This window comes from Pseudomonas sp. 57B-090624 (assembly GCF_003234055.1).
Lineage (GTDB): Bacteria > Pseudomonadota > Gammaproteobacteria > Pseudomonadales > Pseudomonadaceae > Metapseudomonas > Metapseudomonas tohonis.
This window is the reverse complement of the sequence record NZ_QKRU01000016.1, coordinates 54,708-108,982: the sequence shown is the minus strand read 5'-3', so window position 1 is coordinate 108,982 and position 54,275 is coordinate 54,708. Positions and strand designations below refer to the sequence as shown.

Here is a 54,275-nt window from a genome sequence, read left to right as displayed (position 1 = left end):
AGCGGTGACATGCAGCCGATCATCATCGGCGCCAACTCCAACATCCAGGACGGGGTGGTGATCCACTCCAAGTCCGGGGCGGCGGTCACCATCGGCAGTCACACCTCCATCGCCCACCGCTCGATCATCCACGGCCCCTGCCAGGTGGGGGACCGGGTGTTCATCGGCTTCAACAGCGTGCTGTTCAACTGCACCGTGGGCGACGGCTGCGTGGTGCGGCACAACGCGGTGGTGGACGGCTGCGACCTGCCTCCGGGCTTCCACGTGACCTCGACCCAGCGCATCGGGCCGAAGACCGATCTGGACAGCCTGCCCCGGGTGAGCGTCTCCGCCGCCGAATTCTCCGAAGACGTGGCGCGCACCAACATCGATCTGGTGCGCGGCTACAAGGCCCTGCAGAACGAGTTCTAGCCATGCACAACCTGCTGATCCGCAATGCCCGCCTGGTCAATGAAGGCTGCGAATGGGAGGCCGACCTGCTGGTGCACAACGGCCGTATCGAACGCATCGACCGCAGCATCAGCGCCCGCCCGGATATGTGCGTGATCGACGCCAAGGGCCAGTACCTGCTACCGGGGATGATCGATGACCAGGTGCATTTCCGTGACCCCGGCGCGCCCCACAAGGGCACCTTCCTCAGTGAGTCCCGCGCGGCGCTGGCCGGGGGCGTGACCAGCGTGATGGACATGCCCAACACCCAGCCGCCGACCCTGGACCTGGAGGCGCTGGTGGCGAAGGAGCGTCGGGCGGCGGCCTGTTCCTCGGTGAACTACGGCTTTCACTTCGGCGTGAGCCGGGACAACCTCGACACCGTGGCCCGGCTCGACCCGGAGCGGGTGGCGGGGGTGAAGGTGTTCATGGGCGCCTCCACCGGCAACCTGCTGGTGGACGACGAGGCCTCCCTGGAGCGGTTGTTCCGCGACTGCCCGACGCTGCTGCTGGCCCATTGCGAAGACACGCCGCGCATCCGCGAGCGCGAGGCACAATGGGCGGCCGACTACGGCGAGGCCATCCCGCCCGAGGCGCACCCGCTGATCCGCGATGCGGAGGCCTGCTACCGCTCCTCCAGCCGGGCGGTGGCGCTGGCCCGTCGTTTCGGCACCGACCTGCATGTGCTGCACATCACCACCGCGCGGGAGCTGGAGCTGTTCACCCCCGGGCCGCTGCCGGGCAAGCGCATCACCGCCGAGGTGTGCGTGCACCACCTGCTGTTCGATGACCGCGACTACCCGCGCCTGGGCCACCTGATGAAGTGCAACCCGGCGATCAAGGCGCCCTCCGACCGCGATGCCCTGCGCCGGGCGTTGCTGGACGGGCGGCTGGATGTGATCGGCAGCGACCACGCGCCCCATACCCGGGAGGAGAAGGCCCGGCCCTACGCCCAGGCGCCCGCCGGCTTGCCGCTGGTGCAGCACAGCCTGCCGGCGCTGCTGGAGCTGGTGGCTGACGGGCTGCTGCCGCTGACGCTGCTGGTGCACAAGACCAGCCACGCGGTCGCGGAGCGTTTCTCCATTGAGCAGCGCGGTTACCTGCGCGAGGGTTACTGGGCGGACCTGGTGCTGGTGGAGCGCCTGGCCGAGCCACGGCCGGTGGAGGCGGACCCGATCCACGCGCAATGCGGCTGGACGCCGTTCCAGGGCCGGGCCTTCCGCCACGCGGTGCGCACCACGCTGGTGTCCGGCCAACTGGGCTGGCACCAGGGCCATTTCGGCGAAGATTGCCAGGGCCTGCCCCTGCGTTTTCGAAGGCGTTAAGAGCAGCGCTTGACGTGGCACCGGCAAAGGGTTGACTTAGAGCGTGCTCGAACTTCTAGGATCGCCCCATGGAACCTCATCTCAGCATCGACGAAGTCGCCCGGCGCACCGGGCTCACCGCTCACACCCTGCGTTATTACGAGCGCATCGGGCTCATCGCCCCGGTGGGCCGGGCGCCGGGTGGGCAGCGGCGTTACGCGGCTTCGGACATGGCCTGGATCGAGTTCCTGCTGCGCTTGCGCACGACCCGCATGCCCATCGGCAAGATGCAGGCGTTCGCAGCGCTGAGGAGCGCCGGGGACCCAACGGTGCCGGCGCGTCGCCAGATGCTGGAGGGCCACCTTGCGGAGGTCCTGGCCGAGATCGAGGCGATGCACCAGGCCGCCGATGCGCTGCACGAGAAGATCGAGCATTACCGCGCGTGCGAGCAGGCCCTGGCGCTGGAGCCATCAACCGAGAAGGGCAACGCAGATGAATGACGAGAGCCGCTACCAGCGTGGGCTGGCGAAACTGAAGGAGATCGACGGCGAGGCCGGTGAGCGGGTGGTGGAGAGCCTGGCGGGCATCGCCCCGGACTTTGCGCGCTACCTGGTGGAGTTCCCCTTCGGCGACATCTATTCCCGCCCGGGGCTGGACCTGAAGAGCCGGGAGATCGCCGTGGTGGCGGCACTGACTGCCCTGGGCAACGCCGCCCCTCAACTGAAGGTCCACGTGCACGGCGCGCTGAACGTCGGCGCCAGCCGCACGGAGATCATCGAGACCATCATGCAGATGGCCGTCTACGCGGGCTTTCCGGCCGCGCTGAATGGCCTGGCGGTGGCGCGGGAGGTGTTCGAGCAGCGGGGGGATGCGGCCTGAAGCACGAAGCCCCCGGCGGCGCAGGTCCGCTGGGGGCTTCGGGTGAAGCGGGGAGGGCTTAGACGTTGAAGCGGAAGTGCATCACGTCGCCGTCCTTGACGATGTATTCCTTGCCTTCCAGGCGCCATTTGCCGGCTTCCTTGGCGCCGGCTTCACCCTTGAACTGGATGAAGTCGTCATAGGCGACCACTTCGGCGCGGATGAAGCCTTTTTCGAAGTCGGTGTGGATCACGGCGGCGGCCTGCGGGGCGGTAGCGCCGATGCGCACGGTCCAGGCGCGCACTTCCTTCACGCCGGCGGTGAAGTAGGTCTGCAGGTTGAGCAGGTCGTAACCGGCGCGGATCACGCGGTTGAGACCCGGCTCTTCGAGGCCGAGGGCTTCGAGGAACATGTCCTTCTCTTCGCCGTCGTCCAGCTCGGCGATCTCGGCTTCGATCTTGTTGCAGACCGGTACCACGATGGCGCCTTCTTCTTCGGCGATGGCGCGGACCACGTCGAGGTGCGGGTTGTTCTCGAAGCCGTCCTCGGCGACGTTGGCGATGTACATCACCGGCTTGCTGGTGAGCAGGTGGAAGCCGCGGACGAGGCGCTTCTCGTCGTCACCCAGGTTCTTCAGCAGGGAGCGCGCGGGCTTGCCTTCGCTGAAGTGGGGGATGAGTTTTTCCAGCAGGGCTTTCTGCGCCAGGGCGTCCTTGTCGCCGCCCTTGGCGTTGCGCGCGACCTTCTGCAGTTGTTTTTCGCAGCTGTCGAGGTCGGCGAAGATCAGTTCGAGGTCGATGATCTCGATGTCGCGCTTGGGGTCGACGCTGTTGGAGACGTGGATGACGTTCTCGTCTTCGAAGCAGCGCACGACATGGGCAATGGCGTCGGTCTCGCGGATGTTGGCGAGGAACTTGTTGCCCAGGCCTTCACCCTTGGAGGCACCGGCCACCAGGCCGGCGATGTCGACGAATTCCATGGTGGTGGGGATCACGCGCTCGGGCTTGACGATCTCGGCCAGGGCGTTGAGGCGCAGGTCGGGCATCGGCACGATGCCGCTGTTCGGCTCGATGGTGCAGAAGGGGAAGTTTTCCGCCGCGATGCCGGATTTGGTCAGGGCGTTGAACAGGGTGGACTTGCCGACGTTGGGCAGGCCGACGATGCCGCAGTTGAATCCCATGCTATGTCCCTCGGGCCGATTGGCGATGAAAGAGGTGTGATCAGGCCTTCTGGCTGTGCAGCTTCTGCATCGCGCGGGTCCAGTCACCTGCGAGCATTTCCGGCAGCACGCCGAGGGCGAAGTCGATGCTGGAGTCGAGCTTTTCCTGTTCGCTGCGCGGGGCGCGGCCGAGGACGAAGCCGGAGACCAGGCTGCTGTGCCCCGGGTGGCCGATGCCGAGCCGGAGGCGGTGGAAACCGTTCTGATTGCCGAGCTGGGCGATGATGTCGCGCAGCCCGTTGTGCCCGCCGTGCCCGCCACCTTGTTTGAGCTTGGCGACGCCGGGAGGCATGTCGAGTTCGTCGTGGGCCACCAGGATCGCGTCGACCGGGATGCGGAAGAAACCGGCGAGCGCCGCCACGGACTGGCCGCTGCGGTTCATGTAGGTGGTGGGGATGAGCAGGCGAACGTCGCGACCCTGGTGGCTGAACTTGCCAACGAGGCCGAAATACTTCTTGTCGAGAGACAGGTTGACGCGCTGGCTGTCTGCCACGCGCTCAACGAAAAGGGCCCCTGCGTTATGCCGGGTCTGGTCGTATTCAGGGCCTGGATTACCCAGGCCGACGATCAGTTGTACGGCAGTCACGACAGGGGCCCTTCCTCAGGCTGGCGAGTAGTGATTACTCGGCTGCGCCTTCTTCTTCGTCTTTCACAACGCGGGAGGCGTGGATGTTGGCCACAGCCAGGTCGTTGCCGTGCGCCAGTGCGACCAGCTCAACGCCTTTCGGCAGCTTGAGGTCGGACAGGTGAACGATCTGGCCCAGTTCGACTTTGGCCAGGTCGACTTCGATGAACTCCGGCAGGTCTTTCGGCAGGCAGGAGACTTCGACTTCGGAGATGGTGTGGGAAATCTCGCCACCACCGGTCTTCACGCCAACGGCGGTCGATTCGTTCAGGAAGTGCAGGGGCACGTGGGCGGTCAGTTTCTGGCCGGCGACGACGCGCTGGAAGTCAGCGTGCAGTACGAAGCCTTTGGCCGGGTGACGCTGCAGGGCCTTGATCAGAACGGTTTCGGTCTTGCCGGAAAGGTTCAGGGACAGGACGTGGCTGAAGGCAGCTTCGTTTTCCAGCAGCTTGGCCAGGTCTTTGGCCAGCAGGCTTACGGATTCCGGGGCTTTCTCGCCACCGTAGATCACGGCGGGAACCAGGTTGGCATTACGACGCAGGCGGCGGCTCGCACCTTTCCCCAGGTCGGAACGCGCCTCGGCATTCAGGGCAAAATCAGTCATTACACTTCTCCAAAATAGCCAAACCGCCCCGAGTGCTTGCGACCAGCATCTTGGGCGGTTAGGCAAAAAAGCCCCGCCGGAGCGGGGCGTTTTCGTCAGGGATGTCCGCTTAGCGGAACATCGCGCTGATCGATTCCTCATTGCTGATGCGGCGGACCGCTTCAGCCACGACCGGTGCGATATCCAGTTGGCGGATACGCGAGCAGGCCTGTGCCGCGGCGGACAGGGGGATGGTGTTGGTCACCACCAGCTCGTCCAGCACGGAGTTTTCAATGTTCTCGATGGCACGGCCGGACAGCACCGGGTGGGTGCAGTAGGCGTAGACCTTGGCGGCACCGTGGTCCTTCAGGGCCTTGGCGGCGTGGCCGAGGGTGCCGGCGGTATCGACCATGTCGTCGACCAGGACGCAGGTACGGCCATCCACATCACCGATGATGTGCATGACTTCGGACTGGTTGGCCTTGGGACGACGCTTGTCGATGATCGCCAGGTCGACACCCAGGGACTTGGCAACGGCGCGAGCACGCACCACGCCACCGATGTCCGGGGAGACGATCATGAGGTTGTCGAAGCGTTGGTCTTCGATGTCGTCCACCAGAACGGGGGAGCCGTAGATGTTATCTACCGGAATATCGAAGAAGCCCTGGATCTGGTCGGCGTGCAGGTCGACGGTCAGCACGCGGTCGACACCGACCACGGTGAGCATGTCGGCCACTACTTTCGCGCTGATCGCCACGCGAGCGGAGCGCGGGCGGCGGTCCTGGCGGGCATAGCCGAAGTAGGGGATCACTGCAGTGATACGGGACGCCGAGGAGCGGCGGAAGGCGTCAGCCATCACCACCAGTTCCATCAGGTTGTCGTTGGTGGGCGCGCACGTGGGCTGAATCAGGAAGACGTCCTTACCGCGAACGTTTTCGTTGATTTCAGCGCTGATCTCGCCGTCGGAGAACTTGCCTACGGAGGCATCACCGAGGGGGATGTGCAGTTGACGTACGACGCGACGCGCCAGATCGGGGTTGGCGTTCCCCGTGAAGACCATCATCTTGGACACGCGCAGTACCTGCCGGCTGAGGGTGGACCTGATGAATAAAAAGCTGTTCAAAATGCACGGGTGCTTTTTGAACAGCTTTCTCGTGTATGGCAGGGGCGGCTGGATTCGAACCAACGCATGGCAGGATCAAAACCTGCTGCCTTACCGCTTGGCGACGCCCCTATCTGTTTCAACTCTCTTTGCAAGACCTTGTCGTACCGAACCCTTGGAGGGTTATGGCAGGGGCGGCTGGATTCGAACCAACGCATGGCAGGATCAAAACCTGCTGCCTTACCGCTTGGCGACGCCCCTGTGTCGGTATAACCGGAGGACTTGCAACACTTCTTTCAAGCCAGGATTCCGAGCTTGCGGTGCAACATCGAGACGTTGCTTCCTCGCGCGACGAAATTCGGCAGAGTGGCTGGAAGTTGGCGGGCGACTTTATCAGCATCGTCCTTGTTTGGGAAGCTCCCAAACACACAAGCTCCAGTGCCGGTCAGTCTAGCTGCTGTGAAATTATTCAACAGGATCAGCGCGTTACGAACTTCCGGGTAACGCTTCTCGACCACCGGCTGACAGTCATTACGACCGCCCCCCTCAAGAAGGCTGCGAAGATTAATGGGCGGCGTATTCCGTGTCAACTCGGGATCGGTGAAAACTTCTGCTGTGCTGACAAAGACTTGCGGTACGGCGACGAGGAACCAGGGTTCGGGCAGGGTGACCGGCTGCAGGCGCTCGCCGACGCCCTCGGCGAAGGCGGCGCGGCCGCGTACGAATACCGGTACATCGGCGCCCAGGGCCAGGCCCAGTTCGGCGAGGCGATCCTCACCCAGGTGGGTCTGCCAGAGGTGGTCGAGGCCGAGCAGGGTGGTGGCGGCATCCGAGCTGCCGCCGCCGATGCCGCCGCCCATGGGCAGGCGTTTGTCGAGCCATATGTCGGCGCCCAGGCGAGTGCCGGATTCCTGCTGCAGGCGCCTGGCGGCGCGGACGATCAGGTTGCTCTCATGGGGCACGCCGGGCACGTCTGTGCGCAGGTGGATCTCCCCATCCTGGCGCAAGGCGAAGCCGAGTTCGTCGCCATGTTCGAGGAACTGGAACAGGGTCTGCAGCTCGTGATAGCCATCGGCGCGGCGGCCGAGGATATGCAGCATGAGGTTGAGCTTGGCCGGAGCCGGGAGGATCAGCTGTGCGTCCTGCATGGCGTGCCTACTGGCCGAGCTGGCGCGGTTGCCAGTCCTTGATCACCAGGGTGACGTCGAGATCGGCGCCCTTGAGCTTGATGCGCTCGGGCAGGGTGAAGCCGTTCTGCTCCACGTAGCTGAGGTACTGCACCTGCCAGCCGTCCTGCTCCAGGCTCGCCAGGTGGCTCTTGCCGTCCAGGGTCAGCCGGCTGCGGCTATCCGGGGCAGGCAGGCCGCGCACCCACCATTGCAGGTGGGACACCGGCAGGCGCCAACCCAGCTGTTCTTCCAGCAGGGCTTCGGGAGATTCGGCTTCGTAGCGGCCCTGGTTGGCCACTTCGAGGGTGATGGCGCCCGGGTGCCCGGTGAGGCGGGCGGCGCCACGACCCAGCGGGCCGGAAAGGCGGATGTCGTAGTAGTCGCGGCGCTGCAGCCAGAACAGCGTGCCGCTGCCGGAGTCCTTCGGTGCGCGGATGCCGACCTTGCCGGCGATCTGCCAGCCGTCGAGGGCAGCGACCTGTTCCTTGTGGGCTTTCCACTGGGCCGGGTCGCCCTGGCCGTCAACGGTCTCGTGGGAGGTGAGGCCGGCGCAGCCCGTGAGCAGGAGCAGCGCGCCGGCGGCTAGCAGTGAACGTAGACGCATGGATCAGAGGGTCTCGGAGCCGGTCAGGCGCTGCAGGGTGCCGCGCAGGATCGGGCTGTCGGGTTGGGTCTTTAGGGCTTCGGTCCAGACTTCGCGTGCTTCGCTCTGCTTGCCGCGGGTCCAGAGCACTTCGCCCAGGTGGGCGGCCACTTCGTGATCGGGGAATTCCTTCAGGGCCTGGCGCAGCAGGCGCTCGGCCTCGTCCATGTTGCCCAGGCGGAAGTTGATCCAGCCGAGGCTGTCGAGGATGGCGGGGTCGTCCGGCTTGAGCTGGTGTGCCTTTTCGACCAGTTGGCGGGCTTCCTCGTAGCGCGTGGTGCGATCAGCAAGGGTGTAGCCGAGGGCGTTGAGCGCCATGGCATTTTCCGGTTCACGCTCGAGGATGAAGCGCAGGTCGCGCTCCAGTTGCGCCAGGTCGCCGCGCTTCTCCGCGAGCATCGCGCGCGTATAGAGGAGGTTGAGGTCGTCGGGGAACTGCTGCAGGCCCTGGTGGATGACTTTCCAGGAGCGATCCGGCTGCTGGCGCTCTGCGAAGCTCTCGGCCTCGATCAGGTACAGCTGGATGGCGTAATCGGGCTGGGCCTCGCGAGCCTTGTCCAGGTGCGCGGCGGCCTCGTCGGGGCGGTTGGCGTCCAGCAGGATCTCGGTCTGGCGCAGCTGGGCCGGCAGGTAGTCGTTGCCGGCACCGACCAGTGCGTACTCGATCAGCGCACTTTCCTTGTCGCCACGCTTCTCGTAGACCTGGCCGAGGTTGAAGTGGGCGGAATCCACATGGCTGCCCCGGTCGACCAGTTCTTCGAGGTAGACCTGGGCTTCGTCCCAGGCCTCGCCCTCCATGCACACCAGCGCCAGGGAGAAGCGCAGGTCGTCGTCATCGGGGAACTGTTGCACCAGGCCGGCGAACTCGGACTTGGCCTCGTCCAGGCGGTTCTCTTCCACCAGCAGGCGGGCATAGGTCAGGCGCAGGCGCTTGTCGTCCGGGTGCTGCTTGATGCCCCTTTGCAGCAGGGGCAGGGCTTCGTCGGTGCGATCGAGGCTCTGCAGCAGGCGCGCGCGCAGCAGGATCGGCGGGATCTGCTGGTCGTCGGAGGGGATGTCCTCCAGCAGCGAGAGGGCTTCTTCGGTGCGGCCGTCCTGTTGCAGCAGCACGGCCTTGCCGAACACCAGCTGGCTGTTGTCCGGGTACTTGGCGAGCAGGCGGTCGAAACTCTGTAGCAGGCCGGCGCGGGTGTCCGGGTCGGTCTCGGCGGCGGAGAGGGCGAGGAAGTCGAAATGGGTGTCGCCCTGGCCCTGCAGCACCTTCTCCATATAGGTCATGGATTCGTCGTAGCGGCCGCCTCGGGCCAGCTGTACGGCGGCGGCGCGCTGGGCGTCGAGGTTGTCCGGGGCGTTTTTCGCCCAGATCAGCGCGGTGTCCAGCGCGGCCTGGTCGGCGCCCAGGTACTCGGCGATGCGGAAGGCACGTTCGGCAACGCCGGCGTCCTGGGTCGCATTGGCCTGCTGGACATAGTTGCCAAGGGCGATATCGAAGCGATTGCGCTGCCCGGCCACTTCGGCCGAGAGCAGGGCGAACAGGGTGTCGCGGCTGAAGGAGCCATAGACTTCCGGCTTGGATTCGGGCGCCTGGCTGGTGTCTTCCACCGGCGGGGTACCGTCCGGGGAGGAAGGGGCCAGGGTCTGGCAACCGCCGACGAGCAGGAGGGCGGTCAGCAACGCGAAGGATTTATTCATAGGGGAAAAGGCGACTAACCTGCGGTCGGAGCATCATGACACAAGCGGCTGGGCAAGCCCATGGGGCAAGGGCCGATACATTGTCGGGCGGGTTCATGGTGATTGTGACAATAGCGAGCGGTGGTTGTTCTCAATCTGTCGAAGGAGGACAATTGCGCGCCTCCTGATTTCGTTAGCGACCCTGCATGGCCTTTCTTGCCCTCGGTATCAACCACAAAACCGCGTCCGTGGATGTGCGTGAGCGCGTGGCTTTTACCCCCGAGCAACTGGTCGAGGCCCTGCAACAGCTGTGTCGCCTCACGCCCAGTCGCGAGGCGGCGATCCTCTCCACCTGCAACCGCAGCGAGCTGTACCTGGAGCAGGATCAGGTTTCCGCCGACGAGGTCCTCGCCTGGCTCGCCGGCTACCACAACCTCAGCCTCGAAGAACTGCGCGCCTGCGCCTACGTGCACCAGGACGACTCTGCCGTGCGCCACATGATGCGCGTCGCCTCGGGGCTCGATTCCATGGTCCTCGGCGAGCCGCAGATCCTCGGCCAGATGAAATCCGCCTACGCCGTGGCGCGTGAGGCCGGCACCGTCGGCCCGCTGCTGGGGCGCCTGTTCCAGGCCACCTTCAGCACCGCCAAGACCGTGCGCACCGATACCGCGATCGGCGAGAACCCGGTCTCCGTGGCGTTCGCCGCGGTCAGCCTGGCCAAGCAGATCTTCACCGACATGCACCGCAGCCAGGCGCTGCTGATCGGCGCCGGCGAGACCATCACCCTGGTCGCCCGCCACCTGCATGAGCAGGGCGTGAAGCGCATCGTCGTCGCCAACCGCACCCTGGAGCGCGCCAGCATGCTCGCCGAGCAGTTCGGTGCCCACGCGGTGTTGCTGGCCGATATCCCGGACGAGCTGGTCAACAGCGACATCGTCATCAGCTCCACCGCCAGCCAGCTGCCGATCCTCGGCAAGGGGGCGGTCGAGCGCGCGCTGAAGCAGCGCAAGCACAAGCCGATCTTCATGGTCGACATCGCCGTCCCCCGCGACATCGAGCCCGAGGTCGGCGAGCTGGACGACGTCTACCTCTATACCGTCGATGACCTCCACGAAGTGGTCGCCGAGAACCTCAAGAGCCGCCAGGGTGCCGCCCAGGCCGCCGAGGAGCTGGTCGGCAGCGGTGTGCAGGAGTTCATGCAGCGCCTGCGCGAGCTGGCCGCCGTGGACGTGCTGCGCGCCTACCGCCAGCAGGCCGAGCGGACCCGCGACGAGGAACTGGCCAAGGCGCAGCGCATGCTGGCCAACGGCAGCTCCGCCGAGGATGTCATGGCCCAGCTCGCCCGTGGCCTCACCAACAAGCTGCTGCACGCGCCCAGCGTGCAGCTGAAAAAACTCTCCGCCGACGGCCGCTTCGACGCGCTCGCCGTGGCCCAGGAACTCTTCGCCCTCGACGAGGGCACGGACAAGCAAGCCCAATGAAAGCGTCATTGCTCAACAAGCTCGACATCCTCCAGGACCGTTTCGAGGAACTCACGGCCCTGCTCGGCGATGGCGAAGTCATCAGCGACCAGACCAGGTTCCGCGCCTATTCCAAGGAATACGCCGAGGTCGAGCCGGTCATCCTCGCCTTCCGCGAGTTCCGCAAGGTGCAGTCCGACCTCGAGGGCGCCCAGGCGCTGCTCAAGGACAGCGACCCGGACCTGCGCGAGATGGCCGAGGAAGAGGTCGCCCAGGCCCGCGAGCAACTGGTCGAGCTGGAGGCCCGCCTGCAGCGCATGCTGCTGCCCAAGGACCCCAACGACGGCCGCAACGTGTTCCTCGAGATCCGCGCCGGCACCGGCGGCGACGAGGCGGCGATCTTCTCCGGCGACCTGTTCCGCATGTACTCGCGCTACGCCGAGCGCCAGGGCTGGCGGGTCGAGATCCTCTCCGAGAACGAGGGCGAGCACGGCGGCTATAAAGAGGTGATCGCCCGCGTCGAGGGTGACAACGTCTACGCCAAGCTCAAGTTCGAGTCCGGCGCGCACCGCGTGCAGCGGGTCCCGGAAACCGAATCCCAGGGCCGCATCCACACCTCCGCCTGCACCGTCGCCGTGCTCCCCGAGCCGGACGAACAGGCCGCCATCGAGATCAACCCGGCGGACCTGCGCATCGACACCTACCGCTCCTCCGGTGCCGGCGGCCAGCACGTGAACAAGACCGACTCCGCCGTGCGCATCACCCACATCCCCAGCGGGATCGTGGTCGAGTGCCAGGAAGAGCGCTCCCAGCACAAGAACCGCGCCAAGGCCATGGCCTGGCTCGCGGCCAAGCTGAACGACCAGCAGGAAGCCGCCGCGCACAAGGAAATCTCCGAGACCCGCAAGCTGCTGGTGGGCTCCGGGGATCGTTCCGAGCGCATCCGCACCTACAACTATCCGCAGGGCCGGGTCACCGATCACCGCATCAACCTGACCCTCTACGCGCTGGACGACGTGCTCGCCGGCAGTGTCGAGTCGGTCATCGAGCCGCTGCTCGCCGAATACCAGGCCGACCAGTTGGCCGCCCTGGGGGACTGACGTGACCATCATCGCCAGCCTGCTCAGCGAGGCCCGCCTGCCGGACTCGCCAAGCGCCCGCCTGGATGCCGAACTGCTGCTCGCCGCCGCCCTGGGCAAGCCGCGCAGCTTCCTCCACACCTGGCCCGAGCGCGTGGTCAGCGGTGAGGCCGCCGAGCTCTACGCGAGCTACCTTGCGCGCCGCCGCAACGGCGAGCCGGTCGCCTACATCCTCGGTCACCAGGGCTTCTGGAGCCTGGACCTGGAAGTCGCCCCGCACACCCTGATCCCCCGTCCCGACACCGAGCTGCTGGTGGAAACCGCCCTGGCCCTGGTAGCGGCGGCCCCCGCCCGCGTGCTCGACCTCGGCACCGGCAGCGGCGCCATCGTCCTGGCGCTGGCCTGCGAGCGCCCGCTCTGGCGCCTGATCGGCGTCGACCGCATCGATGACGCCGTGGCCCTGGCCGAACGCAACCGCGTGCGGCTGAAGCTGGACAACGTCGAGTTCCGCGAGAGCCACTGGTTCTCCAGCCTGGGCGTCGAGCGCTTCGACCTCATCGTCAGCAACCCGCCCTACATCGCCGCCCGCGACCCGCACCTGGAGGAGGGCGATGTGCGCTTCGAACCCTCCAGTGCCCTGGTTTCCGGCGCCGACGGGCTGGACGACATCCGCCTGATCGTCAGCGAGGCCCCCGCTCACCTCAATGCCGGTGGCTGGCTGCTGCTGGAGCATGGCTACGACCAGGCCGGCGCCGTGCGCGAACTGCTGGCCCGCCAGGGCTTCGAGGCGGTTGAAAGCCGTCGCGACCTGGGCGGCCACGAGCGCATCAGCCTGGGGCGGTTGCCATGCTGAGCGACGAAGAACTCCTGCGTTACAGCCGGCAGATCCTCCTGCCGCAGATCGACGTCGACGGCCAATTGCGCCTGAAGGCGGCTCGCGTACTGATAGTGGGCGTCGGCGGCCTCGGTTCGCCCGTCGCCCTCTACCTGGCTGCCGCTGGCGTCGGCGAACTGCACCTGGCGGATTTCGACAGCGTCGACCTGACCAACCTGCAGCGCCAGATCATCCACGACAGCCACGGCGTCGGGCAGCTCAAGGTCGACTCGGCCATGGCCCGCCTCGCCGCGCTCAACCCCCAGGTGCGCCTGGTGCCGCACCGTGCCGCGCTGGACGTCGACTCCCTGGCCGAGGCCGTCGCGGCCGTGGACCTGGTGCTCGACTGCACCGACAACTTCGGCACCCGCGAGGCGGTCAACGCCGCCTGCGTGGCCGCGCGCAAGCCGCTGGTTTCCGGCGCTGCGATCCGCCTCGAAGGCCAGCTGTCGGTGTTCGACCCGCGCCGCGACGACAGCCCCTGCTACCACTGCCTCTACGGCCATGGCAGCGAAGCCGAGCTGACCTGCAGCGAAGCCGGTGTGGTCGGGCCGCTGGTGGGGCTGGTCGGCAGCCTGCAGGCCCTGGAAGCACTCAAGCTGCTGGCCGGTTTCGGTGAGCCCCTGGTCGGCCGCCTGCTGCTGGTGGACGCCCTCGGCGGCCGCTTCCGCGAGCTGCGGGTCAAGCGCGACCCGGGCTGCAGCGTCTGCGGGAACGCGCATGCCTGACCAGGCTCCCGTCGGCGTCTTCGACTCCGGCGTCGGCGGCCTGTCGGTGCTGCGCGAGATCCGCGCGTTGCTGCCGAGCGAATCCCTGATGTACGTGGCCGACAGTGGCCATATCCCCTACGGCGAGAAGAGCCAGGAGTTCATCCGCGAGCGCAGCCTGGCGATCACCCGCTTTTTGCTGGAGCAGGGCGCCAAGGCCCTGGTGCTGGCGTGCAACACCGCCACCGTGGCGGCGGTCGCGGACCTGCGGGAACGTTATCCACAGCTGCCCATCGTCGGCATGGAGCCGGCGGTGAAGCCCGCTGCCGCCGCCACCCGTTCCGGCGTGGTCGGCGTGCTGGCCACCACCGGCACCCTCAAGAGCGCCAAGTTCGCCGCCCTGCTCGATCGCTTCGCCAATGACGTGCGCGTGGTCACCCAGCCCTGCCCGGGCCTGGTGGAGCGCATCGAGGCGGGTGAGCTGGACGGCGAGGCGACCCGCGCGCTGCTCTGGAGCTATGTGCAGCCGCTGCTGGCCGAGGGCTGCGACACGCTGATCCTCGGCTGTACCCACTACCCCTTCCTGCGCCCGTTGCTGGCCGGCATGGTTCCCGAATCGGTGCGCCTGGTGGACACCGGCGCGGCCGTGGCACGGCAGCTGCAACGGCTGCTCGAGGCTCGTGGCCAGCTGGCGCGCGGACCGGTGCAGGGCTGTCGTTTCTGGAGCAGCGGCGAGCCTGCGGCACTGCAGAATGTGCTGCCGATACTCTGGGGTGAAAAGGCTGTTTGCGTGTCGGATCTCGGCTTTTAAAAAAACCTTGAACTTGCTGGCAGCCATCTTTCTCTTAGTCCAAACGTATCTATAATCGCTACAAATCGTACGTTTTGAACCTGTCGATTAAGTCTGAATAAGGAAGTTTCCATGAAGAAACTGTTCTCTATGGCCGCCATTGCGGCCATTTGCGTGGGGCAGAGTGTTGCGGCGCAGGCAGCGGATGTTTCTCTCGATGTTGGTCAGACTGGCGAATCGACCATGGTCTATCGCCTCGCGACCCAGTTCGATTTCTCCAGCAGCTGGTTCCAGACCGACGTGGGTCGCCTGACCGGCTACTGGGATGCCGGCTACACCTACTGGGACGGTGACGAGACCTCCAGCAACCACAGCATTTCCTTCGCCCCGGTATTCGTCTACGAGTTCGCCGGCGAAACCGTGAAGCCCTATGTCGAAGCCGGTATCGGCGTCGCCCTGTTCGCCAACACCGAGCTGGAGAACAACGAGCTGGGTTCCTCCTTCCAGTTCGAAGACCGCATCGGCGCCGGCCTGCGCTTCAGCAACCAGGAAGTCGGCATCCGCGCCATCCACTACTCCAACGCCGGCATCAAGCAGCCGAACGATGGGGTAGAGGCCTACAGCCTGCACTACCGCGTTTCCTTCTAAGCGCGAGCGACACGAAGAACCGGGCCTGGCGCCCGGTTTTTTTATTTCACCATGACTCCAGCACCGCATTTCGCTGGACTACGCCCAAGCCCGATACAGCAGGTTTATCAATAACTTAGGCGAGTTCAACATATGCCGGTGCTTTCCGAAACCTGACCCGGCTTCCCCTCTGCTGACCCCTATGAGGCTCCTGGAAACCGGGTCTTTCCGAGGAGTCATCGTGGCAAAAATCAAGCTCACCAAGTCCGCAGTCGATGCGGCACAACCTCAGGCGCAGGCCGTCGAATTCCGGGACACGCTGGTGCCCGGCTTCCTGTGCAAGGTTACGCCAGCAGGCCGCAAGGTGTTCATGCTCCAGTATCGGACGAACGCCGGCGAACGCCGCAAGCCCGCCTTGGGCCTCTATGGGGAACTCACCGTCGAACAAGCCCGTTCCCTTGCCCAGGAGTGGCTGGCCGAGGTCCGTCGGGGTGGTGACCCCGGTGCGGCCAAGACCGCCGCGCGCAAGGCCCCGACCGTCGCTGAACTGTGTGTGAAGTTCATGGAGGACCACTCCAAGCAGCGCAACAAGCCCAGCACGCAGGCCGGCTACCAAAAGTGCATCACCCGTAACATCATCCCGATGCTGGGCCGCATGAAGGTGCAGGACGTGAAACGCCCGGACGTGGCCGGGGCGATGAAGAAGATGGCGCACAAGCCCGCGGACGCGAACCGCACGTTCAGCGTGATGCGCAAGATGTTCAACCTGGCCGAAGTCTGGGGCTACCGGCCGGACGGCACCAACCCGTGCCGCCATGTCCCGATGTACCCCAACGGCAAGGCCACGCACCTCATCAGCGACGAGGAGATGGGCAAGCTGTTCCGGTATCTCGACTATCTGGAAACCGATGGGTTGGGGCTGGATCATGCGATCCTTCCGCTGGCCATCCGGTTGCAATTCGAGTTCGCGGGCCGCCGCTCCGAGATCGTCACCCTGCAATGGGATTGGGTGGATTTGGAGAACCGGCGCGTGGTCTGGCCCGACAGCAAGACCGGCGGCATGTCCAAGCCCTTAAGCGAGGAAGCCTACCGCCTGCTTTCCACCGCGCCGCACCAGGACGGTTGCCCGCACGTGTTCCCGTCCCCGAATCATCCGGGGCAGCACCTGACCACGGGCGAGTATTACAGCGGCTGGACGCGCATCCTCAAGCGCGCCGGCGTGACCCACGTGGGCACGCACGGCATCCGCCACCGTTCGGCCACCGACATCGCTAACTCGGGGATTCCGGTGAAGGTCGGCATGGCGCTGACGGCGCACAAGACCGTGGCAATGTTCATGCGTTACGTCCACACCGAGGACAAACCGGTACGCGAGGCGGCCGAACTGGTGGCGAACCGGCGCAAGGCGATCACCGGGGCGCAGCGCCCGGTAGAGGTGGCAGCATGAGCAGGTTCCAACACATGGCTTCTGCTGCCGGAATTGTCGCGACACTGTCACGACAATTTCAGGGTCCCCTCCTTGGCCGGCTGCGGGACTGGAAAAGTATGCCCGTTTCGGGCATACTTTAGAGGTTGCCTGACATGAATGTCCTCAAGCGCAAGGACTTTGCACGGTGGCAGGCGGGCGAGAAGCTGCCCGATGCCGCCTTGTGCCGGGCGGTTCACGAGATGGAGGCTGGCCTGATTGATGCTGACCTGGGCGGCTTCCTCTACAAAAAGCGGGTGGCCCGTCTTGGTGGCGGCAAGAGCGGCGGTTATCGAACGCTGCTGTCAGCGCGAATCGGTAGCCGCTATGTGTTTCTGCATGGATTCCCAAAAAGCGATAAGGCGAACATCACGCAGGACGAAAGGAAGGCGCTGCAGTTCGCCGGAAAGGTGTTTCTGGAGCTATCGGCAGAGGACTTGATGAAAGCGCTGCAGATAGGCGTTCTATTGGAGGTGTGTTGTGACGAGCAAGCTCATTGAATCCCTGCGCGGCGATCTGGCCGCGCTGCACGATGCCGGCGCGATCGGCAAGGTGACGATGCGCGAGTTCGACGCCATCTGCCCGCCGCCAGTACGGGAGTTCAGCGCGGCCGACATCAAGCGGCTGCGCGAGGAACTGAAGTTCAGCCAGCCGGTGTTCGCACTGCACCTGCACACCACGGCATCCACGGTACGCAAGTGGGAGCAAGGCGACACCCATCCTGCAGGGCCAGCCCTCAAACTGCTCAATGTCATCGCGAACAAGGGGCTGCAGGCAATCCTTTGATCAAGACAAATAGGTCTGCACTTCCCGCAGACATCTGCCTCAAATGAAGTTACGATGTTTAACGGTTGTAAAAACATCTATGGAGGTAACGGGTGGCGGAGACGAGAAACGTGTTTATCAGCCATGTCCATAAGGACGATCATGGACTCCAGAAGCTCAAAGATCTACTGGCTCCGAAGGGTCTGGATGTCAGAGACTCCTCGATTCATACAGGGAAGTTCAACAACGCCACTGATGAGCACTACATAAAGACCCAAATTCTGGCACCTGCGATCAACTGGGCTGGCGTCTTCATTTGCTACGTTTCTCCCCAGACAAAAGATAGCGATTGGGTTAACTGGGAGATTGAATATGCTGCAAAGCAGGGCAAACGCATTGTGGGCGTTTGGGAACATGGTGAAAAAGAATGTGATATTCCCGATGCCTTGAAGGAATACGCTGACGCCTTGGTTGGTTGGAACGGCGATGCAATCATTGATGCGATTAATGGCAAAGACACATGGGAAAAGCCTGATGGTGGTTCCTGCAGCACTGTTCCCCTTAAGCGACACCCCTGCTGATGGCTCGCATTCACTCCTACGTGGTGCGCTACGACAGTGGTTTTGCACCCAATCCGTTTTATGGTCACTGTACGCTAGTAACCTGTAAGCCAGGTATTCGCCGCAGTGCCGAAGTTGGTGACTGGGTCATCGGCAGCGGCAGCAATGCCCATGGCGTGGGTCGAGGTGGACATCTTGTGTACGGCATGCGCGTTACCGAGGTAATGACACTCGACGAATATGCGCTGAATCCCAGGTTTGAATCGAAAAAACCTTTTCGCAACGGAAGCCGGAAGCAAAGTTGTGGAGACAACATCTACTTTAGAGATGGGCCTGAGGCAGCTTGGCAGCAACGAGATTCTTTTCACTCCCGGGAAGACGGAACACTTAATCCTCAGCACGTACAGCGCGACACTGGAGTAAACAGGGTTTTGGTCAGCAATGACTTTGTTTATTTCGGAGGGACGGGGCCAAAGTTCCCTCTAGAACTGCAAGACCGAAATGGTAGACCTCTGTGCAAAAGTGGCATAGGGTTGACTTGCTTTAATGATCCTCAACTGCTTGCCAATCTAGAGAAATGGATACGTAGTTTGGGTGTTGCCGGCTATCAAGGGCCCCCATTCGAATGGCTCACTCTTCGCGGATAATTTGACATGCAAAAAGAAGGATCTCTTCTGCTCTCGGATTATGCAGCAGAAATTGCAGCTACCGATGTGCTCAATCCGACCGATTTTTCCCCAGTTCTTCAAGGTTTATATGGGGAAATAGGCGGAATTATGGCTACGGCAAAAAAGCATATTCGGGAGAAATCCGCCTATCCTGGGTTTAAGAAGGCGGCCGAAGAAGAGTTTGGCGACACTCTCTGGTATCTGGCAGCGCTCTGCAGGCGTATGCAAATTCCCCTTGAAGAGGTTTTTGCCGAGGCAGCGAACCATGGGGATTTTAAGAACGTGGGAGCCGCCAGCGACATGGCCGAGGGCGCGTTGGCTTACATTGCCATGCCAATTGCTGAACCGGGTTCGGTGGATACCACGCTGGTACGTTTAGGTCAGTCAGCCGCAGCATTGTTGGGTAGTTCCCCTACGCATAGTGATCTAGTTTCCTTTGCACGAGCTTATTTGGACGCCATTCGTGCTGCCGAATTGATATTTTCAGAAGTGGCGCGCGGCAATCTTCGGAAAGCTCGCGGGGCCTTTTTAGAGCCACAACCTGCTGATTTAATTGGTCTTGATTTCGATAGCGATTTCGGGGATGAAGAACAACTGCCCAGAAATTTCAAAATTAGAGTCAATCAACGAGGAAGCGGAAAGAGCTATCTTCAATGGAATGGGGTATTTATAGGAGACCCTCTGACTGACAATATTGCTGACCGCGATGGTTATCGATTTCACGACGTCTTCCATTTTTCATATGCGGCCGTACTACATTGGTCACCCGTGATTCGGGCATTGATCAAGCATAAACGAAAAAGCAAGCCGAAGTACGATGAGGAGCAGGATAGTGGTCGAGCCATTGTTGTTGAAGAAGGCCTTACTGCCTGGATTTTTTCTAGAGCAAAGGAATTGAATTTCTTCGAGAAGCAGGAGAAGATTTCTCTGGGAATTCTGAAAACCATTGGTGAATTTGTTAGCGGCTATGAAGTGGAAAAGTGTCCGCTGAAGTTGTGGGAGAAAGCTATCCTTGACGGGTATGCCGTTTTTCGGCAGCTCAAAGAAAATCAGGGAGGTTGGATCATTGGCGACCGTGAACAGCGCACAATCAAATATATGCCGCTGGAGCTTGAGAAATGAAGACTCACCCTTTTGTCGAGGCGGTGGCCTCGCTGCAGTTTGAAAACTGTTTTAACCCGTATTCAGATCGTTGCGAAGTGCATGACCGTCGCGATGCACCTCGGCGCCGAACTGCGGCGCTTTCTGCCATGCTGCGTTGCGCGCTGGAGGAACCGGTCGATGCAATATGGATTGGCCGAGACCTTGGATACCGTGGGGGGCGCCGCACGGGGCTGGCCCTGACTGATGACGTTCACATGACCCATCATGCCAAGCGTTGGGACCTCGATTTAGTTGCAGAACGACCTACCGTAGGAAGCGCAGTGGCTGAGCGAACTGCTGCAGTCATATGGAACATGCTGGAGCACATTGATGCTCGTATCTTCCTTTGGAACGTCTTCCCACTTCATCCGCACGAATCGGGTGATCCGTTTACCAACCGGCAGCACAATGCTCGTGAAAGACGTGCGGGCGAAGAATTGCTGCAGCAACTTATTGACCTATTGCAGCCATCCCGCATCGTTGCCATAGGAAATGACGCTGCCGCAGCAGCTCATCGCATCACGGATACGGTGCCCGTTATTTGTGTGAGGCATCCGAGTTACGGTGGCCAAACACAGTTTCAGGAGCAAATTTCGGAACTCTATGGATACCCACTACGGAATCAATCACTTTTTTGAACGGGCGTTGGCGGTTTCTTTAACCAGTTGCAATCGATGCTGCGAGCCAGCTGATCACATTGTCGCGGATATGGCTAGCGTCCCTTATCATCGATGGCCATCGTGAGGTGAGTGTGAAAGAGCCGAGCGAAGTCCACGTCGGCAAGATCTCCATCGGCGAAGTAGCCTCGATCCTTGGAGAGATTCAACGCCGCTCCCCCCGGTGAAGGGACAGGCAATACCTTGGCGGCTGGGTGAAAGTGTCTGAACAGTTCGTGCTCCGCCTCTACGCCCTCCATGCCCCCGATGAATACTGCCGCAACTAAGTCTTCACGTGACAGCATTTGCTCGCGCATCATCAACAGGCTCGCTTCCCGCTCATTGGGAATCGCTTCGGTATAAACGACATTCTGGAAGTGCTTGTTCTCTTCGGGATAGCGGTCCTCAAAGAATCTACTCTGATACAAGATCACTGACTGGGAGTAGTCCACACCCAAGTCTTCACAGATTGTCCAGATCATCGGCGTAATGGCAGGATGGCCGCCCCAGACAATCTTGTGCCGACGAATCACAGCCATTGCCAACTCTCGTACTGCACATTGGATAAGGAACGGATTAGCCGTTTCATGATAAGTGCCTCGGCCAACAAGCGGCACGCTGGCCGAAAGGAAGATGGCGCTCATGCTCAAGCCACCCAATCTGCAAATTGCCAACCTGCCTCGCTCGACTTGACCCATCGTGCGGAATGGATGTACTGGCCAAGCCAGTCCAAATGTCCTAGCCATCGAGGATGCAAGCCGACGTGATCGTAGACAACGGCGACTGACTGATCAGGTGAATTTGTCGAGGCCTCATGCAGTGTTGTCGATGTAGGAACACCAACCGTGGGATACACCACCACTGCCCGACCATCTGGCAGTCGGATATGAACGGCCCTGTTACTCCCCACTCCGATTACTTGACCACCGATCGTTTGAATGGCATTTCGCAGATTGCTCACAAGATTGACGGAACGCACGGCATGGCTCTGACTGCGGACTTCCTCAAGTTGCAAGCAGATGCGCTCTACCGCCCCGTCGGCCAGACGCCCTGTGCCCGGGTCTACTTCTTCGGGCAATAGTTCTGCCCGGCTTGCAGTAGCTGTGCGCGCAGAAGGTGTGGCATCCGGCCAGCCGACCCGAAGAACGCTGATGCCCTTGGCCAACGCGCGTCCGAACTCCGCGCTCGTCCAGCGACTTTCGAAATAACCTGGCGTGTCGAGCATCACGAGCACATCAGAATCGCAGAGCCGATGCCACAGCATGGTCTGGAAGTCCTCCGCAGGTGGAATGCCGTGCGTGTCGAGGAATACGTCGAAAAGTCGAACTGACAAAGCGTCAAACAGTTGCAAAGCAGCTTCTCGGGCTTCACCTCGGCGGTAGCTCACAAAAACCCGCCGCTGCCGAGGGAGTAATCCTGCACATTCCAGCAATGCGGTCGCAACGCGTTGTGCACCACCTGCTGCATACGCTAGGCAGTTGAGCGGTTGCAACATTGCAGGAATCTCTGCGCTGACTCTACTGACATCCGACGCCACCGGCAGCAATGGGATGCCACGCTCTAACAGCTTTGCAACATTGGCAATAGGAGCATTCTCACCTCCAAAAAAAACTGCGGCGGCTGATCTTTGCTGCGGCGGCTCGAACGATTCGGGACAAATATCCCATCCGACCTCATGACCCAGCCTCAGATTGAACATGCCTACGGCGTGAGCCACGATATTCTCAAGCTCAGAAATCTGAGCAGCACTTGGTGCCCCAAGTATTGCAAGCTGATATAGAGAAGGCATGTTTACCTTAGTCGAATAATTTTTAGAAATCGGGCGAAAGCATCCCACTCAGGCACGATTCCTGTGGGCCTCCAGGCAAATTAATACCGTTGCCATTCTGGAGCCAACAGTCCATCCAAGAATCTAGATCGAACGGAAACAAAAGAATCCTTGCCTACATCATTTCCCCGCACGGCCATATCTTCAATCGCTTCTGCATCATCAAGTTTAATTTCTACCGGAGTCTGTTGATTAATCCGAAGATGGCGTGTTGGGCCTAAAAAACCATCGGCCAAAACTAGTGCCCCATGCTCCTGGGCAGCAAAGAAGAGATCGGCACTATTGGGTGCCCATCCAGCTTTCCCTTTTCCAAGGGACTCCGTGAAATCGCTTTCACTGCCCATTGTGCCGACACTTAAAACATCTATTCGATCCAAGGGTATTTTTAGATAGCGAACAGCTTCTGCCAGTGCGGGGAGAATTGGATTGTTCGCCCAAACACCACCATCAAGAAAAGATTCAGGCGCAACCGGCCCATCCCAGACAGATTCGTCAAAATATGTAGGGGCAGCTGAAGATGCAAGTGCGGCATCGACCGCTGAGATATCTCGAAATGCTGTTCTATCTGGGGTATGGGCTGTGACAATAGCTTCAGCTTGTCCATGTTTGGCTCTTACTGTAGGAATAACGAGCCTGCAGCATGAGGCATCAGTTATTCTCCTATCACCATACACTTTGCACAGTAAATCTCGGAGCGTGGAAGATTCGTGCTTGGATTTCAACCAATGTCGAAGCTTCCTATCTTTTGGGAAAATTAACGGTCCTTGCTCTTGGTAGAATTTCAATATATCGCGCGGAGCTATTCCGAGGGCAAGCCCGATTGCGAGTATTGCACCTGTCGATGTGCCAGCCACTAAATCGAAATGCGATACTAGATTGTTACCGCCACCACTCCTGAGCATGTCATCCCACTTAGCCAAGACGGCGGCAGTAAACGTCCCTCGCAATCCTCCCCCATCAAGAGCAAGAATTCGAAAATTACGCCCCCGTGAAACACTGCGCCGCACGAGCGGCAGAAGCTTTAGCTGATTGACAATGGTTTCTACAATACGTTCGATAGACGTATCGTTCGCAATTTCTCGGTTTGCATTCTCAGATAGTCCATTTTGCAATCTTGAAGGCAAGCTCGGGTTGTCCTTTAGATAACCCGCAATTGCTCCCCCAAATCCTGCAACAACGAAACCTGGCTTTCCGAGTTCTAGCATCGCATCAAGCTCAGTGGGGACCCCTGCTTTGGCCTTATTTATGTCCCACCACTTACCTCCAACGCAGACAACCGCATCCGATCGCTCGGCCATCCAGTCTCGCATTGGAGTTAAATCACTATTGCTTACTCCATCAGCTTCTGCGGGAACTATTTGCACCGCTGCGAATTGGCGTTGGATTTCTATTTCTGCAATTTGTTCATCTGTTTCGGCAAATTTTTGAGCACGAACCAATGTTAAGGCTCCTACCTCACCTCCCGCATGAAGAAAATCTCTCGCGGCATCTTCTAATGGTTTAGACAAGGACGGGTGACTGCCATGAATCACTGAACCTCCCTCGCTAAATATTCGCGATGCTAGTGCCTTCACAAACAAGCATATTTCTTCTTGCCGCTCATCTGGAGCAGATCCTGAGAGGTGAATTCGCACCCCTGCAAGAGGTTGTCTTGGAATCATGCGTTAAACCTGGTTGGCTGGAACGATTAAATTACGAGTAATTTCCCCTGATCTCAATGGCTTTTTCGATCCAGTCCTCAAGGTTTTCCTTGATGTGACTGTACACATTAGTACTGGAGGAATATGGCGGATTGTAAGTTTTTACGATTTCATCCATGGAGACACCATTTATAGTGAATTTTGAAAATGGATTGCTTCCCTTTTCCGCTTGATCTCCGTCGCTATCCTTGAGATTGTGGATGTAGATCCCAAGCACCCCCTTCTTATCCTTCCACGCTTTCTTTATTTCGTAGTTAATCCATTTTCTCCCAGCCGTATTCTCTCCAACAAGAATGATTGCAACCGTCTTTCCTTTTAATTGCTCATCAATCCACTCTTGAATTGCATCATCTCCGCCTGCCTTCACATCTTCCCAGTCGTTATCGGAAGCGGGCTTGTTTCCATCTATAACACCCATGCTTCTGACTTGGGCAGCTCTCCAGTTGTCTGGCTGGTAGTGAAAGCTGTAAAAGGCTCTACGCGTCATTTTTTCTCCTGATGCTTCTTTGCGGCTAAAGATACGATTTCCATCCAAGTCACAATTTACAACAAGTATCTTCATTTGTTGAAATTTGGGGTGACTTGCGTGGGCATCCCCGGCCAAGTGGACATGGCCGGTCGCGCTGTCGTGCGCGTAGCGCATCGAGCCGCCGCACCCTTCGGCCACGGCGTCTCGCCCCCTTCGGGCTTCCATCGTTCCCTCGCTCCGCTTGGCTGACGCCTCCGGCCCGGCTTCCAGATCCGGGCCTGCGCGCTTGCGCTTGCCGTGCGGTCGGCACACAGGGAGGGCCGTTGCCATGTCCAGCCGTCCTCCCTGACTCCATCACCTTGTCAGCGACCGTAGCCCGCTCCCGTAGGCCGTCAAGGCGCGCAGGGCCGTGTCCTCGGCTGCGCCTGCGGGCCGCACCCACCCTGCGCTTGTTTCCTTGACGGCCCCCGTCCGCGCGCTCCTTTGGCCGCGGGCGATGAACTCAGGAAAGACGGTGGCAACAGGGCCAACCGGGTTCCTCGTGCCGACCGCACCGAACAGCCGAAAGGCTGGGCTCCGAATCTAGGAATCCGGTGTGCGGTTTTCTTCAACAGCCTCAGGAGAAAGACCATGCAACTCGCATCCCGCTTCGCTCACCACTCCCCCGCATTGCGCAGCGAAACCCCGCTGTCCGATGACCAGATTCGCAGGGTGGCCCCGTCCATCTTCGCGGACGCTCCGCATGAGAGCCGTTCCGAGCGGTACAGCTACATCCCCACCGCCGCCGTGTTGACCGAGCTTCGCAAGGAGGGTTTCCAGCCCTTCATGGTGTGCCAAACCCGCGTGCGCAACGAAGGCCGGCGCGAGCACACCAAACACATGCTGCGCCTGCGCCACTCCAACCAGATCAACGCCCGCGAAGCCAATGAAATCATCCTGCTGAACTCGCACGACGGCACGAGCAGCTATCAATTACTGGGTGGCATGTTCCGCTTCGTTTGCAGCAATGGCCTTGTCTGCGGCGACACCATGGGCGATGTGCGCGTGCCCCACAAAGGCGACGTGGCCGGGCATGTCATCGAGGGCGCCTATCAGGTGCTAGGTGGCTTCGAGCATGCGCAGGAATCGCGCGAATCCATGCAGGCCATCACGCTGGATGCAGGGGAATCGGAAGTGTTCGCCCGCGCTGCGCTGGCCCTCAAGTACGACGACCCGACCAAGCCCGCGCCCATCACGGAATCGCAAATCCTGATGCCGCGCCGGTTCGATGACCGCCGCCCCGACCTGTGGAGCGTGTTCAACCGCACGCAGGAGAACTTGACCAAGGGCGGATTGGCTGGCCGCGCCGCCAATGGCCGCAGGCAGCGGACCCGGCCCGTGCAGGGCATCGATTCCGACATTCGCCTGAACCGCGCCCTGTGGCTGCTGGCCGATGGCATGCGTCAGCTCAAGGCCTGAACCGTTCCCCCGCCGGAGGGGCGGTTCCCCTCCATTCCCTTGTTTCACTCGATTGGAGATTCACCATGAACGCCGTTACCTACACCGAAGCCCAAGCCCTCGACACCCGCGCCAACGTGCTGCAAGCCGCCGACCCGAGCAAGCACATGATTCTGGTTCCCCTGTCGCGGCTGGTGCTGCGCCCCACGGGCCGCAACGTGCGCAAGACCCCGCGCATGTCCATTCCCGAACTGGCCGCGAGCATCCAGCGCGTGGGCTTGCTGCAAAACCTGATCGTGATTCCCGCTGCCGATGGCGAGCATTACGAGGTGGTGGCCGGTGGTCGCCGCCTTGCGGCCCTCAAGCTGCTGGCGAAGAAACACCGCATCGCCAAGGATTGGCAGGTGCCTTGCCTGCAAGTGGCCGATGGCACGGCCCGTACCGCGAGCCTCACCGAGAACGTGCAGCGCGAAGCCATGCATCCGGCAGACCAGTTTGAAGCGTTTGCGGCATTGGTGGCCGAAGGCCGCCCCATCGAAGACATTGCAGCGGATTTTTCCGTCACGCCGCTGGTGGTGCAGCGCCGCTTGAAGCTGGCGAACGTCTCGCCGCGCCTGATGGCGGACTACAGGGCCGATGCCGTGACGCTCGATCAGTTGATGGCGCTCTCCATCACCGACGATCACGCCGCGCAGGAGCGTGCGTTCTACGATGCGCCGCTGTGGCAACGCAGCCCCTCCGCGCTGCGCGAACGCCTGACCGAGCGCGAGATTGACGCCTACCGCCATCCGCTCGTGCGCTTCGTGGGGCTGGATGCCTACGAGCAGGCAGGCGGCGGAGTTCGCCGTGACCTGTTCGCGGAGGATGACGCGGGCGTGTACCTGAGCGACGCCGCCTTGCTGGAACGGCTGGCGCAAGACAAGCTGGCAGGCATCGCCGCCGAGGTGAAGGCCGAGGGCTGGGCTTGGGCCGATGCCACGCCCGGCATGACCCATGCCGACCTGCACGCCTTTCAGCGTGCGCCGAGGGAGCGGCGCGCACCCAACAAGCGCGAAGCACAGCGCATCGAGAAGCTGCAAGAGAAAATGCGCGCCATTGGCGAAGCCGTGGACGCCGCGATGGATGCCGAGGACGAGGAGAAGGCCGACGCCTTGCAGGAGGAAGGCGAAGCCCTGGGCGAGCAGTTGCAGGCGCTGGAAGAAGGCTTGCGGGGATACGGCGCGAACGTGAAGGCCGCAGCCGGTGCCATTGTGACCATCGACCGCAACGGCGAAGTCGTGATTCATCGCGGGCTGCTGCGCGAGGCCGAAGCTAAGGCGCTGCGCACGCTCGAAAAGCTGCGCCAAGGCTTCAGCGACCCGGACGCCGCGAACGATGACGAAGGCGAGGAAGACGAAGCGCCCAAGACAGCAGCGATTTCCGACCGACTGGCTCAGCGCCTGAGCGCCCATCGCACCGCTGCACTGCAAATCGAGGTAGCCCGGCATCCACAGGTGGCGCTGGCCGCGCTGGTGCATGGCATGGTGCAGACCCTCTTGCAGGGCCGCTACTACGGTCATGATCTACCGCTGGGCGTGCGCCTGACGGTGCAAGACCGGCTGGAAGGCATGGCCCCGGACTGGCCCGATTCACCCGCCGCCGTGGCGCTGCGCGAATTGCAGCAGGCGTGGGGCGGCAAGCTGCCCGACGACAGCGCCGAACTGTTCGCCGCGCTGCTGGCGATGGAGCAAGGCGAACTGGTCAAGCTGCTGGCCGTGTGCGTGGCTTCGACCGTGGACGTGGTGACGCCGCGTGCCACGGTACAGCAGCCGGGCGCGGAACTGGTGCAGGCTGTGGGCCTCGACATGGCCGCATGGTGGAGGCCGACCGCAGAAGGCTACTTCAAGCACGTTCCGAAGGCAGCGATTCTGCAAGCCGTGGGCGAGTTGGTGCCCGAGAGCGTCAACCGGCTGGCGAAGCTCAAGAAGGCCGACATTGCCAGTGAGGCCGAGCGGCTGGTGAACGGCAAGGGCTGGATGCCTGCCATCTTCAAGACGGCAGACGCGCCCGAGGAAGGCCTGCAGGATGCGGCGCAGGACGGCGCGGAAGCAGCCGCCACCGTGACGCATGAACCTGCCGAGGCATTGACCGCCTGACCCACGCCGAAGGCAAGCGCCCCGCCCGGGGCGCTTTGCCGCAGGGAGCCGAACCATGCCCATCATCAACACCACCAGCCGCCCGCGCATGGCGGCAATCTACGCCCCCGGCACCGTGCGCCCCGCCGCTGGCACGGCGAGGGCGACGTGCGCGGCTATCGTCCGCCCTCGGGTTGGACGGCACGCGCCGACCTCACGGACATTCATCCCATCACGGGCCGTGCCTTGGCGCGGGCCGTGTGGTGGATCATCGAGACGAAGGAATAACCGTCGTCGACACCGCGCCCAGGCCGTTCCGCCCTGGGCGCGGTGAACTTCAAAAATCCGGGCGCGGCGGTGGCCGCGCCCGGTGTTGAGAGCCGACAGCCCAATCAGAACGCCGCCGCCTTTGCAGGCCCGGCTGCGGTGTTGGCGCGTTGATACAGATGGCGCGAAGGCGCAATCACACCTTGATCGGGCCAAACATCCCCGTGTAGATCAGCGTTTCCCAAACCTTCTTGATCCCCTGTCCGGTCTCCTGGCTCACGAACAGCGACGATCGCGCGCCATGGGGGGCGCCCAGGAAATACGAGCGCATCGACTCCCATGTCTCCGCGACCTGGGACCAGGTCCAGCACGGAACCTCTTTCTCCAGGATCAAAGGCACTGCGATGGACAGCGGGATCATCTTGTCCATCGGTAAGGGCTCTTCCCAGTTGCACTTGACCAGTATCGGGGTGGCTTCTGGGTTGTAGAACTGCACATCCAGCTTCTCCGCTGTGATGTAAGCAGCGTGGTGGCGAGGAAGGGCTAGAACCGAGTCCAAGACCTCCTGACCATCGCCATAGGGACAGGTGATGAATCCATTGGCGAAGTACCGCGTGTGGTCGAGGCCTTTGTAGCCGCAGCGATCACTCGGTGTGGTGACGGGGTGGCGGCTATCGTGGTTGCGCACCAGTGGGTGCCATGAAGGGTATCTGTCAACCACCGGCCCGAGTTCATCCACGATGTCCTGCAGCGCTTGCTTGCTTCGCGCTCTTTCAGATTCGTCCGCATCCCGGGGGCGCAGGACAAGGTATTTCTCCACTTCTTCGTACCCGGCTTGCGCCGCTTCGTCTGCTCGAAATGCCATGATAGAACCGTCTTTCCTGATTTATGCGCGATGTTGATGAGTTTCGCATAAAATTGATGTTTTGTGCAAATTATGTCTAATTCATGTGGATCGCCAAGGATGGGGGAGGTTTTGCTGGGTTTTGGCGTGTCGACGCTAGCGCCGCCAAGCTCTCGGGCTGCGCCCCGTGCCGACTTCGCTGTCACGGCCATTCGGCTTCGATCCCTTGTATCTTTGAAGTGCGTGTTCGGCAATGCCGTCACGCCCGGACCTGCCAGGGTTCGGGGTTGGCCGCAGCATGTAGCCCGTCATCCCTCGGTGCCACTTGAGCCCGTGCGTGAGTCCTGGGCGCATGCTCGCGCCCGATCTCTGAAAGCCCGAACAGTTGCGTGAACGCCGTTCGCATTTGCAAGGAAGGGACGCGGAGATCATGGCCAATCAAGTTGCAGTCGGTATCGACATCTCCAAGAAGACCATGGATGTAGCCATCGGGCACGAGCAGTCCACGGCCATATTCAGTAACGATGGTGCTGGGCACCAAGCGCTGATCGCAGCGTTGAAGAACCATCCGGTCTCGCTGATCGTGATGGAGGCGACTGGACAGTACCAACTGGCCTGTGCTTGCGCTCTACAAGCTGCGGGATTCGCTGTCATTGTCATCAACCCTCGGCAGGCCCGGGACTTCGCCAAGGCCATGGGGCGATTGGTCAAGACCGACAGCGTGGATGCCAGGATGCTGGCTGAACTGGCGCAGGTGCTGAACCAGCGTCCTGATCGAGATCGCTTCATCAAACCGATGCCAGACCAGGTACAACAACACCTGCATGCACTGGTGCTTCGACGGCGGCAGTTGGTACGCTTGCTGGTCAGCGAGCGCCAACGCAAACACATGGCGCATCCGGAGGTCGTGCAAGATATTGCGGAACTGATGGATATGCTCGCGACGCAGCTTGAGGCGCTGGATCGAAGGATTGCGGAGCATCTGGCTCAATACCAGTCCGATCTGGCCACATTGCTCAAGAGTGTCAAGGGAGTTGGCCCGGCGACGGCTGCGACGCTGATTTCCGAGCTGCCGGAGCTTGGCCAGCTCAAGGCCAAGCAGATCTGCGCGCTGGTAGGTGTCGCACCGATGAACCGGGACTCAGGCCAGGCTCGCGGTAAACGCATCATTTGCGGCGGGAGGGCTACGGTCAGGAGCGCGTTATACATGGCCGCCATCGTTGCCATGCGGCACAACGCCGTGATACGGCGTTGCTATGAGCGCCTGCTGGCGGCTGGCAAGCCGAAGAAGGTTGCCATCGTGGCCTGCATGCGCAAGCTGCTGATCATCATGAATGCCATGGTCAAAACCGGGCGGCCATGGAATGACCAGCCTGCTCCGGCGTGACTTTCTATATGGTGGGCGGTAGTCACCATGCCCGGCCTGCGCACTGCGCCGACTGGCTTCAGATACCGATCGCCATGACCCAGCCCGCCAGCCCGGCCAGCAGCACCACGAGCGCTGGAGGCACGCGACCCACCGTCAGTAGCCCGAACGCAAGCAGCGCCAGCCCAAAATCCGCCTTGCCGTGGATGGCGCTGGTCCACATAGGGTCGTACAGGGCCGACACCAGAATGCCGACCACGCCAGCATTGATGCCTGCCATGGCCGTCTGGATACCCGCGCGGTGGCGTAGCCCTTCCCAGAACGGCAGCGCGCCGACCAGCATGAAGAAGGCCGGGAGGAAAATGATGCCCAGCAGGGCCAGCCCGCCGATCCAGCCATGCAGCGGCCCGTGGGCGACCGCGCCGAGATAGGCCGAGAACGTGAACAGCGGTCCCGGCACTGCCTGCGCCGCGCCGTAGCCGGCGAGGAAGTCAGCGTTGCTGACCATGCCACTGGGCACCACGGTGGCCTGCAGCAGCGGCAGCACGACGTGCCCACCGCCAAAGACCAGCGCACCAGAGCGGTACACCCCTTCCAGCAGCGCGACCGTGGACGAGCCCGTGGCAGCGGCCCACAGGGGCAGCCCGACGAGTGGCACTGCGAACAGCAGCAGCGCCACGATGCCCAGCTTGCGCGAAACCGGGTAGCTGTGGGCCTGGCCGCCGCCAGGTTGCGCGATCTTCAATCTCCACCAGCCCAGGAATCCCGCCGCCGCGATGGCGGCAAGCTGTCCCGCGGCTGAGGGCATGATCATGGTCAGCAGTGCCGCCAGAATGGCCAGGGCGGCACGGGGCCGGTCAGGACACAACGACTTGGCCATGCCCCATACGGCCTGCGCCACGATGGCCACGGCTACCACCTTGAGCCCATGGATCCAGCCGGACTGGGCCAGCCCGTGGTACTCGGCGATGCCAAAGGCGAACAGGATCAGCGCAATCGCCGACGGCAAGGTAAACCCCGCCCAGGCCGCCAGCAGCCCCAACCAGCCCGCGCGGCCCAGCCCCAGCGCCATGCCCACCTGGCTGCTGGCCGGCCCTGGCAGGAACTGGCACAGGGCGACCAGATCGGAATAGCTGCGGTCGTCCAGCCAGCGGCGGCGCTCGACAAACTCCGAGCGGAAATAGCCCAGATGCGCGATCGGTCCACCGAAGGAGGTCAGTCCCAGTTTGAGGAAGGCGCCGAAGACTTCGACGGGTGAGCCACGTGCGGCTGCGGCCTCATGCTGCAAGGTGTTGGTGGAATCTGTCATCTGTGCATCGCCTCCCCGGTGAATTCTCGGATGCGTTCCTTGGCCAGCGCCAAGCCTTCATTGCCCTTGGGTGTAATCGTGTAGAGCTTGCGCACGGTGCGCCCCTCACGCTCTTGGCGGGAGACGAGGTATCCGTCGCGCTCCATCTTGTGCAGCATTGGGTACAGCGTTCCAGGAGACAGGCGGTAGCCGTGGTGGGCTAACTCGTCGATCATCCATTGCCCATAGATCTCCTGCTCGGCCGCGTGGTGCAGCACATGCAGGCGGATCAGCCCTGACAGCAGGTCGTGGTGCTCCATGGCGCGGGGTGTTGGTTGCTCTTTCATATCGAATAACGATAACGAAAGTCGATATTATCACGGCACGCAGATGCCCCGAAGAGGCGCGCCTCTTCGGGCGCGCTTGGGAGGCTTGACTTTCAAGACAGTTGCTCACGTCTTCGCGCCAACGGCGCTGCGCGCTTTGTTTGCCTCCAGGGGAAAGCCCTGCGGGCTATCCCCGCCGCGCAGGCTTGGCGCCCCTGCATACCTCGAACCGGCGGCGCCGGATCGGCCATGCCAGCGCCGACGCGCGCTATGGCGTGTCACTCTTCTTCGCCACAGTCTCCAACTCCTGGCGCACCTGCGCCAGCAGCTGGTCGGCCTGCTGCAGGTCGTCGCAGGCATAGGCCAGGGTCAGCAGCGTGAGCGGGTGCACCTCCATGACCTCGCACAGCTCGGCCAGCTTGTTCAAGGTGGGGCTTTTGAGGTCGCGCTCCAGCGTGCTCATGTAGGTGCGGCTGGACACGTCGGAGAACGCCTCCTGGCTCAATCCACGCGCTTTCCTGATGGTCTTTAGTGCCTCCGACAATGTATGTTTCGCTGCCAACCTTGGATCTCCCCAAAATCCAAGATGACAGCCGATTGCGCCCTATAGGACTACAATCTATAGTGTTCAACTATGCTCGCCTGCCGCTTTCGTGCTTTTACGGAAATCCGTATCTGTGGCTTCTCACAGAAGCGCAAAGCCGCATCCGTGTCTTTCCTCAAACCCGCCGATGCGGTTTTGCGCTTTCACGCTTCGGCGGTTTTGTGCGAATGAGGGGACGCCCATGAACCAGCTCATCACCGAGGACGAGCGCAGGCTGTTGCTGGAACACGGCCAGGCCCGCGCCGCTGGCCGGGCCATCGACCCGCTGCCCGTGGTGCGGCTGTTCACGCCGGACGCACACGCCACCTGGCTGCTGGTATCGCTCGACCCCGCCGACGGCGATACGGCCCATGGCCTGATCGACTTGGGGATCGGCATGCCCGAGCTGTGCGAGATCAAGCTGTCCGACCTCACATCCATCGTCGGGCCGAGCAAACAGCCCGTGATGCGGGACCGGTATTTCCGGGCGGTGCGCCCGTTGTCGGAGTACCTGCGGCTGGCTCAGGAGAATGGTTCCATCCTCGATTGAGCCGTTCGCGCCCAAGCCAAGCCGGGCGCATTGAGACTATTTCGGTCTTGCTCCAGACCCGTCAGGTCTTAGTCCGCACTGTTGCACCAAATCGGTGCCATCGTGACGTAAACGGTCATGATGCCGGCCGTGCCATCGGGCACGGTGGATATCGCAGGAGGCGCGCATGTTCTCGCGCGCCACCGTCGCATTCAGACGATCCATGCAACCCATCGGATGCATTTCGTCTTGACACGCAAGTTACTAAGCTACCAGCTTATTCACGATTGGATGCTAGTTCGATGCGGTGACGTTTGCGTGTGAAACCGGTGACGGCCGTCCTGCTCTACGGGAGCTTGCGTCATGGCCGAACCGCACCACCTCGCGCACTGGTATCCGACTGCCGCCTACCTCTACGTGCTGTGCCTAGACACGCTGGCGCTGGCCTGGGAATACCTGCGCCGCCATCCTGACTACCAGCTCGACTGGCTGCGCCGTGCGCACCGCCCCGATGCTGCGCATCGCTGGGGCATGCGTCTGCTGGAAGACCCAGCCCTGGATGCGCGTGACGCGCATCCGGCCTGGCTCCCCGGCCATGAGGCCGTGGTGCAACTCCACCCCGATGCCGATCCGCCACCGGATGCCGAGCCGTTCGCGTTTTGGCGTATTCCCGGCCACAAGCAACTGTTGCATGACGGCAAGGGACTGGCGCTGATCGCGCGCAGCCCCGGCCATTGCCTGCGCTATGCGCTGGCGCCTGGCCTGGAGGACGGCATGGCCGTGGCCCATGCCTACCGTGGCCGTGGGGCCACCCACGTGCCTGACACGCCAGCACCCATGGCTCGGCCCCGGCCGCCCCCTGCCGCGTTGATGGAGCTGCACACCCTGCAGGCGCTCGATGCGACCCTGGCGGGCGCGTCCTTGCGCGAGGTGGCTGAAGGCCTGTTCGGCGCGGATACCGCGGCCGGTTGGTACAGCGATGGCGGCTTGCGCTCCAAGGTGCGCCGCCTGGTGCGGCGCGGCGATGCGCTGATGCGCGGCGGCTATCGACGCCTAGCACAGCTTGCGCCGCTTGAGAAGGGCCGTTTTGAAGGCCACGCAAAACGACCCTGAGCAGGAGAGCTTCGTTTTCTGAGACTGCCTCCATCCGGTTGCGCTGTGTGGCCGGAGCCCTGCAACCGATGGAGGTTCTCACCATGCGTCCTGCTCCCTTGCGGCCTGCCGCCGCACCCGCAACCACCCCGGCCGCTGCCGCGCAACCGCAGCGTTATCTGACCAACGACGAGGCCGCCGACTACCTGCGGCTGTCGCCGCGCACGCTGGAAAAGCAGCGCGTGCTGGGTGGCGGCCCCAAGTTCCGCAAGTTCGGCCGGCGCGTCATGTACGCCGTGGCCGACCTCGATGCCTGGGCTTCCGAGCGCAGCTTCGAGAGCACGTCCGATCCCGAATACGCCGAGCAGCACTCGGCGGACAGCCGTGCGCGCTGACCGCTGGAGCGCCGGAGGCCATCGCCATGTCCAGCCCCTTGGGGCAAGTTCGGCAGGAACGCGAGCAGCTCGATCTGTTCCGTGCCCTGCCGGGCGACATGGCGCCGCGCGACAGCCAGGACCTGATGGCCTTTCCGTTCTTCTCGCTGGCGAAGTCGCGGCGCACGGAGCCGATCGACTTCCGCGCCAGCGGCATCACGATCCGCGTGGAGGGCACGCAGGAGCATGGCATCGCCACGATCTGGGATGCGGACGTTCTGATCTGGGCCGCCAGCCAGATCGTGGAAGCGCGCGATGCGGGCTTGCGCCCGTCGCGGCTGATGCAGGCCACACCCTACGAGATCCTGCGCTTTATCGGGCGCGGTACGTCGCTGCGCGACTATCAGCGCCTCAAGGCGGCCTTGGATCGCCTGCAGTCCACCACGGTGGCCACGTCGATCCGGGAGACAACCGGAAGGCGGCTGCACCGCTTCTCGTGGATCAACGAGTGGAAGGAGCTGGCCGATGCCCAGGGCACACCCTTGGGGCTGGAGCTGATCCTGCCGGACTGGTTTTACGCGGGCGTCATGGATGCTGCGCTGGTGCTGACCATCGACCCAGCGTATTTCCGGCTGACCGGTGGGATCGAGCGGTGGCTGTACCGACTGGTGCGCAAGCACGGCGGGCGACAGCCTGGCGGCTGGCAGTTCGACTTCCAGCACCTGTACCGCAAGTCGGGCAGCGTGGCGCGGTACTACGACTTCGCCGCCGACCTGCGGGCACTGGTGGCGCGGCAAGCCTTGCCTGGCTACCAGTTGGGCATCGAGTACGTCTCGGGCATTGCCTCGCCGCTGCTGACGTTCCGGCCCGTGCCGTCCACGGCACGGGGATAACTGCTGCGCAGCCTGTGGACGGACTCGTGCTATCAGGCAACAGAGGTATCGTGCTATCAGGCAACGAATCCTCGTGCTATCAGGCAACAAAATCGGCCGCCAAGCCAATGATGGCGCGGGTTTCGGCCTCTCCTAACTTCCCTAACTTAAATTCTCTAACTTTTAGTAGAAGCGCCGCGTCTCGGTGGACAACCACCCAACCGGCGAGCGAAGGGCACGAAAACCAGCAGCGACAGCCGGGCTCTCCAGCAGGGAGGGCCAGGCTATGATCGTCGCGCTGCTCAACCAGAAAGGCGGCGTCGGCAAGACCACGCTCGCCACCCACATCGCCGGCGAGCTGGCGATGCGCGGGCAGTCGGTCATCCTGCTGGATGCCGACCCGCAAGGCTCCGCACTGGACTGGACGCAGCGCCGCAGCCAGCAAGGTTTGCCACGGCTGTTCAGCGCCGTGGGCCTTGCACGCGAAACGCTGCACCAGGAGGCGCCAGAACTCGCCAGGCGGGCTGATCACGTCATCATCGACGGGCCACCGCGCATCGCCGCCTTGGCGCGCTCCGCGCTGATGGCAGCCGAACGCGTGCTGATCCCGGTGCAGCCCAGCCCTTACGACCTGTGGGCCAGCGCCGAGATGGTGGCGCTGATCCGCGAGGCGCAGGTGTTTCGGCCTGCGCTGCGCGCGGCCTTCGTCATCAACCGGCGCGTAAGCACCACCGTGATCGGGCGTGAAGCACGCGGCGCGCTGGCCGATCAGCCACTTCCTGCGCTGCACTCGGAAGTGCATCAGCGCATCGTGTTCGCCGACAGTGTGGCCGCTGGCCGGCTTGCGCGCGAGATGGCGCCAGACAGCGCCGCCGCGCGCGAAATCACTGCGCTGGTCGATGAACTGCTGCGGTGGCCGTCATGAGCAGTCCTGCCAGCAAGCGCACGGGCAAGCGCATCGGCATCGGCATCGGCGCGCGTCCGCCCGCGAATCCGCACGCCGAGGCGTGGATTCGCCAGGGCAGTGCCGATGACCTCCAGAAAGGCGACCTCTACACGGCCCGCCTGACCCTCGACATCACGCCCGCCATGCGGGCGCGCATCAAGGTATCGGCCTTCACGCAAGGCGTGACGGTGGCCGATCTGTTGCGCGCGCTGCTGGAGCGGGAATTCCCGGAGAAGTCCTCATGAACACACCCGCCTCGACGGCTTCGGCACCGCCGTCCATCCCGCCTGTCGGCGTGGCCGACGGCGTGCCGCTGACGCGCGTTGCGCTCGCATACATCGACCAACGCTTCGACCTCTACCTGCGCTTCGGTGATCCTGCTCGCATCATCCGGTTCGACCGCTGGCGCCGCTGCGCGGTGTTCACACCGAACGCGGTTCTATGCCGCATCCGTTGGCAGGCCAACGACTACGGCACGATCCGCTGGCAGCTCATGGTGATGCAGGCTTGCATGCCGATGGATGGCGCGCAGCGCATCCCCGGCGTGCAACCAGGCGCACGCCTGTTGCTGCACGTCGAGGGTGAGCAATCGGTGCGTGCCGTGCTGGCACGCATCGACGCCATTGAGGCGCTGAGCATCGCACCTGCTGGCACTTCGCCCGCGTACTGGCGCACGCTGGGCAACCGGCTCGCGGCGCGCTTGCCGTTGCCCGAATACAGCGCCGAGCGGCACGCCGCCTGGCTGGCCGGGAGGGCGCTGTCATGACCACGATTTCTGTTCCCACTGCTCTCACGCATCCACACTCGCGCCTGCGCGCCCGCCTCATGCTGGCGGGCCTGTCCGCCTGCGGCCTCGCTGCGCTGGCCTGGGCGTCCTTCGTGCATCCACTGCCGCGCCTGACCTACAACCCGTCCGACAGCGTGGCGGTCGGCTGGTATCGCGTCGATCCGCTCGACCATCGCACCAGCTCGCTGCCACGTCCTTTGTCCGTGGGCAGCATCGTGCTGGTGCCGATGCCCGCAGAGGCTGCCGCCCTCGCTGCGCATCGCGGCTACCTGCCGACGCGCATCCCGTTGCTCAAGCGCGTGGGCGCGATGGCGCCGCAAGAGGTGTGTATCGCTGACGGCAAAGTCCGCATCGACGGCGTGCCTTCAGCCGCCGTGCTGCCTGCCGATCGCTGGGGCCGGCCGCTGCCATCCTGGCAGCAGTGCCGTCGCCTTCAGCCTGGCGAGCTGTTCCTGCTCAGCGTGACCAATCCGGCGTCGTTCGACAGCCGGTATTTCGGGCCGGTCAGCGCAGCCGCCGTGATCGGCGTTGCGCGCCCGGTTTGGCTGGAGTCGCGCCCATGATGGCCGCCGATTCGCTGTACGTCGCCATGCATCTCATCGTGCCATCGGGCGTGTCGTTCCGCTGTTCGTCGCCGTGTCGTCGCGCATGCAGTGCGTGTGCATTCGCACCGCACTTCGCGCTGTCTCAGGCGCAGCCGTCCCACGTGCAGGCGTCTTGCCTCGAACACGGCTGGCCTGCGGCCATCGCCGTGTTCGCCGGTGCGCTGGCTGCTGGTGCAGCCTTGCCACCGGGCCGCAATTGCCGGGAGCGGATGCGGGAGGCAAATGCGGAAGGCAAGACAAAAGGACGCGGCACCGGGCCGCGCCCAAAGCCTGTCTGCACATGGGGGTGGCGCGGCACGGAGCGGCTTCGCCACCGTGCCGCGTGGGGCGCGAGGCCCGCGCCAACGCAGGCATGTCCGCGTGCTTTGCACGACAGGACACGCCGTAGCTTGCGGGGAGCGCATCCATGACCGACCACCGCGACGACGATTTCCGCGTGCGTCCCAGCGCCCCGAAGAACCGGGGCAAGGGCCAGGGCCAGAGCTTCGTTTCCAAGGTGCTCAAGCAGGCGGGCAAGGCCAGCGGCGGCAAGTCCTCGATACGCCATTCCGCCGTGTCCGGCGGCCAGCGCGCAGGCCAGCGGCCCGGCTCGCGCCTGGGGCGCGGCCACACGGCGGCGCGTTTCGCCGGGGCGAAGCTGACGCCCATGTCGCGGCGCGTGACCATCAAGACGCTGCTGGTCAATCACCAACGGGCCAGCCCGCAGTCACTCGCCAAGCACCTGCGCTACATCGAGCGCGACGGTGCGGGCCGCGATGGCGAGCCGGGTCTGGCCTACGGGGCGCAGGCCGACGATGCCGACCTTGAAGCCTTGAAGGAACGCTGTGCCGATGACCGGCACCATTTCCGCTTCATCGTCTCGCCCGAGGATGGCGCCGAACTGGACGACCTGCGCACCTACACGCGGCATCTGGTGAACCGCATGGAAGCTGACTTGGGCACGCGGCTGGATTGGGTGGCGGTGGATCACTGGAACACCGACAACCCGCACACCCACCTGATCGTGCGCGGACGCGACGACACCGGCAAAGACCTCATCATCGCGGGCGACTACATCGCCCACGGCTTCCGCCACCGGGCCGCCGAGCTGGCGACGGAATGGCTGGGGCCGCGCACTGAACTGGAGATCCAGCAGACCTTGCAGCGCGAGGTGGAACAAGAGCGGTGGACGAGCCTCGACTGCACGCTGCAACGCGAGGCCGGCGAGGATGGCCGGGTGCAGATCGAACGCTTCAATGAACCAAAGCTGCAACGCCAGCGCCTGCTGTTGATCGGCCGCCTGCAACGCTTGCAGCGCATGGGCCTGGCCGACGAGACGCAGCCCGGCACCTGGGCCGTCCATGCGGATGCCGAGAAGACCTTGCGCGCCCTGGGCGAGCGCGGCGACATCATCCGCACCATGCAGCGGGCCATGAGCGGCCAGCCGCGCGAGCTGGCGGTGTTCGAGCCCGGCGACGACGGCCGCACCGTCATCGGCCGCGTGGCCGCCAAGGGGCTGGCCGACGAGTTGCACGACCGCGGCTATCTGGTCATCGACGGCGTGGACGGCAAGGCCCACTACGTCGCGTTGAACACCCGCGACGAGCTGGCGAACTATCCCACCGGAGCCGTGGTGGAGGTACGCGGTTCCGCCGTGGTGCGGGCGGCCGACAGGAACATCGCCGCGTTGGCGAGCGATGGCCTCTACCGCACCGATCATCACCTGGCGATCGAGCAAGGCCGAGCTGAGCCCGGCCGCGACCCGCAGGAGGTCGTCGCGGCCCACGTCCGCCGGCTGGAAGCCCTGCGCCGGGCCGGCATCGTGGAGCGCGTGGCCGATGGCTTATGGAGGGTGCCGGACGACCTGGCCGAACGTGGCCGCCAGTACGACTCGCAACGGCTGGGCGGCGTGGCCGTAGAGCTGAAATCTCATCTGCCGATTGAGCGGCAGGCACGCGTGATTGGCGCCACTTGGCTCGACCAACAACTGATCGGTGGCGGCAAGGGGCTGGGCGACTCGGGCTTTGGCGGTGACGCCAAGCAAGCCATGCAGCAGCGCGCCGACTTCCTTGAAGAACAGGGGCTGGCCGAGCGGCGGGGACAGCATGTGATCCTCGCCCGGAATCTGCTGGGCACGCTGCGCAATCGAGAACTGGCGCAGGTCGCCAAGGACATTGCCGCCGAAACCGGCCTGGAGCACCGCCCGACCACAGACGGGCAACGTGTAGCAGGTATCTACCGCCGATCCGTCATGCTTGCCAGCGGGCGCTACGCGGTGCTCGATGACGGGATCGGGTTCAACTTGGTGCCGTGGAAGCCTGTGATTGAGCGGCGACTAGGACAGCAACTTGCTGCGACAGTCCGGGGCGATACGGCGGTTTGGCATTTCACGCGGCAGCGCGGGTTAAGCCAGTGATCCACCTCACGACGATGGCTTTTATGGGGTCGTCATGCCTCTCAACTTGCCGCTACGCGCAAAGACAGGTTACAATTCAAGAGCAATTTTCAAATTCACAGCCAACACTATTGGAGTATCGACCAGTGTAACTATCAGTCTCGCAGCGAGCCGTTTCCTAATTTCAATCTTCGCTCGCACGAGGCTGTATGTATGACTGGCTGTGGTTTGCCAGCCCATAGTCTTGGGCTGTTCTCTATTCCGGGATCGGAAAGAGGCATTCGCGCCTAGTCCCGTTCCAGCCTGCGGCCGAGCCTGCACCGGAATAGATCAATGATGAAATCCTTACGTCAGGACTGGTTCTCCAATGTCCGACGCGACCTGTTAGCAGGCGTTGTTGTAGCGCTTGCCCTTATCCCTGAAGCAATCGCTTTCTCGATTATCGCAGGCCTTGATCCCAAGGTCGGCCTGTATGCCTCATTCTGCATAGCCACAGTGATAGCTTTCACTGGCGGTCGCCCTGGCATGATCTCGGCAGCCACAGGCGCGATGGCATTGCTGATGGTCACCCTCGTTAAAGAGCACGGGCTGCAGTACCTGCTCGCTGCCACCGTCTTAACCGGTGTACTCCAGATCATCGCAGGCTGGCTGCAACTGGGCACGCTGATGAGATTTGTTTCACGCTCAGTTATTACTGGCTTCGTAAACGCCTTGGCCATTCTGATCTTCATGGCTCAACTGCCGGAGCTGACGAACGTAAGCTGGCACGTCTATGCCATGACGGTTGCAGGCCTGGGCATCATTTACCTCTTCCCTTACGTTACTAAGGCGATACCGTCGCCGCTTGTCGCCATCGTGGTGCTGACAGCCGTCTCGATCTTACTCGGCCTCGACATTCGCACAGTAGGCGATATGGGGCAGTTGCCCGACAACCTGCCGGTGTTCCTACTGCCCGATGTCCCGTTGAGCTTGGAGACACTCCAGATCATCTTCCCAGTATCTGCAACTTTGGCCGTAGTGGGTTTGTTGGAATCCATGATGACGGCTTCCATCGTCGATGACCTCACCGACACGAGCAGTAACAAAAACCGGGAATGCGTAGGTCAAGGCGTCGCAAATATCGCGAGCGGCTTTCTTGGCGGAATGGCCGGTTGCGCGATGATCGGTCAGTCGGTCATCAATGTGAAATCCGGTGGCCGCGGCCGTCTCTCCACATTGGCCGCTGGCGTATTTCTTCTGCTGATGGTGGTTTTTATCGGTGACTGGGTGGCCCGTATCCCAATGGCAGCACTCGTCGCTGTGATGATCATGGTGTCCATCGGCACCTTTAATTGGGCCTCGATCCGTAACTTGCGAGAGCACCCTAAAAGCTCCAGTGTGGTGATGCTCGCGACTGTCGCTATGACAGTGGGCACCCACGATCTGGCCAAAGGCGTGCTGGTTGGTGTGCTGCTCTCGGGATTTTTCTTCGCCCAAAAGGTCGGTCGGATCTTCCATGCCTCCTCGCACACGGAGGACGAAGGCCGCATGCGCGTTTACACCATTACCGGCCAAGTGTTCTTTGCATCGGCCGAACGCTTCGTCAATTCATTCGACTTCAAGGAAGCCATTGAAAAGGTGCGAATTGACGTCGGCCGCGCCCATTTCTGGGACATCACTGCGGTTAGCGCCTTGGACAAGGTAGTCATCAAATTCCGGCGAGAAGGTACGGAAGTGGAGGTGACTGGCCTGAACGAGGCCAGCGCCACGATGGTGGACAAGTTCGGGATTCACGACAAGGACGGCGCAGCGGACATGCTCGCAGGCCACTAAGAGGAGAGCAAATCATGAAAAACGAAAATAAAGTGCTTGCTTGCGTCGATCAATCACGCTACGCGGTTCATGTGGCCGACTGCGCTGCCTGGGCGGCACGCCGTATTGATGCTCCGCTGGAGCTTCTGCACGTGATCGACAGCCATCCCGAGCGGGCAACGGATGACGATCACAGCGGCGCAATCGGTATCGACGCTCAAGAGAGTCTGTTGGCACATCTGTCTGCAGAAGATGAAGCACACGCCAAGAGCGCGAGGGAGCAAGGCCGGTTGTTTTTGAACCGACTGCGCGAACGCGCAATCTTGGCAGGTGCAGCCCGTGTCGATGTGCGACAGCGCCACGGTTCTCTGGAAGATACGTTAATTGAGCAAGCGCAAGGCTTGCGTTTGCTGGCGTTGGGGCGAAGAGGCAAAGGGGCCAGAACGCACGAAAATGAGCTAGGCCATCACGTCGAAAACATTATTCGCGCTTTAAAGCTTCCGATTCTTACTGTAAGTGAAGAATTCAAGCCTCCTGAGCGCGTCATGATCGCTTTTGATGGCGGCACTGCAATTCGGCGTGGCATGGAGATGTTGTCCAGCAGCCCTTTGCTGCGAGGCTTGCCCATCAGAATTTTGATGTCTGGAAATCAATTTGGCGGTCAAGCCAAATCGCTTGAATGGGCGAAGCAAACTCTGTCGAGAGCGAGCTCTGAAGTGACCGCTTCGCTAGTGCCCGGAGATGCCGGAGCAGTGGTCGAAAAGGCAGTGAAAGAACAGGAAATTGACCTGCTCATTATGGGGGCATTCAGTCACTCGCCACTGCGCGCTCTTCTGTTCGGAAGCAAGACGGCTGAATTACTGCGTTCGTCACACATTCCAATTCTTCTACTGCGTTAAGTCTTGATCAACGCCACTAATTGGCTGTCAGGTTTGAGCCAAACCGATCACCGTCAACCGGCAATACATCTGGATGGGAAGTTTGAAGCGAACTAGTTGATCTGCGCTGCATAAGGCGATTTGTCCCGCTGATAACAACCTGTCCTTTTAGAAGTTTTCAACACATTGGCGGTTCATGACGAGAGTTTGTTGAAAGGCGCGCGTGAGCGGTGGCCACGCGCCTATGGACAGGGAGATTCCTATGGAATTGCGTCATCTACGCTGCTTCTTGGCCGTCGCAGAAGAACTGCACTTCGCACGCGCCGCTGAAAAACTACACATCGAGCAATCGCCGTTATCGCGCACCATTAAAGAACTAGAAGCTGATGTCGGCGAGCAGCTATTCATCCGTACTAGCCGCAGCACTCGATTGACACGGGCAGGGAAGCTTTTCCTCGAGCATGTTCCTCGCATCTTCACGGCCTTACAGCAGGCTCGCGATAGCGTTAAGGCAGCGGCCAATGGCTTTCATGGGCAACTGCGCATCGCTCTGTCTGACGGCATCACGCCTTCACGTTTACCGACGTTACTCGCGCTATGTCGGCAGGAGGAACCCGAAGTCGATTTGCGCCTTTTCGAGGTGCCGCTTTCTCAACAGATCAAGGGGCTACATGACGATCTATACGATGTTGGGTTTGCGCAGTGGAACAAAGTCGGCCAAGGTATCGTAGCCGAGGCGGCGTGGCGTGATGCGTTAATGGTGGCAGTGCCTGCGCGGCATCCATTGCTCAGGTACAAGCGCATTCCGCTTGAAGAGGTTCTGCGTCATCCACTAGTGCTTTGTGATCCTTCGATTTGCGAAGGGCATGCCCGGCAGGTTGACGGCATGCTTCAGCGAGCAGGCCTGGAACCGCTGATTGCAGAACGTGTTGCGTCCTTCGACCTAATGATGGCGCTAGTGGCAGCAGGCTTTGCCTTGGGTTTAGCCGGAGCGCCACATATCACAGGTAGCCGCGAACCCGGCGTAGTCGCCCGTTCGCTGGCAGGGCGAACTCCCATGCTCGTTACGTATGTGCTGTACCGCGAGGACGAGTTCACCGAATCGGTGACACGATTCAAACAGCGCGTCCACGCAATCGACTCTCCCGAAGGGACGGAAAAACCCACGTTTTAAACCCTATCTGCGAGAGGATGTCGGATCATGATTTTGAAGCTGATTGCCCCGTTCTTGCTGGTTGCTGCAATCACCGCCTGCGGCCCATCCGAGCCGTCGAACCAGGAAGCTATTGTGCCGACCGTCGAAGAGCTGGCCGCCGATCCCGAGCGCTTGAAGGAACTGCGCCTCCAGTGCAAGACCGAGCGCCCGACGATGGGCGACGTGCTGTGCAACCGGGTGGCCGAAGCGACGAACAAGCGCTTCTTCGGCGACGGCAAGGTGCCTTACACGCCATCGGAAACGCCGCCGAAGTTCTGACCGTTGGCGGCTTGCCGCATATCCTGTTTTTCTTTCTTAACACGCCGCAGCGCGCTCATGCCTGCGGCGTTTTTATTGGCTTTGTCCCTGCATGAAACCATGCTTTCTGCATCACCTTGCTGCCGATAACGGTCTTTGACCGGCACTGAACCGACACCGATCCTGACGTCTGCGGCACGCCTTCGTGCCGCGTTTTCCACGGGGAATCAGCGCAGGAGAAATCGGAGGCCAAGGTATGCAGGCTCAAGGTGTGTTGTTCGGGCAGATCGCCGCCGTGTTCGGCATCGTGATCGCCGGTGTGTGGGTTGCCACGCAATGGACAGCCGCAGCCTTGGGCTACCAACTACGCCTGGGCTCGCCCTGGTTCGACTTCCACGGCAAGCCGGTCTATTACCCGTGGAAGCTTTTCGAGTGGTGGTTCTTCTTCGATGCCTACGCGCCGCAGGTCTTCGACACCGGCGGCATGATCGCGGCAAGCAGCGGCCTGCTGGCCGTGGCGGTCGCCATCGCCATGTCGGTGTGGCGCTCGCGCCAGGCGCGCAAAGTGACGACCTATGGCTCGGCCCGCTGGGCCGATGCCGCCGACATTCGCAAGGCCGGGCTGACGCAGCCTGCTGGCGTCTTTCTCGGCCAGCATGACGGCCACTACCTGCGGCACGAAGGGCCGGAACACGTCCTGACCTTTGCGCCGACGCGCTCCGGCAAGGGCGTGGGCCTGGTGGTGCCGACGCTGCTGTCCTGGCCGGCATCCGCCGTCATCCATGACATAAAGGGTGAGAACTGGCAGATCACCGCTGGCTGGCGCAGTCGATTCAGCCACTGCCTGCTGTTCAACCCGACCGATGCCAGTTCAGCGGCCTACAACCCGCTGCTGGAAGTAAGGCGCGGCGCGCATGAGGTACGCGACGTGCAGAACATCGCCGATATCCTGGTCGATCCCGAAGGCGCGCTGGAGAAACGCAACCACTGGGAAAAGACCAGCCACGCGCTGCTGGTCGGGGCGATCCTGCATGTGCTGTACGCGGGGGAAGACAAGACGCTGCGCGGCGTCGCCAACTTCCTCAGTGATCCGGCCAGCCCGTTCGAGCTGACCTTGCACCGGATGATGACGACCAAGCACCTGGGCGGTGCCCAGCATCCCGTCGTTGCATCCGCTGCCCGCGAAGTGCTCAACAAGTCGGACAACGAGCGGTCGGGCGTGCTGTCCACCGCCATGTCGTTCCTTGGTCTGTACCGTGATCCGACCGTGGCGGAAGTCACTTCGCGCTGCGACTGGCGCATCGGCGACCTGATCGCAGCAGAGTATCCGGTATCGCTGTATCTGGTAGTGCCGCCTTCCGACATTTCGCGCACCAAGCCGCTGATCCGGCTGATCCTCAACCAGATCGGCCGGCGGCTCACCGAATCGCTCGATGGCAGTGACGGTATCGAGCGCCGGCACAAGCTGCTGCTGATGCTCGATGAGTTCCCGGCGCTTGGCCGTCTGGACTTCTTCGAGACGGCGCTGGCCTTCATGGCGGGCTACGGCATCCGCAGCTTTCTGATCGCGCAGTCGCTCAACCAGATCGACAAGGCGTACGGGCAGAACCATTCGATTCTGGACAACTGCCATGTGCGCGTGACCTTCGCCACCAACGACGAACGAACCGCCAAGCGTATTTCAGAAACTTTGGGCACCGCCACTGAGTTGCGCGCCCAGCGCAACTACGCAGGCCACCGGCTTGCACCGTGGCTGGGGCACCTGATGGTGTCACGCCAGGAAACCGCACGTCCGCTGCTGACGCCGGGCGAAGTGATGCAACTACCGACCGATGAAGCGGTGGTGATGGTGTCCAGCGTCGCACCGATCAAGGCGAAGAAGCTGCGCTACTTCGCCGACGCCAATTTCAAACAACGGGTATTGCCCCCGCCTGTAGTAACGGCTGGCCCCTACGCCGATGTACCGCCTGCACGACCTGACGATTGGAGCGGCCTGGCAATACCCGCGGTTCCTGCGGCACCGGCCACGGCATCCGCCGATGACCTGGAGGCCTTGGGCTCGACTGACGACGGCGGCCCACGCCGCCAGCCCGAACTGTCGGAAGCCATCGCCTATGCCCCCGAGATGGACGCCCCGACCAGCGATCTGTCGCTGCTCGATGACGACGACATGCCCCCGGTGCTTCCCGACCAGCTCGACCCCGCACTGCAACGCACGGCGCGACTGGCTTCTCTCGACCCCAACGACGGAATCAACCTATGAGCCAATACCGATTGAACCTGTTCATTCAGCACGAGCACGCCAAGCGCCTGGACGAGCTAGCCACGAAGAAAGGCGTCTCGAAGTCCAGCATCGTCGCCGCTGCCTTGGCGTCCTGGCTGTCGCCCGATGCTGGCGACCAGCGTGAGGCCGCCATCGCCAAGCGGCTGGATCGTCTGTCGCGGCAGGCCGAGCGTCTGGAGCGTGACCAGAACATCCAGATCGAAACGCTGGCGCTGTTCATCCGCTACTACCTGACCGTCAGTACGCCGGTGCCCGAAGCCCATCAGGATGCGGCTCGCGCTCAGGGCAAGGCTCGTTTCGAGCAGTTCGTCGAACAGTTGGGTCGGCACCTGATGCGTGGCCGCAACCTGGTGCGCGACGTGGTGGAAGAACTGCACCCCCAAGGTCGTGAGTTCGGCATGCGCATGGACGACGCGGCGGCGTTGGCCGAAGCCCATCAACGCACAGCGGAGCGTGCGTCATGAGTGCCGTTCCACAGACCCCGCCCGATCCACGCTCATCCGCTGAGGCGTCCCAGGATCGCCGCATCCAGATGCTGCGCACGGCGATGGGGCCGGTGATCGCTGCTGCGCTGGAAGACCCGGACGTTGTGGAGGTGATGCTTAACCCCGACCGGACATTGTGGGTGGATCGGCTGTCCTCTGGCCGTGCGCCGCTCGGCGTCGAACTGCCCGAGGCCGATGGCGAACGCATCATCCGCCTGGTGGCCGCCCACGTCGGTGCGGAGGTACATCGCGGCCAACCGCTCTTGACTGCCGAGCTGCCGGAGACGGGCGAACGCTTCGAGGGCATCTTGCCGCCCGCTGCACCTGGCCCGGCCTTTGCGCTGCGCAAGCGTGCCGTGAGCATCATCGGTCTGGATCGCTATGTGGCCGAAGGCATCCTGACTGCTGGGCAGGCCGAGTTTCTGCGTCACGCCGTGCGCGAGCGGCACAACATCCTAATCGCCGGAGGCACCAGTACCGGCAAGACCACGCTGGCCAATGCCTTGCTGGCCGAGATCGCCGCCACCGGCGACCGCGTACTGGTGCTCGAAGACACCATCGAACTGCAATGCGCTGCCCGTGACCATGTGCCGCTGCGCACCCGCGCAGGCGTGGTGTCGATGCAAGAGCTGGTGCGCGCCACGATGCGGCTGCGCCCGGATCGCGTGATCGTCGGCGAAGTGCGCGGCGGCGAAGCGCTGGATCTGGTGAAGGTCTGGGGCACTGGCCACCCCGGTGGCATCGCCACCATCCATGCCGGCTCCGCCTTGGGTGCGCTGCTGCGCCTGGAACAACTGATCCTCGAAGTGGCGGTGCATCCGCCCCGCGCCCTGATCGCCGAGGCGGTCAATGTCGTGATCCACATCGCAGGCCGTGGACGCAAGCGCCACGTCGAAACCATTTCTCGCGTCGTCGGTTTCGACGGCGAGGGCTACCGCCTGGCGGATGCGCTGGAAGCACCGTTCTCCGAGCTTCCGCCGGTTCCTCTTGCAGCCGCTGCCGCTGCGCCTTCCTCGATCCCTGACCAACCTGGAGAACTGCCATGACGCAGATGCACGTTCCTGCTTTCCGCTTTTCCGTAAATCCGCTTTCCCACCTGTCCAGCCTGGCACGACTGCGTAGCCTGGCCCGCCCCGCACGGCAAGGGCTGCTGCTGGCAGCGCTGCTGCTGTTCCTGGCCGGAACCGCGCAGGCGGCCGGTTCCTCGATGCCGTGGGAAGGCCCGCTGCAATCCATTTTGGAGTCGATCCAGGGGCCGGTGGCTCGCATCGTCGCGGTCATCATCATTATTGCGACGGGCCTGGCGCTGGCCTTCGGTGATACCAGCGGTGGCTTCCGCAAGCTGATTCAGATCGTCTTCGGCCTGTCCATCGCCTTCGCGGCTTCGAGCTTCTTCCTGTCGTTCTTTAGCTTCTCCGGCGGGGCCGTCGTATGAGCACGGCCACCGATCTTCCGGGGTTTGAAGTGCCGCTGCATCGCTCACTGACCGAGCCGATCCTGCTGGGCGGTGCGCCGCGCACCGTAGCGATCGCCAACGGCACGCTAGCCGCCGCCGTCGGGCTGGGCCTGCAACTGTGGATTCCCGGCGTGGTGATGTGGATCGTCGGCCATTCGCTGGCGGTTTGGGGGGCGCGTGTCGATCCGCAGTTCATGCAGGTCTTCGCCCGGCACATCAAACACAAGCCGCTGCTGGACGCATAGGGAGAAGCCGACATGCTGAACCTTGCCGAATACCGCCAGCGGCCAGCGCTCTTGGCCGACTGGTTGCCTTGGGCCGGGCTGATCGCGACGGGCGTGGTACTGAACAAGGATGGCTCGTTCCAGCGCACGGCACGCTTTCGCGGGCCGGATCTGGACAGCGCCACGCAAGGCGAACTAATAGCTACATCAGCGCGGCTGAACAACGCACTGCGCCGGCTTGGTTCGGGCTGGGCCTTGTTCATCGAAGCCGAGCGCCGCCCGGCAGCAGGCTATCCACGCTCCGAATTCCCGGAGCCGTTGTCATGGCTGGTGGATGAAGAACGCCGCGCGGCCTTCGAGGAATCCGGCCAGCATTTTGAGAGTGCCTATCACTTCACACTTGCCTATCTTCCACCAGAAGAGTCCCGCGCCCGCGCCGCCAAAATGCTCTATGAGAACCCGCCAGGCGATGGCGTGGACTGGCGTGGGCGGCTGGAAGCCTTCGTGGCGGAAACGGATCGCGTGTTCGACTTGCTCGACGGCGTGATGCCGGAAATCGCCTGGCTCGATGACAGCCAGACACTGAGCTACCTGCACGCCACGGTGTCCATGCGGCGCTACCGCGTCGGTGTGCCCGACGTGCCGTTCCATATCGACGCACTGTTGGCCGACTGCGCCCTGGTCGGTGGTCTGGCGCCCATGCTGGGCGACCAGCACCTGCGCGTGGTGTCGGTGCGAGGCTTTCCGACTTCGACGTGGCCAGGGATTCTGGACGACCTCAACCGCCTGGGCTTTGGCTACCGCTGGAGCACGCGCTTTTTGTGCCTGGACAAAGCTGAGGCGGAAAAAGAACTCGGCCGCCTGCGCCGCCAGTGGTTTGCCAAACGCAAGAACGTCGTCGCGCTGTTGCGCGAAACGATCTTCCAGCAGGAAAGCCCGCTGGTCGATACCGATGCTAGCAACAAGGCGGCCGACGCCGATGCCGCCTTGCAGGAACTGGGCAGCGATCAAGTCGCTTTCGGCTACCTCACCGTCACTGTGACGGTGCTCGATGCCGACCCGGCCGTAGCCGACGAGAAGCTGCGCATGGTGGAGCGCGTCATCCAGGGCCGGGGCTTCGTGACCATCCCCGAGACCCTCAATGCAGTCGATGCCTGGCTGTCGTCCATCCCTGGCAATGCCTATGCCAACGTGCGTCAGCCCATCGTCTCGACGCTGAACCTGGCGCACATGATGCCGCTGTCAGCGGTGTGGGCCGGGCCGGAGAAGAACGCGCATCTGGATGGCCCGCCGTTGATCGTCACCCGCACCGATGGCGCGACGCCTTTTCGCTTGGTCACGCACATCGGCGACGTGGGCCACACGCTGGTCGCCGGGCCGACCGGCATGGGCAAGTCGGTCTTGCTCGCTACGCTGGCGATGCAGTTTCGCCGCTATCCCGGCTCGCGCATCTTCGCCTTCGATATGGGCCGCTCCATGCGTGCCACAATCCTCGGGCTGGGCGGCGAGCATTACGACCTAGGCAATGACGGGGCGATTGCTTTCCAGCCATTGGCCCGCATCGACCAGGAGGGCTACCGCACCTGGGCCGCCGAATGGGTGGAAGGCCGCCTGCTGCATGAAGGTGTCTCCATTGGCCCGGACGAGAAGGCCGCGATCTGGTCGGCACTCGGCAGCCTCGCCGGCGCGCCGGTGGAGCAGCGCACGCTGACGGGCCTCTCGGTGCTGCTGCAATCGAACGCACTGCGCCAGGCGCTCGCGCCCTATGTGCTGGGTGGTGCCCACGGCAAGCTGCTGGACGCCGATTCTGATCGGCTGGGTTCCGGCAGCGTGCAGGGCTTCGAGATGGAAGAGCTGATGCACAGCAAGGCGGCAGTGCTGGCCGTGCTGGGCTACCTGTTCGCCCGCTTCGATGAACGCTTCGACGGCGCGCCCACGCTGTTGATCCTCGATGAAGCCTGGCTGTTCCTCGATGATCCGGTGTTCGCTGCCCGCATCCGCCAGTGGCTCAAAACGCTGCGCAAGAAGAACGTCAGCGTCATCTTCGCCACGCAGTCGCTGGCCGACATCAAGGATTCAAGTATTGCACCGGCAGTGATCGAAAGCTGCGCCAGCCGGATTTTTCTCCCTAACCCACAGGCGACCGAGCCTCAGATCCGCACGATCTACGAGGGCTTCGGCCTCAACAGCCGCCAGATCGAGATCGTGGCGACCGCGCAGCCCAAGCGTGACTACTACTACCAATCGCGCCTGGGCAATCGCCTGTTCGACCTCGACCTGGGGCCAGCAACTTTGGCCTTCGCCGGGGCATCCACTCCGCAAGACCAACGCGACATGGATCGCGTGCTGCTGGACGCAGGCACACCGGGCTTCGCCGGTGCCTGGCTGCGTCATCGTGGCCTCGATTGGGCCGCTGATCTGCTGCCGTCCTCGCCGGCGGCAGCGTCCTTCCTCGCTTCTCAACCCCAGGAGGTTTCACCATGAAAACCCAACCCCGTTTGCGGTCCGTCTCGCTCGCCGCCGTGCTGTCGGCATCGCTGCTGGCCGTGCAGCCTGCATCCGCGCTGACGGTGTTCGACCCGTCCAACTTCGTGCAGAACACGCTGACCGCCGTGCGCACGCTGGAGCAGATCAATAATCAGATCAACCAGCTTCAGAACGAAGCGCAGATGCTGATGAACCAGGCGCGCAATCTGACGAATCTGGACTTCAACATCGTCAATCGCCTGCGCTCGACGCTGGCGACCACCGAGCGGCTGATCGCCGAGGCTCGCGGCCTGGCCTACGACGTGCAGAGCATGGATGCCACCTTCGCCCGGCTGTACCCGGAGCAGTACGCCGCGACCGTCAGCGGCGACCAGATGCTGCGCGACGCGCAGGAACGCTGGAAGAACACCTTGAACGGCCTGCATACCGCGATGCGGATGCAGGCGCAGGTGTCGCAGAACCTGGCGCAAGACGAAAGCGCGCTGTCCGACCTGGTCAGCCAGAGTCAGTCCGCCACCGGCGCACTGCAAGCCATGCAGGCGACCAATCAGCTTCTGGCCTTGCAGGCCAAGCAGTCGATCCAGGCGCAGCAGCTCCAGATCACGCAGGAACGCGCCGCCGCGCTGGAACTGGCACGCCAAGCAGCGGCTGTCGAACGCGGCCGGGAAGTGACGCGCCGCTTCCTAGGCGACGGCACGCCATACACGCCGCAGCGCGTGGATTTCTACGGCAACTGACGGGAGACGGCCATGCGATGCGTTTCCTTGCTGCTGCCCGTGCTGCTGGTCGCTTGCAGCCAGCAGCCGACCGAAGACCTGGCCGCAGCCTTGGCTGCCAATCCCGCGCGGCTCAAGGTTTTGCGTGCGCAGTGTGCAGCCGACCGGGCTACGGCAGGCGAAGACGCTTGCCTGGCTGCGGCTGAAGCCTTCCGGCGGCGCTTCTTCGCCGGTGAAACCGGGCCTGACGAGTTCCACACGCTGGCCGATCTGCCGCCGATCCCACCGAGCTTCGACACACCCATCAGTGACCAGGACGCCATGCCCTTCGAGGGGGACGTGCCATGAATGACGTGACAGTGATCGACCGATTCCTCGCTACCTTCTCGCGCTACATCGACTCGGGCTTTGGGCTGCTGCAGGGCGAAGTCGCGTTCCTGACCGCCACGCTGATCGTCATCGACATGACCATCGCTGGGCTGTACTGGGCGATGAGCCACGCCACCGGCCAGGGCGATGACTTGATCGCAAAACTGCTGCGCAAGGTGCTTTACGTCGGCGCCTTCGCCTACATCATCAACAACTTCAACTGGCTGGCCAGCATCGTCTTCCGCTCGTTCGCGGGCCTGGGCCTAACGGCCAGCGGCTCGACGATGAGCATGGGCGAATTTCTGCAACCGGGCCGCCTGGCCAAGACCGGCATCGACGCGGCAGCGCCGATTCTTGAGCAGATCAGCGACATGGCGGGCTTCCCCGAGGTGTTCGTGAACATGACGCCCATCGTGGTCATGTTCCTGGCCTGGGCCGTGGTGATCCTGTGCTTCTTCGTGCTGGCGATCCAGCTTTTCATCACGTTGATCGAGTTCAAGCTGACCACGCTGGCGGGCTTCGTGCTGGTGCCTTTCGCCTTGTGGAACAAGACCTCGTTCCTCGCCGAAAAGGTGCTGGGCAACGTGGTGTCCTCGGGCATCAAGGTGCTGGTGCTGGCCGTCATCGTTGGCATCGGCTCGGGCCTGTTTGCCGAGTTCCAAGTGCATCCGGCCGAGCCGTCCATCGACCATGCGGTGGTCATCATGCTGGCCTCGCTCACGCTGCTGGCGTTGGGGATCTTCGGGCCGGGCATTGCCACCGGGCTGGTATCCGGTGCACCGCAGCTTGGCGCAGGCGCGATGGCTGGTGCTGCGATTGGTGCCGCAGGCGCGGCGGTTGCCGTAGGTGCCGCAGCCACCGGCGTGGGCGGTGCTGTGATGGCCGGTGCGCGCATGGCACCGGCTGCCGCCAAGCTCGCCGGGTCTGGTGCGCGGGCTGCAACCTCGGCGGCTGGCAGCGCGAAGTCGGCTTTCCAGGCCGGTTCCGCCGCTGCGGGCGGCGGAGCCAAGGGCGCGATGGCCGGGCTGGGCAGTGTTGCCAAGGGCGGCGCACAGGCCGCTGGCCAGCGCGCTGGTGCTGGCATCAAGGCAGCAGCGGCCAAGGCTGCAGCGCCATTCAAAGCAGGCTGGCAAGGCTCTGGTGCCGATGGCGGCTCAGGCGGTGGCACTGCGGGGCCAGCCGCCGCAGGCGATGCCGCTGGCAACACAGCCAACGCGCAAAAACAAGAGCAGCCCGGTTGGGCCAAAAACCTGCAACGCCGCCAACGACTCATACAGGCCACCACTACGGCCGCGCACACGCTGCGCGGTGGCGACGGCGGCGGTTCGGGCCAAGGCCCGAGCCTGCGGGATTCCGATAGCTGACTTTCAAGGAGAACTCCATGCGATTCAAACGACCGCAGGTGCGCTATGCCGATACGCCGCAGCCTGCCACTCCGTATCAAGCCGCTGCCCAGGTGTGGGACGAGCGCATCGGCTCGGCCCGCGTGCAGGCCAAGAACTGGCGGCTGATGGCCTTCGGCTGCCTGGTGCTCGCATTGCTGATGGCCGGCGGCCTGGTGTGGCGCTCGGCCCAATCCATCGTCACGCCCTATGTCATCGAGGTCGATCAGTCCGGCCAGGTGCGCACCGTGGGCGAAGCGGCCACGCCGTATCGGCCCACCGATGCGCAGACGGCACACCACATCGCGCGCTTCGTGACGCTGGTGCGCTCGCTGTCCATTGACCCCATCGTCGTGCGCCAGAACTGGCTCGATGCTTACGACTACACCACCGATCGTGGCGCGGCGGTGCTCAACGACTATGCGCGGGTGAATGACCCGTTTGCCCGCATCGGCAAGGAATCGGTGACGGTGCAGATCACCAGTGTGGTTCGCGCCAGCGAGGCGTCGTTCAACGTGCGCTGGACAGAGCGCCGCTACGTCAATGGCGCGG

Annotated in this window: 59 protein-coding genes, 2 tRNA genes and 1 pseudogene (2 of these 62 cut by a window edge); 44 read left to right on the top strand and 18 right to left on the bottom strand. The window is 62.8% G+C overall.

Annotated elements, in window-relative coordinates; genetic code table 11:
- The 4 genes from DMX10_RS10510 to DMX10_RS10495 all read left to right on the top strand — a co-directional run.
- Positions 1–411 carry the 3' portion of a carbonate dehydratase gene (locus DMX10_RS10510; protein ID WP_111260998.1) on the top strand. The gene continues 150 nt to the left of window position 1, outside the view, so the window shows 411 of its 561 coding nt (coding positions 151–561); its start codon lies off the left edge, out of view; it ends in the stop codon at positions 409–411.
- A 2-nt stretch (positions 412–413) separates the two neighbouring features.
- Positions 414–1,754 carry a dihydroorotase gene (locus tag DMX10_RS10505; RefSeq protein ID WP_111260997.1) on the top strand — a complete coding sequence of 447 codons (1,341 nt, stop codon included), beginning with the start codon at positions 414–416 and terminating at the stop codon, positions 1,752–1,754.
- A 68-nt stretch (positions 1,755–1,822) separates the two neighbouring features.
- Positions 1,823–2,233, top strand: a complete 411-nt coding sequence (locus DMX10_RS10500; protein ID WP_111260996.1) for a MerR family transcriptional regulator — start codon at positions 1,823–1,825, stop codon at positions 2,231–2,233.
- Positions 2,226–2,612, top strand: a complete 387-nt coding sequence (locus DMX10_RS10495) for a carboxymuconolactone decarboxylase family protein (protein ID WP_111260995.1) — start codon at positions 2,226–2,228, stop codon at positions 2,610–2,612. Before DMX10_RS10500 ends, DMX10_RS10495 begins: the two co-directional genes overlap by 8 nt.
- A gap of 58 nt (positions 2,613–2,670) precedes the next feature.
- Here DMX10_RS10495 and ychF read toward each other — a convergent pair whose 3' ends face one another.
- From ychF to DMX10_RS10450, 9 genes are all read right to left on the bottom strand, one after another.
- Complete coding sequence (gene ychF, locus DMX10_RS10490; RefSeq protein WP_111260994.1) at positions 2,671–3,771, bottom strand: redox-regulated ATPase YchF; 1,101 nt, start codon at positions 3,769–3,771, stop codon at positions 2,671–2,673.
- 40 nt (positions 3,772–3,811) lie between these two features.
- On the bottom strand, positions 3,812–4,396 hold the full coding sequence (gene pth / locus DMX10_RS10485; protein ID WP_111260993.1) for an aminoacyl-tRNA hydrolase: 585 nt from the start codon (positions 4,394–4,396) through the stop codon (positions 3,812–3,814).
- A 34-nt stretch (positions 4,397–4,430) separates the two neighbouring features.
- Complete coding sequence (locus DMX10_RS10480; RefSeq protein WP_111260992.1) at positions 4,431–5,039, bottom strand: 50S ribosomal protein L25/general stress protein Ctc; 609 nt, start codon at positions 5,037–5,039, stop codon at positions 4,431–4,433.
- Positions 5,040–5,148: 109 nt separating this feature from the next.
- Positions 5,149–6,090 carry a ribose-phosphate pyrophosphokinase gene (locus DMX10_RS10475; RefSeq protein WP_021220434.1) on the bottom strand — a complete coding sequence of 314 codons (942 nt, stop codon included), beginning with the start codon at positions 6,088–6,090 and terminating at the stop codon, positions 5,149–5,151.
- A gap of 87 nt (positions 6,091–6,177) precedes the next feature.
- A tRNA-Gln gene (locus DMX10_RS10470) sits at positions 6,178–6,252 on the bottom strand.
- Positions 6,253–6,306: 54 nt separating this feature from the next.
- A tRNA-Gln gene (locus tag DMX10_RS10465) sits at positions 6,307–6,381 on the bottom strand.
- 35 nt (positions 6,382–6,416) lie between these two features.
- Positions 6,417–7,268, bottom strand: coding sequence for a 4-(cytidine 5'-diphospho)-2-C-methyl-D-erythritol kinase (gene ispE, locus DMX10_RS10460; RefSeq protein ID WP_111260991.1), 852 nt, complete (start codon positions 7,266–7,268; stop codon positions 6,417–6,419).
- Positions 7,269–7,275: 7 nt separating this feature from the next.
- Positions 7,276–7,893 (bottom strand): lipoprotein insertase outer membrane protein LolB, encoded by a 618-nt coding sequence (gene lolB / locus DMX10_RS10455; RefSeq protein ID WP_111260990.1) that lies wholly within the window; start codon positions 7,891–7,893, stop codon positions 7,276–7,278.
- A 3-nt stretch (positions 7,894–7,896) separates the two neighbouring features.
- Complete coding sequence (locus DMX10_RS10450; protein ID WP_111260989.1) at positions 7,897–9,624, bottom strand: tetratricopeptide repeat protein; 1,728 nt, start codon at positions 9,622–9,624, stop codon at positions 7,897–7,899.
- 185 nt (positions 9,625–9,809) lie between these two features.
- On the opposite strand from DMX10_RS10450, the gene hemA reads away from it, so the two are divergent.
- The 13 genes from hemA to DMX10_RS10385 all read left to right on the top strand — a co-directional run bounded on the left by hemA (position 9,810) and on the right by DMX10_RS10385 (position 20,379).
- Positions 9,810–11,084: a glutamyl-tRNA reductase gene (gene hemA, locus DMX10_RS10445; protein WP_111260988.1), complete on the top strand. Its 1,275-nt coding sequence runs from the start codon at positions 9,810–9,812 to the stop codon at positions 11,082–11,084.
- On the top strand, positions 11,081–12,163 hold the full coding sequence (prfA, locus tag DMX10_RS10440) for a peptide chain release factor 1 (protein ID WP_111260987.1): 1,083 nt from the start codon (positions 11,081–11,083) through the stop codon (positions 12,161–12,163). The genes hemA and prfA overlap by 4 nt, the downstream gene beginning before the upstream one ends.
- Before the next feature lies 1 nt (position 12,164).
- Positions 12,165–12,995, top strand: a complete 831-nt coding sequence (prmC, locus tag DMX10_RS10435; RefSeq protein WP_111260986.1) for a peptide chain release factor N(5)-glutamine methyltransferase — start codon at positions 12,165–12,167, stop codon at positions 12,993–12,995.
- Entirely contained in the window at positions 12,989–13,744 is a 756-nt protein-coding gene (locus DMX10_RS10430) for a molybdopterin-synthase adenylyltransferase MoeB (protein ID WP_111260985.1), read from the top strand. Before prmC ends, DMX10_RS10430 begins: the two co-directional genes overlap by 7 nt.
- Positions 13,737–14,534, top strand: a complete 798-nt coding sequence (gene murI / locus DMX10_RS10425; RefSeq protein WP_111260984.1) for a glutamate racemase — start codon at positions 13,737–13,739, stop codon at positions 14,532–14,534. Before DMX10_RS10430 ends, murI begins: the two co-directional genes overlap by 8 nt.
- A 111-nt stretch (positions 14,535–14,645) precedes the next feature.
- On the top strand, positions 14,646–15,161 hold the full coding sequence (locus tag DMX10_RS10420; protein WP_111260983.1) for an acyloxyacyl hydrolase: 516 nt from the start codon (positions 14,646–14,648) through the stop codon (positions 15,159–15,161).
- Positions 15,162–15,381: 220 nt separating this feature from the next.
- Positions 15,382–16,587, top strand: coding sequence for a site-specific integrase (locus DMX10_RS10415; RefSeq protein ID WP_024570156.1), 1,206 nt, complete (start codon positions 15,382–15,384; stop codon positions 16,585–16,587).
- Positions 16,588–16,721: 134 nt separating this feature from the next.
- The gene (locus DMX10_RS10410) at positions 16,722–17,105 is read left to right on the top strand and encodes a type II toxin-antitoxin system RelE/ParE family toxin (protein WP_019043430.1); all 384 of its coding nucleotides are present in this window, start codon (positions 16,722–16,724) and stop codon (positions 17,103–17,105) included.
- On the top strand, positions 17,086–17,391 hold the full coding sequence (locus tag DMX10_RS10405) for a DNA-binding transcriptional regulator (RefSeq protein WP_019043431.1): 306 nt from the start codon (positions 17,086–17,088) through the stop codon (positions 17,389–17,391). The genes DMX10_RS10410 and DMX10_RS10405 overlap by 20 nt, the downstream gene beginning before the upstream one ends.
- 110 nt (positions 17,392–17,501) lie before the next feature.
- Positions 17,502–17,951, top strand: coding sequence for a TIR domain-containing protein (locus DMX10_RS10400; RefSeq protein WP_236509469.1), 450 nt, complete (start codon positions 17,502–17,504; stop codon positions 17,949–17,951).
- Positions 17,951–18,577: a hypothetical protein gene (locus tag DMX10_RS10395; protein ID WP_080375559.1), complete on the top strand. Its 627-nt coding sequence runs from the start codon at positions 17,951–17,953 to the stop codon at positions 18,575–18,577. Before DMX10_RS10400 ends, DMX10_RS10395 begins: the two co-directional genes overlap by 1 nt.
- Before the next feature lie 6 nt (positions 18,578–18,583).
- Positions 18,584–19,720, top strand: a complete 1,137-nt coding sequence (locus DMX10_RS10390; protein WP_029158621.1) for a nucleoside triphosphate pyrophosphohydrolase family protein — start codon at positions 18,584–18,586, stop codon at positions 19,718–19,720.
- Positions 19,717–20,379 (top strand): uracil-DNA glycosylase, encoded by a 663-nt coding sequence (locus DMX10_RS10385; protein WP_060446450.1) that lies wholly within the window; start codon positions 19,717–19,719, stop codon positions 20,377–20,379. The genes DMX10_RS10390 and DMX10_RS10385 overlap by 4 nt, the downstream gene beginning before the upstream one ends.
- Positions 20,380–20,453: 74 nt before the next feature.
- Here the strand turns inward: DMX10_RS10385 and DMX10_RS10380 are convergent, their stop codons facing one another.
- The 4 genes from DMX10_RS10380 to DMX10_RS33160 all read right to left on the bottom strand — a co-directional run bounded on the left by DMX10_RS10380 (position 20,454) and on the right by DMX10_RS33160 (position 24,724).
- Complete coding sequence (locus DMX10_RS10380) at positions 20,454–21,041, bottom strand: hypothetical protein (RefSeq protein WP_019043436.1); 588 nt, start codon at positions 21,039–21,041, stop codon at positions 20,454–20,456.
- A 2-nt stretch (positions 21,042–21,043) separates the two neighbouring features.
- Positions 21,044–22,186, bottom strand: a complete 1,143-nt coding sequence (locus DMX10_RS10375; RefSeq protein WP_080375558.1) for a toll/interleukin-1 receptor domain-containing protein — start codon at positions 22,184–22,186, stop codon at positions 21,044–21,046.
- An 80-nt stretch (positions 22,187–22,266) separates the two neighbouring features.
- The gene (locus DMX10_RS10370) at positions 22,267–23,886 is read right to left on the bottom strand and encodes a CBASS cGAMP-activated phospholipase (RefSeq protein WP_072270846.1); all 1,620 of its coding nucleotides are present in this window, start codon (positions 23,884–23,886) and stop codon (positions 22,267–22,269) included.
- A 31-nt stretch (positions 23,887–23,917) separates the two neighbouring features.
- A complete protein-coding gene (locus tag DMX10_RS33160) occupies positions 23,918–24,724 on the bottom strand; it encodes a TIR domain-containing protein (RefSeq protein ID WP_019043439.1) in 807 nt (268 codons plus the stop codon).
- Positions 24,725–25,024: 300 nt separating this feature from the next.
- Between DMX10_RS33160 and DMX10_RS10360 the strand changes: the two genes are divergently transcribed.
- The 3 genes and pseudogenes from DMX10_RS10360 (at position 25,025) to DMX10_RS33055 (ending at position 28,233) form a co-directional block, all read left to right on the top strand.
- Entirely contained in the window at positions 25,025–25,852 is an 828-nt protein-coding gene (locus DMX10_RS10360) for a DUF932 domain-containing protein (RefSeq protein ID WP_024570161.1), read from the top strand.
- A 65-nt stretch (positions 25,853–25,917) separates the two neighbouring features.
- Positions 25,918–27,966, top strand: coding sequence for a ParB N-terminal domain-containing protein (locus tag DMX10_RS10355; RefSeq protein WP_019043441.1), 2,049 nt, complete (start codon positions 25,918–25,920; stop codon positions 27,964–27,966).
- 55 nt (positions 27,967–28,021) lie between these two features.
- Positions 28,022–28,233, top strand: a pseudogene (locus tag DMX10_RS33055) (hypothetical protein).
- 175 nt (positions 28,234–28,408) lie between these two features.
- Here the strand turns inward: DMX10_RS33055 and DMX10_RS10345 are convergent.
- The gene (locus DMX10_RS10345) at positions 28,409–29,077 is read right to left on the bottom strand and encodes a hypothetical protein (RefSeq protein ID WP_019043442.1); all 669 of its coding nucleotides are present in this window, start codon (positions 29,075–29,077) and stop codon (positions 28,409–28,411) included.
- A 409-nt stretch (positions 29,078–29,486) separates the two neighbouring features.
- Between DMX10_RS10345 and DMX10_RS10340 the strand changes: the two genes are divergently transcribed.
- On the top strand, positions 29,487–30,443 hold the full coding sequence (locus tag DMX10_RS10340; RefSeq protein ID WP_024570162.1) for an IS110 family transposase: 957 nt from the start codon (positions 29,487–29,489) through the stop codon (positions 30,441–30,443).
- A gap of 58 nt (positions 30,444–30,501) precedes the next feature.
- On the opposite strand, the gene chrA is transcribed toward DMX10_RS10340, so the two are convergent.
- The 3 genes from chrA to DMX10_RS10325 all read right to left on the bottom strand — a co-directional run bounded on the left by chrA (position 30,502) and on the right by DMX10_RS10325 (position 32,598).
- Positions 30,502–31,731, bottom strand: coding sequence for a chromate efflux transporter (gene chrA, locus DMX10_RS10335; protein WP_019043444.1), 1,230 nt, complete (start codon positions 31,729–31,731; stop codon positions 30,502–30,504).
- On the bottom strand, positions 31,728–32,030 hold the full coding sequence (locus DMX10_RS10330; protein ID WP_019043445.1) for a PadR family transcriptional regulator: 303 nt from the start codon (positions 32,028–32,030) through the stop codon (positions 31,728–31,730). Before DMX10_RS10330 ends, chrA begins: the two co-directional genes overlap by 4 nt.
- Positions 32,031–32,304: 274 nt before the next feature.
- Complete coding sequence (locus DMX10_RS10325) at positions 32,305–32,598, bottom strand: helix-turn-helix domain-containing protein (RefSeq protein WP_024570163.1); 294 nt, start codon at positions 32,596–32,598, stop codon at positions 32,305–32,307.
- 223 nt (positions 32,599–32,821) lie between these two features.
- Between DMX10_RS10325 and DMX10_RS10320 the strand changes: the two genes are divergently transcribed.
- The 13 genes from DMX10_RS10320 (at position 32,822) to DMX10_RS10250 (ending at position 44,341) form a co-directional block, all read left to right on the top strand.
- A complete protein-coding gene (locus tag DMX10_RS10320) occupies positions 32,822–33,169 on the top strand; it encodes a DUF2958 domain-containing protein (protein ID WP_019043447.1) in 348 nt (115 codons plus the stop codon).
- Between the two features lie 342 nt (positions 33,170–33,511).
- On the top strand, positions 33,512–34,261 hold the full coding sequence (locus tag DMX10_RS10315) for a DUF2285 domain-containing protein (RefSeq protein ID WP_019043448.1): 750 nt from the start codon (positions 33,512–33,514) through the stop codon (positions 34,259–34,261).
- A gap of 83 nt (positions 34,262–34,344) precedes the next feature.
- On the top strand, positions 34,345–34,635 hold the full coding sequence (locus DMX10_RS10310) for an AlpA family transcriptional regulator (RefSeq protein ID WP_024570164.1): 291 nt from the start codon (positions 34,345–34,347) through the stop codon (positions 34,633–34,635).
- A 26-nt stretch (positions 34,636–34,661) separates the two neighbouring features.
- Positions 34,662–35,507: a replication initiator protein A gene (locus tag DMX10_RS10305; protein WP_019043450.1), complete on the top strand. Its 846-nt coding sequence runs from the start codon at positions 34,662–34,664 to the stop codon at positions 35,505–35,507.
- Between the two features lie 265 nt (positions 35,508–35,772).
- Entirely contained in the window at positions 35,773–36,411 is a 639-nt protein-coding gene (parA, locus tag DMX10_RS10295; protein WP_019043451.1) for a ParA family partition ATPase, read from the top strand.
- Positions 36,408–36,677 (top strand): hypothetical protein, encoded by a 270-nt coding sequence (locus DMX10_RS10290; RefSeq protein WP_019043452.1) that lies wholly within the window; start codon positions 36,408–36,410, stop codon positions 36,675–36,677. The genes parA and DMX10_RS10290 overlap by 4 nt, the downstream gene beginning before the upstream one ends.
- Positions 36,674–37,198: a DUF2840 domain-containing protein gene (locus DMX10_RS10285; RefSeq protein WP_019043453.1), complete on the top strand. Its 525-nt coding sequence runs from the start codon at positions 36,674–36,676 to the stop codon at positions 37,196–37,198. The genes DMX10_RS10290 and DMX10_RS10285 overlap by 4 nt, the downstream gene beginning before the upstream one ends.
- Complete coding sequence (locus DMX10_RS10280) at positions 37,195–37,782, top strand: S26 family signal peptidase (RefSeq protein ID WP_019043454.1); 588 nt, start codon at positions 37,195–37,197, stop codon at positions 37,780–37,782. The genes DMX10_RS10285 and DMX10_RS10280 overlap by 4 nt, the downstream gene beginning before the upstream one ends.
- Before the next feature lie 448 nt (positions 37,783–38,230).
- Complete coding sequence (locus DMX10_RS10270; protein WP_019043455.1) at positions 38,231–40,219, top strand: relaxase/mobilization nuclease and DUF3363 domain-containing protein; 1,989 nt, start codon at positions 38,231–38,233, stop codon at positions 40,217–40,219.
- Positions 40,220–40,531: 312 nt separating this feature from the next.
- Entirely contained in the window at positions 40,532–42,010 is a 1,479-nt protein-coding gene (locus DMX10_RS10265; protein ID WP_019043456.1) for a SulP family inorganic anion transporter, read from the top strand.
- A gap of 14 nt (positions 42,011–42,024) precedes the next feature.
- Positions 42,025–42,888, top strand: coding sequence for a universal stress protein (locus DMX10_RS10260; RefSeq protein ID WP_019043457.1), 864 nt, complete (start codon positions 42,025–42,027; stop codon positions 42,886–42,888).
- A 241-nt stretch (positions 42,889–43,129) separates the two neighbouring features.
- Complete coding sequence (locus DMX10_RS10255; protein WP_023083103.1) at positions 43,130–44,041, top strand: LysR family transcriptional regulator; 912 nt, start codon at positions 43,130–43,132, stop codon at positions 44,039–44,041.
- Positions 44,042–44,074: 33 nt separating this feature from the next.
- Positions 44,075–44,341, top strand: coding sequence for an EexN family lipoprotein (locus DMX10_RS10250; protein ID WP_024570447.1), 267 nt, complete (start codon positions 44,075–44,077; stop codon positions 44,339–44,341).
- Here the strand turns inward: DMX10_RS10250 and DMX10_RS32390 are convergent.
- On the bottom strand, positions 44,308–44,487 hold the full coding sequence (locus tag DMX10_RS32390) for a hypothetical protein (RefSeq protein WP_060446475.1): 180 nt from the start codon (positions 44,485–44,487) through the stop codon (positions 44,308–44,310). The genes DMX10_RS10250 and DMX10_RS32390 overlap by 34 nt on opposite strands.
- Before the next feature lie 89 nt (positions 44,488–44,576).
- Here DMX10_RS32390 and DMX10_RS10245 point away from each other — a divergent pair, with 89 nt between their 5' ends.
- The 10 genes in view from DMX10_RS10245 to trbF are tightly spaced (at most 17 nt apart) and all read left to right on the top strand, a layout consistent with a single transcriptional unit that may run on beyond the window.
- The gene (locus DMX10_RS10245) at positions 44,577–46,583 is read left to right on the top strand and encodes a conjugal transfer protein TraG (protein ID WP_019043460.1); all 2,007 of its coding nucleotides are present in this window, start codon (positions 44,577–44,579) and stop codon (positions 46,581–46,583) included.
- Entirely contained in the window at positions 46,580–47,068 is a 489-nt protein-coding gene (locus tag DMX10_RS10240; RefSeq protein ID WP_024570448.1) for a CopG family transcriptional regulator, read from the top strand. The genes DMX10_RS10245 and DMX10_RS10240 overlap by 4 nt, the downstream gene beginning before the upstream one ends.
- Positions 47,065–48,135: a P-type conjugative transfer ATPase TrbB gene (gene trbB, locus DMX10_RS10235; RefSeq protein ID WP_019043462.1), complete on the top strand. Its 1,071-nt coding sequence runs from the start codon at positions 47,065–47,067 to the stop codon at positions 48,133–48,135. The genes DMX10_RS10240 and trbB overlap by 4 nt, the downstream gene beginning before the upstream one ends.
- Complete coding sequence (locus tag DMX10_RS10230; RefSeq protein WP_019043463.1) at positions 48,132–48,524, top strand: TrbC/VirB2 family protein; 393 nt, start codon at positions 48,132–48,134, stop codon at positions 48,522–48,524. The genes trbB and DMX10_RS10230 overlap by 4 nt, the downstream gene beginning before the upstream one ends.
- A complete protein-coding gene (locus DMX10_RS10225) occupies positions 48,521–48,790 on the top strand; it encodes a VirB3 family type IV secretion system protein (protein ID WP_019043464.1) in 270 nt (89 codons plus the stop codon). The genes DMX10_RS10230 and DMX10_RS10225 overlap by 4 nt, the downstream gene beginning before the upstream one ends.
- Before the next feature lie 12 nt (positions 48,791–48,802).
- Positions 48,803–51,253 carry a conjugal transfer protein TrbE gene (gene trbE, locus DMX10_RS10220; protein WP_019043465.1) on the top strand — a complete coding sequence of 817 codons (2,451 nt, stop codon included), beginning with the start codon at positions 48,803–48,805 and terminating at the stop codon, positions 51,251–51,253.
- Entirely contained in the window at positions 51,250–51,993 is a 744-nt protein-coding gene (gene trbJ / locus DMX10_RS10215; RefSeq protein WP_023083101.1) for a P-type conjugative transfer protein TrbJ, read from the top strand. Before trbE ends, trbJ begins: the two co-directional genes overlap by 4 nt.
- A gap of 12 nt (positions 51,994–52,005) precedes the next feature.
- A complete protein-coding gene (locus DMX10_RS10210; RefSeq protein WP_023083100.1) occupies positions 52,006–52,320 on the top strand; it encodes a hypothetical protein in 315 nt (104 codons plus the stop codon).
- The gene (gene trbL, locus DMX10_RS10205; RefSeq protein WP_019043468.1) at positions 52,317–53,705 is read left to right on the top strand and encodes a P-type conjugative transfer protein TrbL; all 1,389 of its coding nucleotides are present in this window, start codon (positions 52,317–52,319) and stop codon (positions 53,703–53,705) included. The genes DMX10_RS10210 and trbL overlap by 4 nt, the downstream gene beginning before the upstream one ends.
- 17 nt (positions 53,706–53,722) lie before the next feature.
- Positions 53,723–54,275: the 5' portion of a conjugal transfer protein TrbF gene (gene trbF / locus DMX10_RS10200; RefSeq protein ID WP_019043469.1), read on the top strand. It continues 152 nt past the right edge of the window; only the first 553 of its 705 coding nucleotides appear in the window; the start codon lies at positions 53,723–53,725; its stop codon lies off the right edge, out of view.

Excerpts from the sequence above, each read along its gene's own strand:
- DMX10_RS10505 (WP_111260997.1), top strand. The coding sequence starts at position 414 with ATGCACAACCTGCTGATCCGCAATGCCCGCCTGGTCAATGAAGGCTGC.
- DMX10_RS10500 (WP_111260996.1), top strand. The coding sequence starts at position 1,823 with ATGGAACCTCATCTCAGCATCGACGAAGTCGCCCGGCGCACCGGGCTC.
- DMX10_RS10495 (WP_111260995.1), top strand. The coding sequence starts at position 2,226 with ATGAATGACGAGAGCCGCTACCAGCGTGGGCTGGCGAAACTGAAGGAG.
- ychF (WP_111260994.1), bottom strand. The coding sequence starts at position 3,771 with ATGGGATTCAACTGCGGCATCGTCGGCCTGCCCAACGTCGGCAAGTCC.
- DMX10_RS10480 (WP_111260992.1), bottom strand. The coding sequence starts at position 5,039 with ATGACTGATTTTGCCCTGAATGCCGAGGCGCGTTCCGACCTGGGGAAA.
- ispE (WP_111260991.1), bottom strand. The coding sequence starts at position 7,268 with ATGCAGGACGCACAGCTGATCCTCCCGGCTCCGGCCAAGCTCAACCTC.
- lolB (WP_111260990.1), bottom strand. The coding sequence starts at position 7,893 with ATGCGTCTACGTTCACTGCTAGCCGCCGGCGCGCTGCTCCTGCTCACG.
- DMX10_RS10450 (WP_111260989.1), bottom strand. The coding sequence starts at position 9,624 with ATGAATAAATCCTTCGCGTTGCTGACCGCCCTCCTGCTCGTCGGCGGT.
- hemA (WP_111260988.1), top strand. The coding sequence starts at position 9,810 with ATGGCCTTTCTTGCCCTCGGTATCAACCACAAAACCGCGTCCGTGGAT.
- prfA (WP_111260987.1), top strand. The coding sequence starts at position 11,081 with ATGAAAGCGTCATTGCTCAACAAGCTCGACATCCTCCAGGACCGTTTC.
- DMX10_RS10430 (WP_111260985.1), top strand. The coding sequence starts at position 12,989 with ATGCTGAGCGACGAAGAACTCCTGCGTTACAGCCGGCAGATCCTCCTG.
- murI (WP_111260984.1), top strand. The coding sequence starts at position 13,737 with ATGCCTGACCAGGCTCCCGTCGGCGTCTTCGACTCCGGCGTCGGCGGC.
- DMX10_RS10420 (WP_111260983.1), top strand. The coding sequence starts at position 14,646 with ATGAAGAAACTGTTCTCTATGGCCGCCATTGCGGCCATTTGCGTGGGG.
- DMX10_RS10410 (WP_019043430.1), top strand. The coding sequence starts at position 16,722 with ATGAATGTCCTCAAGCGCAAGGACTTTGCACGGTGGCAGGCGGGCGAG.
- DMX10_RS10395 (WP_080375559.1), top strand. The coding sequence starts at position 17,951 with ATGGCTCGCATTCACTCCTACGTGGTGCGCTACGACAGTGGTTTTGCA.
- DMX10_RS10390 (WP_029158621.1), top strand. The coding sequence starts at position 18,584 with ATGCAAAAAGAAGGATCTCTTCTGCTCTCGGATTATGCAGCAGAAATT.
- DMX10_RS10385 (WP_060446450.1), top strand. The coding sequence starts at position 19,717 with ATGAAGACTCACCCTTTTGTCGAGGCGGTGGCCTCGCTGCAGTTTGAA.
- DMX10_RS10380 (WP_019043436.1), bottom strand. The coding sequence starts at position 21,041 with ATGAGCGCCATCTTCCTTTCGGCCAGCGTGCCGCTTGTTGGCCGAGGC.
- DMX10_RS10375 (WP_080375558.1), bottom strand. The coding sequence starts at position 22,186 with ATGCCTTCTCTATATCAGCTTGCAATACTTGGGGCACCAAGTGCTGCT.
- DMX10_RS10370 (WP_072270846.1), bottom strand. The coding sequence starts at position 23,886 with ATGATTCCAAGACAACCTCTTGCAGGGGTGCGAATTCACCTCTCAGGA.
- DMX10_RS33160 (WP_019043439.1), bottom strand. The coding sequence starts at position 24,724 with ATGGCAACGGCCCTCCCTGTGTGCCGACCGCACGGCAAGCGCAAGCGC.
- DMX10_RS10360 (WP_024570161.1), top strand. The coding sequence starts at position 25,025 with ATGCAACTCGCATCCCGCTTCGCTCACCACTCCCCCGCATTGCGCAGC.
- DMX10_RS10355 (WP_019043441.1), top strand. The coding sequence starts at position 25,918 with ATGAACGCCGTTACCTACACCGAAGCCCAAGCCCTCGACACCCGCGCC.
- DMX10_RS10345 (WP_019043442.1), bottom strand. The coding sequence starts at position 29,077 with ATGGCATTTCGAGCAGACGAAGCGGCGCAAGCCGGGTACGAAGAAGTG.
- DMX10_RS10340 (WP_024570162.1), top strand. The coding sequence starts at position 29,487 with ATGGCCAATCAAGTTGCAGTCGGTATCGACATCTCCAAGAAGACCATG.
- chrA (WP_019043444.1), bottom strand. The coding sequence starts at position 31,731 with ATGACAGATTCCACCAACACCTTGCAGCATGAGGCCGCAGCCGCACGT.
- DMX10_RS10330 (WP_019043445.1), bottom strand. The coding sequence starts at position 32,030 with ATGGAGCACCACGACCTGCTGTCAGGGCTGATCCGCCTGCATGTGCTG.
- DMX10_RS10320 (WP_019043447.1), top strand. The coding sequence starts at position 32,822 with ATGAACCAGCTCATCACCGAGGACGAGCGCAGGCTGTTGCTGGAACAC.
- DMX10_RS10315 (WP_019043448.1), top strand. The coding sequence starts at position 33,512 with ATGGCCGAACCGCACCACCTCGCGCACTGGTATCCGACTGCCGCCTAC.
- DMX10_RS10310 (WP_024570164.1), top strand. The coding sequence starts at position 34,345 with ATGCGTCCTGCTCCCTTGCGGCCTGCCGCCGCACCCGCAACCACCCCG.
- DMX10_RS10305 (WP_019043450.1), top strand. The coding sequence starts at position 34,662 with ATGTCCAGCCCCTTGGGGCAAGTTCGGCAGGAACGCGAGCAGCTCGAT.
- parA (WP_019043451.1), top strand. The coding sequence starts at position 35,773 with ATGATCGTCGCGCTGCTCAACCAGAAAGGCGGCGTCGGCAAGACCACG.
- DMX10_RS10290 (WP_019043452.1), top strand. The coding sequence starts at position 36,408 with ATGAGCAGTCCTGCCAGCAAGCGCACGGGCAAGCGCATCGGCATCGGC.
- DMX10_RS10285 (WP_019043453.1), top strand. The coding sequence starts at position 36,674 with ATGAACACACCCGCCTCGACGGCTTCGGCACCGCCGTCCATCCCGCCT.
- DMX10_RS10280 (WP_019043454.1), top strand. The coding sequence starts at position 37,195 with ATGACCACGATTTCTGTTCCCACTGCTCTCACGCATCCACACTCGCGC.
- DMX10_RS10270 (WP_019043455.1), top strand. The coding sequence starts at position 38,231 with ATGACCGACCACCGCGACGACGATTTCCGCGTGCGTCCCAGCGCCCCG.
- DMX10_RS10265 (WP_019043456.1), top strand. The coding sequence starts at position 40,532 with ATGATGAAATCCTTACGTCAGGACTGGTTCTCCAATGTCCGACGCGAC.
- DMX10_RS10260 (WP_019043457.1), top strand. The coding sequence starts at position 42,025 with ATGAAAAACGAAAATAAAGTGCTTGCTTGCGTCGATCAATCACGCTAC.
- DMX10_RS10255 (WP_023083103.1), top strand. The coding sequence starts at position 43,130 with ATGGAATTGCGTCATCTACGCTGCTTCTTGGCCGTCGCAGAAGAACTG.
- DMX10_RS10245 (WP_019043460.1), top strand. The coding sequence starts at position 44,577 with ATGCAGGCTCAAGGTGTGTTGTTCGGGCAGATCGCCGCCGTGTTCGGC.
- DMX10_RS10240 (WP_024570448.1), top strand. The coding sequence starts at position 46,580 with ATGAGCCAATACCGATTGAACCTGTTCATTCAGCACGAGCACGCCAAG.
- trbB (WP_019043462.1), top strand. The coding sequence starts at position 47,065 with ATGAGTGCCGTTCCACAGACCCCGCCCGATCCACGCTCATCCGCTGAG.
- DMX10_RS10230 (WP_019043463.1), top strand. The coding sequence starts at position 48,132 with ATGACGCAGATGCACGTTCCTGCTTTCCGCTTTTCCGTAAATCCGCTT.
- DMX10_RS10225 (WP_019043464.1), top strand. The coding sequence starts at position 48,521 with ATGAGCACGGCCACCGATCTTCCGGGGTTTGAAGTGCCGCTGCATCGC.
- trbE (WP_019043465.1), top strand. The coding sequence starts at position 48,803 with ATGCTGAACCTTGCCGAATACCGCCAGCGGCCAGCGCTCTTGGCCGAC.
- trbJ (WP_023083101.1), top strand. The coding sequence starts at position 51,250 with ATGAAAACCCAACCCCGTTTGCGGTCCGTCTCGCTCGCCGCCGTGCTG.
- DMX10_RS10210 (WP_023083100.1), top strand. The coding sequence starts at position 52,006 with ATGCGATGCGTTTCCTTGCTGCTGCCCGTGCTGCTGGTCGCTTGCAGC.
- trbL (WP_019043468.1), top strand. The coding sequence starts at position 52,317 with ATGAATGACGTGACAGTGATCGACCGATTCCTCGCTACCTTCTCGCGC.